This is a genomic window from Microbacterium sp. BLY (assembly GCF_017939615.1).
Lineage (GTDB): Bacteria > Actinomycetota > Actinomycetes > Actinomycetales > Microbacteriaceae > Microbacterium.
Window position 1 is genome coordinate 1 of record NZ_JAGKSR010000002.1, and the last position, 55,397, is coordinate 55,397.

Consider the following 55,397-nt stretch of genomic DNA (forward strand, 5'->3'; position numbering starts at 1 on the left):
ACAAGAAGGCCACCCAATGCTGGGTGGCCTTCTTGCGTTAACGCGTACGTCGCGCCGGAACTTGGCGCGGTCAGAGCTGAGCTCACCGCAGAAGCCGGGCCTCGAGCGCGGCGGCTGCATCGCGCACGACAGCCGCGAGCTCCGCCTCCCGGTCCCCGTCGCCGGCCCAGGTGACCGCGACCGCGGCCACCGGCCAGCCCGCGGCGTCCCTCACGACGGCGCCAACGGATCGGAGGCCCTCCGCGACCTCACCGTCCTCCGTCGCGTACCCGCGGAACCGGACCTCGCGCAGCAGATCCCGCAACTCGCTCGGACGACGCGGGCCCCGCCCCGTGCGGTCCGGGAACGCCGAAGCATCCGGATACTGCGCCCTGACCTGCTCGCGGGGGAGCGCCGCCAGCATCGCGCGCCCCGTGGCGGTGAGGTGTGCGGGCAGACGGACCCCCACGTCGGTCACGAGAGCCGGACGGCGCGGGGCGCGCTCCTCGACGATGTACAGCACATCCCGTCCGCTCATGACAGCGAGGTGGGCGCTCTCCCCGAGCCGGTCCGAGACCCCCGCCACCAGCGGGCGACCCAACCGGGCGAGGGGCTGCTGGCGCGCGTAGCCGCCGGCGAGCTCGAACGCCGATGTCCCGAGCCCCCACCGTTGCTCCTCGCGGAGATGCAGCACGAAGCCGTGCGCCGCCAGTGTGCGCAGCAGATGGTAGACGGTGGACCGTGGCAGCGACAGCTCGCGCGCGATCGCCGAGGCCGCCACCGGCGCGGGGCGGCCCGCCAGGTAGCTGAGGATGCGCAGGGTCTGCGCGGCAGCGGGGACGACGGTGCCCTCGTCGCTGCGTGTGCTGTCTGGGATCACAGACACAGGTTGTCACGAAGGGATCGCTGCGTCGAGTCGGCGGGTGTGGAATCGAGGCATGAGTGCACACGCCCCCGTCGCCGTCGGAGCCCGCCCCCTCTCCCCGGACGAGGTCGTGCGGGTCGTGCGGGACGATGCGCCCGTCGTGGTCGATCCGGCGGCGCTGACACGCGTCGCCGAGACCCGGCGGGTCATCGATGGGCTCGCGGCCGACCCGCACCCGCACTACGGGGTGTCGACCGGCTTCGGTGCGCTCGCGACCACTTTCATCGCCCCGGAACGCCGTCTGCAACTCCAGGCGAGCCTCATCCGCTCCCACGCCGCCGGGACCGGAGCCGAGGTCGAGCGCGAAGTGGTGCGCGGGCTGCAGCTGCTGCGCCTGCAGACCCTCGCCTCCGGCCGCACCGGCGTCCGTCCGGTCGTCGTGGAGACCTATGCGGCTCTGCTCAACGCGGGGATCGTGCCCGTGGTCCGCGAGTACGGGTCGCTGGGCTGCTCCGGCGATCTCGCCCCCCTCGCACACATCGCGCTGGCCACCATGGGGGAGGGCGAGGTGCGAGACGCGGACGGTCGTCTCGTGGAGGCCGCGGAGGCGCTGCGCGCTGCCGGGATCGCGCCGCTCACCCTTGTCGAGAAGGAGGGACTGGCCCTCATCAACGGCACGGACGGCATGCTCGGCATGCTCGTGCTCGCCCTGCACGACCTCGAGACGCTGCTCCTCACCGCCGACGTGGCCGCGGCGATGTCGGTCGAGTCGCAGCTCGGCACCGACGCCGTGTTCGCCGCCGACCTCATGGCTCTGCGCCCGCAGGCCGGACAGGCGGTCTCGGCGGCCCACCTCCGTGCGCTGCTCGCGGGCTCGCCGATGGTCGCCAGCCATCGGGGCCCCGAGGACGGCCGCGTCCAGGACGCCTACTCTCTCCGGTGCTCGCCCCAGGTGCACGGGGCCGCCCGGGACACCCTCGGCCACGCCGCGATGATCGCGGAGCGCGAGCTGGCCAGCGTCATCGACAACCCGATCATCACCCTCGACGGGCGCATCGAGTCGAACGGCAACTTCCACGGGGCGCCCGTGGCCGCGGTGCTCGACTTCCTCGCGATCTCGGTCGCCGACGTCGCGTCCGTCTCGGAGCGCCGCACGGACCGAGCCCTCGACCCGTCCCGCAGCCACGGTCTCCCGCCCTTCCTCGCCGCCGAGGTCGGCGTGGACTCGGGCCTCATGATCGCGCAGTACGCGGCGGCCGGGATCGTGTCCGAACTCAAGCGCCTCGCCGTCCCCGCATCCGTGGACTCCATCCCGTCGTCGGCGATGCAGGAGGATCACGTCTCGATGGGCTGGGCCGCGGCCCGCAAGCTGCGTCGCGCCATCGACGGACTGTCCCGCGTCCTCGCGATCGAGATCCTCACAGCGGCGCGGGCGCTGGACCTCCGCGCCCCTCTGGAGGCAGGGCCCGCCACGGGAGCGGTGCGCGACCTCGTCCGAACCGTCGCGGCCGGTCCCGGCCCCGACCGCCACCTCTCGCCCGAGATGGAAGCCGTGACCGGCCTCGTCCAGTCCGGGGAGATCGCCCGCATCGCGAAGGAGCATGTGCATGACTGAGGAGACCGGAGCGCGCATCGTGCGCGCGCCTCGAGGTGCCGAGCGCACCGCGAAGAGCTGGGGCGCGGAAGCGGCCAAGCGGATGCTGATGAACAACCTCGACCCCGAGGTCGCCGAGCACCCCGACGACCTCGTCGTCTACGGCGGCACGGGCAAGGCGGCACGGAGCTGGGCGGCGTACGACGCCATCGTGCGCACACTCGACGAGCTGGAGCCGGATGAGACGCTGCTCGTCCAGTCCGGCAAACCGGTCGGGGTGTTCCGTACCCACGAGTGGGCGCCGCGCGTGCTCATCGCCAACTCCCACCTCGTCGGCGACTGGGCCACCTGGCCGGAGTTCCGCCGGCTCGAGGAGCTCGGGCTCACGATGTACGGCCAGATGACCGCCGGCTCCTGGATCTACATCGGCACGCAGGGCATCCTCCAGGGGACGTACGAGACCTTCGCCGCGGTGGCCCGCTCGCTCGGACGGGATTCGCTGCGCGGCACGCTGACCCTCACCGCGGGTGCCGGAGGCATGGGCGGCGCACAACCTCTCGCCGTGACGATGAACGACGGCGCGGTCCTCATCGCGGACGTCGACGAGACGCGGCTCGCCCGCCGCGTGGAGCACGGCTACCTCGACGAGTACACGACCGACCTCGACGCCGCCGTGGCGCGGGTGGTCGCCGCGAAGGAGGCCGGTGAGGCGCTGTCCGTCGGTGTGGTCGGCAACGCGGCCGAGGTCTTCCCGGAACTGCACCGTCGCGGGGTCCCGGTCGACATCGTGACCGACCAGACCAGCGCCCACGACCCGCTCGCCTACCTCCCGGTCGGCGTCGACGTCGCCCGCTGGAAGGAGGAGGTGGCGCGCGACCCCGAGGCGTTCACCCGTCGGTCGCGCGAGTCCATGGCCGCGCACGTCGCGGCGATGGTCGCGTTCCAGGACGCCGGGGCCGCGGTCTTCGACTACGGCAACTCGATCCGCGCGGAGGCGCAGCTCGGAGGGTTCGATCGTGCCTTCGCGTTCCCCGGGTTCGTCCCCGCCTACATCCGCCCGCAGTTCGAGGAGGGGCGCGGGCCGTTCCGCTGGGTGGCGCTGTCCGGCGATCCCGAGGACATCGCCAAGACGGACCGGGCGATCGCCGAGCTCTTCCCCGAGGACGCGGCCCTGCACCGCTGGCTCGACAAGGCGGGCGAGAAGGTGCACTTCGAGGGGCTGCCGGCGCGCATCTGCTGGCTCGGCTACCAGGAGCGGCACCTCGCCGGACTGAAGTTCAACGAGATGGTCGCTTCGGGAGAGCTCTCCGCACCGATCGTGATCGGCCGCGACCACCTCGACTCCGGTTCCGTCGCGTCGCCGTACCGGGAGACCGAGGCCATGAAGGACGGCTCCGACGCGATCGCCGACTGGCCGCTCCTCAACGCCCTCCTCAACACGGCGTCCGGGGCCTCCTGGGTGTCGCTGCACCACGGCGGCGGGGTGGGGATCGGCCGGTCGATCCACGCCGGGCAGGTCACGGTGGCGGACGGCTCCGCGCTCGCCGCGGAGAAGCTCGCCCGGGTCCTGACGAATGACCCGGGAACCGGAGTCATGCGCCATGTGGACGCCGGGTACGAGCACGCGAGGGAGGTCGCGCGCGACCGCGGACTGAAGGTGCCGCTACTGTGACGACCACGCTGATCACCGGCATCGGGGAACTGACGACCAACGACCCGACTCCCACGGACCCGTGCGGCACACTCCTCGATGCGGCCGTCCTGATCGACGGCGGACGGATCGCCTGGGTCGGGCCGTCGAGCCTCGCCCCGGCCGCCGACGAGACCGTCGACGCGCGCGGGCGAGCGGTGATCCCCGGGTTCGTCGACAGTCACAGCCATCTCGTCTTCGCCGGCGATCGCGCGGCGGAGTTCGAGGCGCGCATGGCGGGCCAGCCTTATGCCGCGGGCGGGATCCGGTCCACGGTCCGGGCCACGCGGGCGGCCGGTGACGACGAGCTGAGGGCACGCCTGCGCGGATTCGTCGCCGAACTGCGACGACAGGGCACCACGACGGTCGAGATCAAGAGCGGGTACGGGCTCAGCGTCGCGGACGAGGAGCGTCTCGTCCGTCTCGCCGCCGAGGTGACGCCGGAGGTCACCTTCCTCGGCGCCCACGTGGTGCCGGCCGAGTACGCCGAGGATCCGGACGCCTACGTCGACCTCGTCGTCGGTCCGATGCTCGACGCCTGCGCGCCGCACGCCCGATGGATCGACGTGTTCTGTGAGACCGGCGCGTTCACGGTGGCGCAGTCGCGGCGGATCCTCGAGGCGGGCATCGCCCGTGGCCTGGCCCCTCGGGTGCACGCGAGCCAGCTCGGCCCCGGCGACGGGGTGCGGATGGCCGTCGACGTGGGAGCGGCATCCGTCGACCACGGCACCTTCCTCACGGACGCGGACATCGCCGCGCTCGCGGCATCGGACACCGTGCTCACCCTCCTGCCGGGCGTGGAGTTCTCCACCCGCCAGCCCTATCCGGATGCGCGCCGGCTGCTTGACGCGGGCGTGACCATCGCGCTGTCCTGTGACACGAACCCCGGATCCAGCTTCACCTCGTCCCTGCCGTTCTGCATCGCGATCGCGGTCCGCGACATGGGCATGACCCCGGCGGAGGCGGTCTGGGCGGCCACCGCGGGCGGAGCGCAGGCGCTCCGCCGCGACGACATCGGCCGGCTCGTCCCCGGCGCACGCGCCGACCTCGTGCTGCTGGACGCGCCCACCCGGGTGCACCTGGCGTATCGACCGGGGGTGCCCCTCGTCGCGCGCGTCTGGAAGGACGGGGCGACCGTGCGCTGACCGTCGCGAGCGGTCAGCGCAGGACGTCGGCGCAGATCACCGCGGCGGCGGCGGACCACGCCTGCGGACGACAGGCGGCGGGGTAGGGCACCGGACGGCCTCCGGGGACGCGGGGCTCGCCCGAATGCAGCTCGGGTACCCGGTAGTCGAAGCCCTCGGCCAGATCGAGCAGTTCCGCGGCGAGCCGACGGGCGTGCGCGGTCAGTCCGGCGCGCCGCATCCCGTGCACGGCGATGGCCGTGTCGTGGGTCCAGACGCTGCCGCCGTGATAGCTGAGCGGCCAATAGCCCGCGGCCCCCGTGGACATCGTGCGGACACCGTAGCCGCTCGCCATGCTCTCGCCGACGAGCAGGTCCGCGCACGCCCGCTCCTCCTCCGCATCGAGCAGGCCGGTGCCGATGAGGTGACCGATGTTGCTGGTGAGGGAATCGACCGGGGCCCCGTGCGCGTCGAGCGCGATGGCGGGATACCGCCCCTCCGGAGTGGTCACCCAATAGGCGTCCCGGAACCGTCGACGGAGGTCCGCCGCCCAGTCGCGCAGCTCATCACCGCCGGGCTCGCCGAGGTGGTCGAGAAGGGCGGCGCCGCGCACCGCGGCCTCGTAGGCGTAGCCCTGCACCTCGCTGAGGGCGATCGGCCCTTCCGCCAGACGTCCGTCGCGCCACTGGATCGAGTCGCCCGAGTCCTTCCAGCCCTGATTCGCCAGACCGTGGCCGGTCTCGTCGGCGTAGTCGATGAAGCCGCTTCCGGAGGCATCGCCGTGCTCGATCATCCATCCGAGGGCGGCGCGCAGCGCGGGCAGCAGCTCGCGGAGCGCCGCTACCGGCAGCCCGGCCTCGTGCGCATCGGCGAGGAGACACACCCACAACGGCGTCGCGTCGACCGTGCCGTAGTACAGCGGCGGGAGGAGCACGCCCTCGCCCGGTAGGGCGAGTTCGGCGCTGCGCAGCTCATGCGCGATCTTTCCCGGGGCCTCGGCGGTCTCCGGGTTCACGGTCGTGCCCTGGAGGCGGGCGAGCACCCGCAGCGTGGAGGCGGCGATGTCGGTGTCGGCGCCCAGAGCCAGCCGCGCCGCCCAGATCGAGTCGCGGCCGAACAGCGTGAAGAACCACGGCGCACCCGCCGCGTAGAACGCATCGTCCGGGTGATCGGGCAGGGCCAGCCGAAGAGCCGCGAGGTCGGCGGCCGCGCGTTGCAGCCAGCGCGCACTGCGCGGATCGTTCCCGGTCTCGGGGGAGTGGGCGGCGGACAACCGGGGCGGAGAGGTCACGACGAGGCTCGGGTCGTCGAGGTCGAGTGCCCACGACAGTTCCACGCTGCCGCGCGGCGGCACGTCCACCCGCCAGGCGAGCAGGATCTCCCGTCCCTCGACCGACACGTCGGCGTGCGGTGCTGCGAGCGCGAACGACGCCTGGCCGGCGCGGCAGCGCTCGCCGTCCCAGCTCCACTCCTCCTCGCCGTCCCTGCCGGCCTTGACCTGCTGCATCGGCGCGAAGTCCGGACGGAGGCGCACCGTCACGTCGGCGGTGAGGGCGGCATCGAGGTGGGAGGAGAAGCGGAGGGACTCGGTGAAGGAGCCCGCACGCACCGTGCGATCCCGGTCGAGGCGCACCTTCGGATCGGCGCCGGCATCGTCGAGACCGCGGAGCAGGTCCGTGAACCTCACGTGCTGCGGCGTCGGCGAGGCGTGACCGATCGGCTCCAGAGCCGTGCCCTGGACCGCGAGGTCGATCGCGGCGATGTGACGGACGTCGCCGTGATAGATGCCGTGGATCGCGGCGGACCCCACGCTGCCGTCCCGGCCGGACCACGCCTGGGTGGGGGCCTGGAGCACGATCACGGCATCGTCGAGCAGGGGCTGGAGAGGGGGGCGGTCGGTCATTCCTTGACGGCTCCTTCGGTGGAATTCATGATGCGGCGCTGGAAGACGAAGAACATCACGGCGACGGGAATCGTCATGATGAGCGCGGCGGCGAGCTTCAGCGGGTACTGCGTCCCCTGACTGAGCTGCCCGCTGGACAGGGAGGCGACGCCCTTCGTGAGGGTCGTGAGAGCAGGATCGTTCGTCGACACGATGAAGTGGCTCAGCTCGTTCCACGACCCCTGGAAGGACAGGATCACGATCGTGATGAGTGCCGGCGTCGCCATCGGCAGTACGACCGACCAGAACGTGCGGAACGCGCCGGCGCCGTCGATGCGCGCCTGCTCCTCGACCGAGACCGGGATCGACTCGAAGAAGTTCTTCATGATGAAGACCCCGGCGGCGTCGACCAGCAGCGGCAGGATCATCCCGGCGTAGGAGTTGAAGATGCCGAGCTGGTTGATCACGAGGAACTTCGGGATCAGCAGGACGACGGTGGGCACCGACATCACGGCGACGAGCGCCGCGAACACGACGCCGCGTCCACGGAACCGCAGCCGGGCGAGCGCGTAGCCGGCGAGCGAGTTGAAGAACACCCGACCGGCCGTGACGAAGATCGTCACGATCGCGCTGTTGACGAACCAGGAGGGGAAGTCGGAGTTGGCGAACAGCCGCTCGTAGGCGGCGAAGGTCCACGACTCCGGCAGGAGGTTCACCCCGGAGGAGGCGGCGTCCTCGTCGGTCTTGAAGCTCGTGAAGACCTGGATCAGGAACGGGTAGATGTAGATGAGGGCGAGCACGATCAGCAGTGCGTACAGGGCGATCTGCCAGGCGAGCTGCTTGGACGACAGCTTCACGACGCACCTCCCGGGCCCGTGACCTCGTACGCGCGGATCCGTCGCCGGGACACCGGCCGATCGCGGAGCACCCACCGCTGCAGCAGGGTGAAGAGCACGATGATGACGAACAGGAGGAAGGCGATTGCCGCGCCCTGGCCCCACTCCTGATCGGTGAAGGCCGTCTTGTAGGACAGATAGGCGGGGGTGAGCGTCGTCTTGCTCGGTGCGCCGCGCGTGCCGGTGTAGATCTGGTCGAACACCTGCCAGCATCCGATGAGCCCGAGGGTGAGGACGGTGAACAGCGTCGGCCGCAGCTGCGGCAGGGTGACCCTCCAGAACCGCTGCCAGCCGTTGGCCCCGTCCATCATGGCCGCCTCGTCGACGTCGGGGCCGAGGTTCTGCAGGCCGGCGAGGAAGAGCAGCATGAAGGTGCCGGAGGTCGTGAAGATCGCCATGAGGATGTAGGCGCTCATCGCGATCGACGGTCCGGCGAGCCAGTCCCACCAGGAGATGCCGAGCATGCCGCCCTGGGTGAGGGCGGCGGGGCCCGAGTCGACGCCCACCCCGCTCAGCGCGAGGTGCAGGACCCCGCGGGGATCGTTGAACCAGTTCGGACCGTGGATGCCGAACCACGCCAGCACGCTGTTCACGGCGCCACTCGCCGAGAACAGGAAGAGCCAGAGCACGGTGATCGCCACCGAGCTCGTGACGGACGGGAAGTAGTACGCGGTGCGGAAGAACCCGCGCCCCCGCAACACGGCCCTGTTCACCAGGACGGCGAGGAGGAGCGCGATGGCGGTCTGCAGAGGGACGACGAGCAGCACGTACCAGGCGTTGTTGCGCAGGGCGGTGCCGAAGTCCTTCGTCGCCAGGCCGCCGTCGGTCAGCACGGCGGAGTAGTTCTCGGCCCCCACGAACGAGACGGAGGGGGAGAGCGGACTGCCGCGTCCCGCCCAGTCGGACATGCTCACCCACAGCGCCATGAGCACGGGCACGAGGAGGAAGACGCCGAGGATGACGATGACCGGGGCCGTGAAGAGCCACCCGGCGGCGGCCTCGCCGCGGCGGAGCCCGGAGGCTCCTCCGCGGCGAGGCAGGGCCTTTCCCGCCATGATTACTCGACGATCGCTTCGAGGTTCGCCTGCACGCCGCTGAGGATCTGCGCCGGGTCACCCGTCTTCAGGGACTCGAGCTGCGCGTTGAAGTCGGCGATCACGTCGGCGGCACCGTCCTGGTTCGGCGGGAACTGCGCATAGTCCGCCCCGGCGAGGAACGGCGCGAGGGCGGGGTTGTCCGCCGTCCACTGGTCGGCCGCCGACGTGATCGACGGCATCGGGCCGAACGCCTTCGAGAACGCGAGCTGGCTGTCGGCGCTGGTGAGGTACTCGACGAGGTCGAGCGCCGCCTGCTGGTTGGGGCTGTCCGCCGCCATGCCCCAGCAGTTCGTGAACTGCAGGGTGCCCTTGCCGCCGGGACCCTCCGGGAGCTCCGCCACGGTGTAGTCGACCGAGCTGAAGTCGTTGGCCATCGCACCCGTGATCCAGTTGCCCTCGATCACCATGGCCGCCAGGCCCTTGCCCAGCGCCTCGCCGCCCCATCCCGCGCCGACGTCCTTCGCGTACGCGAACGTGCCGTCGGCCAGGTGCGTCTGGACGTAGTCGAGGGCCTCGACGTTGGCGGGATCGTCGGCGATCGCGACGCCGTCCTCGACCAGGCCGCCGCCGGCCTGAGCCATGAACGCTCCGACGCGCTGGTACTCGGCGCCGAAGGCCAGGCCCACGTGCTCGGGGGTGGTCAGCTTCTGCGCGACGGCCGCGAGGTCGTCCCAGGTGGTCGGGAGGTCGGCGTCCGTGAGCCCCGCGTCCGCCCACATCTGCGTGTTGATCACGAGGGCGAGCGTCGAGAAGTCCTTCGGTGCGCAGAAGAAGGTGCCGTCGAGGGTGAAGTTCTCGACGAGGGACGGGTAGAAGTCGTCCTTGTTGGAGAGCTCGTCTCCGTAGGCCTGGAGGGAGCCGTTCGCGGCGTACCCCGCCATCTGCTCCGGTGCGAGGTAGAAGAGGTCTGCGGGCTTCCCCGCGGCGAAGCCCTGCGAGAGCTCCTGTGCCAGGTCGCTCGCGACCTGGAGGTCGACCGCGGTTCCCGACTCCGCGGACCACTCGTCGAGGGCCGACTGGACGGCCGCGGTCTCCGCGTCGCCCGACGAGCCGATGAGGACCGTGAGCCCGTCGTCGGAGGAGGAGAGCTCCGCGTCGTCGCCGCTCGGCTCGTCGCCCGAGAAACCGGAGCCGCAGCCGGTGAGCACGAGGGTGGTGGTGATCAGGACCGCTCCGGCGCCGAGCAGGGCGCGTGTGGTCTGCCGTGTCATGTCTCTCTCTCCTTTGATGAGGGCTGTCGGGCAGGAATTTGAACGATCAAACTCTGCATGGAATACGCTAGGTGCGGCAGTGCGGACGTGTCAAGCCGCCGGGATCGAGGAGAGCGATGGCCAAGGCGCCGACGGTCGAGGACGTGGCGGCCCACGCCGGTGTGTCCCGCCAGACGGTGTCGAACGTCCTCAACACCCCGGACATCGTGCGGCCGGCGACCCGGGAGCGCGTGCTCTCCGCCATCGACGAGCTCGGCTACCGACGGCATGCGGCCGCGCGGCGGCTGCGGCTGCGGCGCAGCTCGACCATCGGCATCCGGCTGGATCCGTACCTGGGCGGCATCTCGGGAGTGGTGCTCGACCGGTTCGTGCACGCGATCACCGAACGGGCGAGCGCGCGCGGGATGCGCATGCTCGTGTACGCGGCGCGGACGCCGGAGGAGGAGCTCGGGCGGCTCGCCGAGCTGTGGGAGGGGTCGGAGATCGATGCGGCGATCCTCACCGGCACCGTCCGCGACGACCCCCGCGTGACCCGGTTGGATGCGCTCGGCCTGCCGTTCATCTCGTTCGGGAGGCCGTGGGGCGACGACGACATCGCCGACCCCACGCATCTCTGGGTCGACGTCGACGGTGCGGCGGGCACGCGGGCGGCGACACGACACGCGCTCGAGCGGGGCACCGAGGTGGCCTTCCTGGGGTGGCCGGCGGGATCAGGCACGGGCGACGACCGTGAGCGCGGATGGCGGGAGGCGCTCGCCGAGGCGGGGGCGCGCGGGGCGCGGATCGTCGCCGAGGACGCGGTCCCTGACGCGCGACGCGCGGTCATCCGGGCGTGGGAGGACGGCCAGCGGGCCGACGCGGTCGTCTGCGCCAGCGACTCGCTCGCGGTCGGGGCGCTGCTCGGCCTCGCCGATGCGGGGGCGGCGGTGCCCGTCATCGGGTTCGACAACACCCCGACGGCCGAAGCCTTGGGCTTCTCGAGCGTGGAACAGCGGCCGGAGGACGTCGCGGAGGCGATCCTGCACCTGCTGATGGGGCCGACGGGGGACGTCGTGTCACCACGCCGGGTCGAGTCCGGTTCGGCGCACGCGCTCATCACTCCCGAACTCGTGGTGCGCTGAGCCGGCGCCGGGCTGCCGGGGTCAGCGGGCGGCGAGTCCGGCGAGCAGCTCGAGGACGCACAGCGCCGCGAGCCGCACGGTACGCGCGTCCTCGGTGTCCGCGGTGGCGTCGACCTCGGCGATGTCGGCGCTGACCACCCGCGGATCAGCGGCCACCGCGCGGGCGAGGGCGCGCAGTTCCCACGCCGCCAGGCCCCCGGGGACGCTGGCCGGGCACCCCGGGGCGACGGCACGATCACAGGCGTCCACGTCGATGTCGAGGTGCACGCGGGCGGCGTCACCGGCACCGGCGATCTCGACCGCCTCGGCGACGACGTCAGCGATCCCCCGCCGACGCACGTCGTCGATCGTGATGACCCGGATGCCCCAGTCGGCCGCGCGGCGGGCGTACGCCGCGGAGTTCGCGAAGTCGGCGAGGCCGATCTGCACGATGCGCGCGGGGTCGATGCGCGCGGTCGGGACGGAGGCCGCGACCGGGTCGTCCTCCACCAGCCGCCGGACCGGGGTGCCGTTGGAGACCCCGTCGCGCAGGTCGAAGTGCGCGTCGATCGTGATCAGGCCCGTCGCCCGGGCGCCGAGCGCCACCGGATACGTGAGGGAGTTGTCCCCGCCGAGCGCGATCACCAGGGCGGATGCCTCCGCGAGCCCGCGCACGCGCGCGATCGCCTCGGCCTCTCCTGCCTCTCCGTCCGGCTCGGACACATCGCCGGCGTCGGCGATGCGGAGCACCTCGTCCAGGTCGACCGGCGAGGGGCCCAGCACCGTCGTGCCGTAGCGGGGGAGCGCCGCGCGGATCGCCGCCGGGGTCGCATGCGCCCCGGTCGGCGAGAGCGAGGTGCGCCAGGTCGGGACGCCGAGGAGCACGGCATCGGCGGCACCGTCGAACGCGGGCCAGGCACCCGCGCGCGGCCAGAGCGGGTCATGGGACAGCGGCATCTCAGACTCCCGGGATGAGGGCATGGGCGACGGTGAAGATCGCGAGTCCGGCCAGCGCACCGACGACGGTGCCGTTCAGCCGGATGTACTGGAGGTCCCGGCCGACCATGAGCTCGATCTTCTCGGTGGTCTCGGCGGGATCCCAGCGTTCGACGGTGTCGGTGATGATCGACGCGATGTCGTGTCGGTACCGGTCCACGAGGAAGACGGCGGCGTCGGACACCCAGGTGTCGACGCGGTGCTGGAGGGCGGCGTCGGTCGTGAGGCGCTCGCCGACCTCCTGCAGCGCCTGGACGGCGCGCCGCCGCAGCCCGCTCTCCGGGTCCGCCAGGGCGGCGAGGAGCCCGTTCTTCGCGGTGTTCCACGCCTCCGCGGCGAGAGCACCCACGCGCGGACTGTCGAACAGCGCGGCCTTCGCGTTCTCCAGCTTCTCCCGGGTCGCCGGGTCGTTCTGCAGGGCGTCCGCGAGGCGGGCCAGGTACCCGTCGATCGCGAGGCGGGCGGGATGCCGGGGATCGGCCTGCACGGCCCGCACGAACTTCATGGCCTCGTTGTAGACGGTGTCGTCGATGAGGCGGTGCGCGATCTTGGGCATCCACCCGGGCAGCCGCCGGGAGACGAGTCCCGCGAAGGAGGCGGCGTTCGCGTCGAGCCATCGCCCGATGCTGTCGACGGCGAGGTCGACTGCTCCGTGATGCGCCTCGGCGTCCACGATCTTCTCCAGCCAGGCCCCCGCGGGCGGACCCCATTCCGGGGCGACGAGGTGCTCACGGGCGAGGTCGGCGATGAGGTCGCGCACGTCGTCGTCGCTCAGCGCGTTCAGCACCGCCGTCGCGATCGTGGCTCCCTCCGCGGCGACGCGTTCCGCGTGCGGGGTCTCCCGGAGCCATTCCCCGGCACGGACGGCGATCGCGGTGCTGGTGAGCTTGGTCCGCACGACGTCGGCGGCGAGGAAGTTCGTCTCGACGAACTCGCCCAGCGTCCGGCCGATCTCGTCCTTCCGGTTCGGGATGATGGCCGTGTGCGGGATCGGCAGGCCGAGCGGACGGCGGAACAGGGCCGTCACCGCGAACCAGTCGGCCAGGGCGCCGACCATGCCGCCTTCCGCGGCGGCGCGGACGTAGGCGAGCCACCCCACCCGCTCCTGGAACGCGAAGGCGACGACGAACGCCACGGCCATGAACACGAGAGCGCCGAGCGCGACGGCCTTCATCCGCCGCAGTGCGCGCCGGCGCTCCTGATCGGCGACGGAGAGCAGCGTCGTGGGTGTTCGCGGCATGACGTCATCCTTTCACGGGGCGGGTAGCCTCGATACGTGATCGAAGACATCAAGAAGCGCGCTCTCCACCGCACCAGCATCCTCGAGGGTCAGATGCGCGGCGTCGCGCGGATGATCGAGAACGAGGAGTACTGCATGGACATCATCACGCAGTCCCGCGCGATCCAGCGCTCGCTCGAGTCGCTCAACCGTCTGCTGCTCGAGAACCACCTCCGCACCCACGTCACCCACATGTTCGAGGACGGAGGGGAGGAGCGCGACAAGGCCGTCGACGAGCTCCTCAAGGCCTTCGACTTCGACCGTAAGTAGACCCCGGGCGCGGTTCAGCGCGCGGTGGCCTCGTCCGCCACGGCCAGCGCCTCGTCGATCGCGGCCAGACCCCGCACCAGCTCCTCCTCCTCGATCACCAGCGGGGGAGCGATGTGCAGCCGATGGAAGTGCGTGAACGGCCACACGCCGGCTCGCTTCACGGCCGCGGCGAACGCGGTCATCGGTGCGGCGTCGGCACCGCTCGCATTGAACGGGACGAGCGGTTCCTTCGTCTGCTGATCCCGGACGAGCTCGACCGCCCAGAACAGGCCGCGACCCCGGACCTCGCCGACGCTCGGGTGGGATGCCGCCCAGGAGCGCAGGGTCGGTCCGACGATGCGCTCGCCGAGGTCGCGCACGCGTTCCAGGATGCCGTCGCGGCGGAAGACCTCGAACGTGGCCACCCCCGCGGCACAGGCGAGGGGGTGGCCGGAGTAGGTGAGCCCGCCCGCGAACGGGACGGTGTCGAAGGCGGCGGCGATGCGGTCCGACAGGACGACGCCACCGAGCGGGACGTACCCGGAGTTCACGCCCTTCGCGAAGGTCAGCAGGTCAGGGCGGCCGTCGAACGCATCGATGCCGAACCACTCGCCGAGGCGCCCGAATCCGACCATGACCTCGTCCGCGATGAAGACGATCCCGTAGCGATCGCAGAGCGCGCGCACCCCGGGGAGGTAACCCGGCGGCGGGAGGAGCACGCCGTTCGTGCCCACCACCGTCTCGATGATGAGGGCCGCGATGGTCTGCGGACCCTCGAGCTGGATGGTCTGCTCCAGGTGGGCGAGGGCGCGCTCCGTCTCCTGCTCCGGGGTCTCGCTGTGGAACGGCGAGCGGTACAGGTACGGCCCGAAGAAGCGCACCGCGCCCGTGTCACTCACGTCGTTCGCCCACCGGCGCGGGTCGCCGGTCAGGGCGATCGCGGTCGCCGTGGAACCGTGGTAGCTGCGGTACATCGACAGCACCTTCCGCCGGCCCGTCGCCTGCCGGGCCATCCGCACCGCGTACTCGTTCGCCTCCGCGCCGCCGTTCGTGAAGAAGACCTTCTCGAAGCCGTCGGGGGCGACCTCGGCGATGAGGCGTGCGAGCTCACCGCGCACGTCGTTCGCCATCGCCGGCTGGATGGTCGCCAGCCGTCCGGCCTGCCGCTGGATCGCGGCGACGAGGTCGGGGTGCTGGTGACCCAGGTTGAGGTTCACGAGCTGGCTGGAGAAGTCGAGGTAGGCGGTGCCCTCGTAGTCCCAGAAGGTCGAGCCCTGCCCGGCGGCGACGGGCAGCGGATCGATCAGGGCCTGCGCGCTCCAGGAGTGGAAGACGTGGGCGCGGTCGTCGGCGCGCACCTGCGCCTCGGCGTCCGGGGCGGGGAGGGCAGAGGTGACGCCGTGGCGGTCGGTGAAGCTCGTCATCGTGATCGCTCCTTGTCAGTGGTTGCTCGGGAAGCCGAGGTCGATCTGGGACGGCGTGTGGTCGGGCCACCGCGTCGTGACCACCTTGGAGCGCGTGTAGAAGTGCACGGACTCCGGGCCGTAGATGTGGGCGTCACCGAAGAGCGAGTCCTTCCAGCCTCCGAAGGAGTAGGCGCCGACCGGGACGGGGATCGGCACGTTGACACCGACCATGCCGACCTCGATGTCGAACTCGTACTGGCGGGCCGTTCCCCCGTCGCGCGTGAAGATCGCCGTCCCGTTGCCGTAGGCGTTCGCGTTGACGAGGGCGACCGCATCCGCATAGGTCGCCACGCGCACCACGGACAGGACCGGACCGAAGATCTCCTCGTCGTAGACGCGCATCCCCGGGGTGACGTCGTCGATGAGGCTCACCCCGAGGAAGAACCCGTCGCCCGGGAACGACCTCGTGGTGCCGTCCACGACGACCCGCGCTCCCTCCGCCGCGGCCCCCGTGACGAAGGAGGCGACACGGTCGCGGTGCTCCGCCGTGATGAGCGGACCCATCTCGCTGGCCGGGTCCGTGCCGGGGCCGATCGCGAGACCCTCGATGCGGGTGGCGATCGCGGCGACGAGGTCGTCGGCAATGTCGCCGACCGCCACGAGCACGGACACCGCCATGCAGCGTTCGCCCGCGGAGCCGTAGGCGGCGGAGACGGCCGCGTCCGCGGCCGCGTCGAGGTCGGCATCGGGCATCACGACCATGTGGTTCTTCGCGCCGCCCAGCGCCTGCACGCGCTTGCCGGCCGCCGAGGCGCGCTGGTAGATCGACCGGGCGATGGGCGTCGAGCCGACGAAGCTCACGGCCTGCACGCGCGGGGACTCCAGGAGCGCGTCGACGGCCTCCCTGTCGCCGTGCACGACGTTCAGCACACCGTCGGGGAGGCCGGCCTCACGGAACAGCCGCGCCAGCCAGACGGCGGCGGACGGGTCCTTCTCGCTGGGCTTGAGGACGACGGTGTTGCCGCACGCGATCGCCGATGCCACCATCCACAGCGGCACCATGACCGGGAAGTTGAACGGCGTCACGGCGGCGACCACCCCGACGGGCTGCTTGACGGAGTGCACGTCGACGCCGCGGGAGACCTGCTCGCTGCGCTCGCCCTTGAGGAGGTGCACGAGACCGGCGGCGAACTCGACGTTCTCGATGCCACGCGACACCTCGCCGGCGGCGTCGGAGAGCACCTTGCCGTGCTCCGAGGTCACGATCGCGGCGAGCTCGTCCGTGCGCTCCTTCAGCAGCTGACGAAGCCGGAAGAACACGTCCGCGCGCTTGATGAGACTCGTCTCCCGCCAGCCGGGCAGCGCGGCGGCAGCGGCCGTCACGGCTGCGTCGACCTCGGCGGCGGATGCGAAGGCCACCTCGCGGGTGACCTCTCCGGTGGCCGGATCGAAGACGGGGCCCCGACGGACCGCAGCGGCGGTCTCGGTGCCGTTGATGACGTGACGGACGATGTCCACGGGGCTCCTTCGCGAGTCGTCGCGTATCGAACACTCTGACCGAGGGTCGCTACGCTGGGGTACTGCCCATGCTCACAGACGACGAGAGGCCTGCAGAGTGTCAGAGCGTCAGGAGTTCGTCCCGGTCCGGACAGATCGTCCGGAACCGGCCGTCCTCTGCGTCGCGGACGTCCTCGCGCTGCCCGTGGTCCAGCGAGGAGCGCCGGCCGTGCTCGTCGGCGGGGTGGCGCTCGACGCGGGGGTCCGATGGGTCCACGTCTCCGACAGTGCCGACGTCGCCCGCCTGCTCGACGGCGGGGAGCTGCTGCTCACGACGGGGGCGGCCTGGCCCACAGAGCCCGGGGCGCTGCGTCGTCTCGTCGCGCAGCTGACGAGGGTCGGGGTGTCCGGGATCGTCGTCGAGCTCGGTGAGCGGATGCCCCGGGTCCCGGATGCGGTCGTCGCGGCGTGCGCCGCCTCCGGGCTCGCCCTCGTCGCGCTCGCCGCCGAGGTGAAGTTCGTCGCCGTCACCGAGGCCGTGCACCGCGCGCTGATCGACGCGCAGACCGCCGCGCTCCGTGAGCGACAGCGGCTGCACGACCTCTTCACCGAACTCAGCCTCCGGGGCGCTCCCGCCGACGTGATCGTGTCGGAGGTCGCCCGCGCGCTCGACGTTCCCGTGGTCCTGGAGAATCCGTCGGGGGAGGTGATCGCGGCCGAGGCTCTCCGCCTTCCGCTCCCCGCGGTCCTTCGACCCGGCACCCCGGAGGGCGGCGACCGCGTGCCCGTCCAGGCGCGCGGCGTGCGCTGGGGCTGGCTCGTGGCGGGCGACGGGCCGCCGCATCCCGCGGGACGCGCCACGGTCCTCGAACTCGGGGCGACCGCCCTCGCGTTCGGCTGCCTCGCGGACGGCGAGGGCGCCTGGTCGCTGCTCGCCCATCGCCGGCTCCTCGACGACCTCCTCGGCGCCCGCTTCGCCCGCGAGGAGGACATCGCGTCCCGCCTCCGCCGGCTCGGCCTCGACCCGGCGGAGAGCGGGAGCCGCGGCCTGGTGATCCGGGCCGAGGGGCCGGCGGAACCGCCCGTGGAGCGGGCGCGCGCGGCCGGGTTCGCCGCGGTCGGAGCGCGCCGCGGTGCCGACATCGTCCTGCTCCTCGGTCCCGGTTCCCTGACGGACGCCGTGGTGCAGCGGGTGGCCGACGGCGCCCCCGCGGTGGTCGGGCCGGAGGCGGCGGGTGTCCTCGGGCTCCTCGCCTCGACGCGCGCGGCCCTCGCGCTCGCCGCGCGAGCGCCCGGCGGGGAGGCGCCGACCGTGCGTCGGGTCGACGATCGTCCCCTGGAGCGTCTCGTCTCCGCCCTGCACGACGATCGGCGACTGCAGGCGCACAGCGAGCAGATGCTCGCGCCGCTGCTCCGCCACGACCGTGAGCGCCGGGGAGACCTGCTGGACGTCCTCGCCGCGCTCGTCGCGCACCCGGGCAACCGGTCGGCCGCCGCGGCGGCGAGTCACCTGTCCCGGTCGGTGTTCTACCAGCGGCTCGCCCTCATCGGCGAGCTCATCGGAGCCGACCTGGACGACGGCGAGACGCTGGCCGCCCTGCACCTCGCGCTCCTGGCGCGACGCCGCGACGCGCCGGCCACCCGCTGACACCCCGGCGCCGCGTGCTCGTCGCGCGCCGTCGTCGCGGTCCGGTCAGGAGTCGACCGGACCGAGCCAGGCGCTCGCCGCGGTGGCGTGCGCGGATTCCGGGTCCGAGGGGTGGAAGGCGCCGGCGAGCACGTCGCGGTAGAGCCGGGACAGTTCGTTGCCGGAGAAGTAGGAGCCGCCGCCCGCGACGAGCATGGCCTCGTCGACGACCTGCTTCGCCATCGTCACCGCCCGGTGCTTCAGCCCCGAGAGCGCGGGGAACCAGCGGGCCCCGTGGTCGGCGCGCTCGTCGACGTCGCGCGCGAGGGCGGCGATCTGCGGCGGAAGCGCGTCGTACGCGAGGGCCATGTCGGCGATGCGCCAGCGGATGTCCGGATCCTGACTGTACGCGGCCCCGCTCTTCTTCGATCGCCGCGTATGCGCGGTCGCCACGGCCAGTTCCAGCGCACGGTGCGCGATGCCGGTGTAGACGGACGCGAGGAGGATCTCGAAGACCGAGAAGATGCCGAAGACGATCGGGTCCGGGCTGGGGCCGGGTTCGATGCGGCGCACCACGTGGGCCGCGTCCGCGGTGGCGCCGTCCAGGCGGGTGGTCCTGCTCTGCGTGCCGCGCATGCCCAGCGTGTCCCAGTCGTCCGAGGTGGTGACCCGGTCGCTCCGTTCGACGAAGGCGAAGACGAGCTTCGGCGCATCAGGACTGGTCGTGTCGAGCCCGTGCAGCCCGAGCCTGGTCCACACGGGGGCCAGCGAGGTGAAGATCTTGGTGCCGGTGAACGCATACCCGCCCTCGCCGTCCGGGACGGCCGCGGTGTCGCTGCCGAACAGCACGAGGTCGTTCCCGCCCTCGCTGATCCCGAACGCGAACACCTCACCGGCCACCGCGCCGTCCTGCACGAACTCGAGGCCGGGGACCCCGCGGTCCGAGAAGACCTTGGCGACGCCGGTCCAGACGAGGTGCATGTTGATCGCGAGGGCCGTGGCGGGGGCTGCACCCGCGAGCCGCTGCTGCAGAAGGGCCGCCTGTGCGAGTCCGAGCCCGGCACCGCCGCGCTCCCGCGGTACCAGGATCGACAGGTAACCGGCCGCGCGGAGCTCATCGAGGTCGGCCTGGGGGAAGGTGTTCTCCCGGTCGTGGATCGGCGCGCGCTCCCGGATGCGGTCGAGCAGGTCGTCGGGGAGATACGCCGACGGGTCGAAGTCAGTCATGCCAAAGCCTCCAGAAGCTGTCGGATCGACTCCTCCGGGCGGTCGCGATGCACCGAGTGGCCGGCACCGGCCACGACCGAGAGGGAGATGCGGGGGTTGCTCGCGAGCACTTCGTCGGCGAGGGCGCCGGTGAAGATGCTGGAGACGGCGGGGTCGCCGCCGATCACATGGGTGGGGACGGTGAGGCGGGCCGCGTCGGTGCGGACGTCCCACGGCTGATTCTGTGCACTGGTCTGCTCGACCGCCCAGGCGCTGGCCCGGCGCACCGCGTCCACCTTCAGCTCCTGGTCCTGCGGGTGCCAGTGCGGGTGCTCCTGGCGGACCGCCTCGAGGCGGTTGTCGGCGAAGGCCCGCTCCTGGCTGCGGCGGACGGCCTCCGCATCCCGCCCGACGACGTGGATGGCGGGATCGATGAGGACGAGGCGGCGCGTCCAGTCCGGGGCGGCCGCGGCCGCCACCGTGCCGGCGGCGCCACCGAGCGAGTGGCCGACCACCGCGTCCCACGGGCCGTCGCCGGAGGGGCGGGCGGCGACGAGATCCGCCGCGTACGCCGCGACGGAGTAGTCGAGCGCGCGCGGGGCGTCGCCGTGCCCGCGAAGATCGACCGCGGTCGCGTGCCAGCCCGCGACGGCGAGGGCATCGCCGAGGCGCCACATGAGTGCGCCGGAGGAGCCGAGGCCGTGAACGAGGAGTGCGCGTCGCGGCGCAGCGGGATCGCCCCAGCTCAGGCGGGGGAGGGTGACGGGAGCCGGCATGGCTCCAGCCTACGACCGGGCCCCGTCACCGGATGCGGGTCAGCGCGCCGGTTCGAGGGGCGGCAGGTCGGCGGCGATGCGGAGCACCCGGGCGGCGGCTTCGTGCCCTGCCGACAGACGGGCCTCGAGGTCGGCGCCGTCGAGCGTCGCGGCCAGGAACCCCGAGGCGAACGCGTCCCCGGCGCCGACGGGCTCCACCACCTCAACGGTGGGGGCGGCCACGAACACCGGCGTGGCATCGCCCGCGAAGGCCGTGGCCCCGACGTCGCCGTCCTTGACGACGAGCAGGCCGCAGTGCGGGAGATGGGCGCGGATCTCGGTGGCCGTGGCGGTGCCCCAGATGCGCTCGGCCTCATCGCGTCCGACGAAGGCGATGTCCGCGGCGTCGGCGAGGTGCGCCAGGGTGGTCGCGGCCTCCTCCGGGCTCCACAGCGCCCGACGGTCGTTCACATCGAACGAGACGACCGCTCCGGCCGCTCGCGCATCCGCGAAGAGCTGGTCGACCATCGCGCGGCAGGTCGCGGACAGCGCCGGGGTGATGCCCGTGGTGTGCACGATGCGCACGCCGGCGAGCTGCGCGGGGGAGAGGAAGCCGGGCGCCATACGGGAGGCCGCGGAGCCGCGGCGGTAGTAGTAGACCGCCGACGACTCGACGCCCGGGTCCTTGAACATGACGCCGGTCGGCGCGTCCGGGTCCTGCTCCGTCCACAGCTCGACCCCGCGCTGCGCCAGCTCGGCGGCGAGGCGTCGACCGAGGGGGTCGTCGCCGAGCCGGGAGGCCCAGACGGCGCGGTGACCGGCGGCCGCGACGCCGACCGCGACGTTCGCCTCGGCGCCCGCGTGGGAGATCGTGGCGGTGTCCGCGACCGCGAGGTCGGCGCCGGTCGGCGTGACCAGGGCCATCGACTCGCCGACGCACACGATCGCAGGGGAGGGGGACGGGACGGTGGGGCTCATGAGGGGGTGACCGCCAAGGGCTCGGTGTCGGGATGGGGACTGGCGTCGCGGTGACGCAGATCGGGGAAGGACCGGACGAAGACGATCGACACCAGCAGGCCGACGCCGGCGAAGATGGTCGCGGCCAGGTAGGCGCCGCGCCAGTCGCCGACGTCGACGAGGAAGCCGGCGACCGCCGATCCGGCCGCGGCGCCGATGAGCTGACCGGTGCCCGCCCAGCCGAAGGCCTCGGCGGTCTCGCTGAACTTGACGCTCGCGGTGGTGATGGCGAAGAGGACGGCGAGGGCCGGGGCGATGCCGATCCCGGCGAGGATCAGCGTGCCGCCGAGCCAGAAGACGTTGAGCATGACCATCGTCAGGGCGAGTCCGACGGTGACGATGAGCAGGCGGCGGGCCATCGCCCAGGGACCGATCGGGATGTGGCCGAAGGCGAGTCCGCCGGCGAGGCTGCCCGCCGAGAAGACCGCCAGGATGAGGCCGGCCGCGAGACTGCCGTGCTCGAACGTGGCGACGACACCGACCTCGACGGCCGAGCAGGCGCCGATGAGGAGGAAGCCGATGACGGTCGCCAGCAGCACGGGCGGCTTGACGACGACCTTGCCGAGGGCGTTGCGGCTGCGGGGGATGCGCACCCGGCCGACCTCGGGGGAGAGGATGAACCAGGCTCCGCCGGCCACGAGCACGACCGCCACGAGGAGCAGGCCCTCCATGGTGCCGACCTGGGTGGAGACGAGGGTGATGACCACCGGCGCCAGCACCCAGATGATCTCCTGCAGCGAGGCATCCAGCGAGAACAGGGGGGTGAGCTGACCGGCGTTGACCAGCTTCGGGTAGATGGTGCGGACGGCCGCCTGCACGGGCGGCGTGGAGAGGCCGGCGACCATGCCGAGTGCCATGTAGCCGGGCACGGAGAGCGGCAGCAGTCCGAGGCCCAGGACCGCCAGCACGCAGACGGACAGCGTGAGGGTCAGCACCCGTCGCATGCCCCAGGCGCCCATCCAGCGACTGGTGATGGGGCCGGCCACGGCCTGGCCGACGCTCGTCGCCGCCAGGACGAGGCCCGCCGATCCGTACGATCCCGTCTGCTGCTCCACGTGCAGCAGGATCGCCAAGGACATCATCCCGTTGGGGAAGCGCGCGGTGAGCTGGGCGGCGATCATGCGCCCCACTCCCGGCGTGCGAAGAAGATCCCGATAGCCCGCCACCAGACAACGGTACCGGGCGCCGGGGACGTGGGTGAGACGGTCCCGCGACCGACACGCCGCGACACGCCGAGGACACGCCGGAGGACGAATTCCACAGGCCTGGGGATGTCCGAGGGCCCCCGTATGGTGCCCCCTGTGGATGGATCGCTCCCAGGCTCCTCCCAGCCGCGATTTCCTGCGGGTCCGTGACCTCGCGGCCGGGGGTCCGCCTGTGGAAGAAACGGTGGACAACCTGTGTTGTATCTGTAGAGAGCGGTGGAAAAACTACACGGATGTAACTACTACCCCTTGTGGTCGCACCGAATGTCCGTCCCTATATGTAGTATTGAGATCCCGGCGGAGGTCTGCCGGAGAAACCAGAGATTTGAGGGGTTCAGATGTCGATCACGGTGTACACCAAGCCTTCCTGCGTCCAGTGCAACGCGACCTACCGCGCCCTGGATGCCAAGGGCATCGAGTACGAGATCCACGACCTGTCGGAGGACCCGACGGCGCTGGAGCAGGTCAAGGCGCTCGGCTACATGCAGGCGCCCGTCGTCGTCACCGACGAGGACCACTGGTCGGGCTTCCGTCCCGACAAGATCGACGAGCTCGCGTCGCGCCTGGCGTAGTCCGACAGGCTCGCCACCCGGCCCTTCGACAGGCTCAGGAACCCAAGGAGAGAGCTATGAGCGCCGTCGCGACCGCAGCGCCGCTCCTGATCTACTTCTCGAGCGTGTCGGGTAACACCGCGCGCTTCATCGAGAAGCTCGGGCTTCCCGCCCGACGCATCCCCCTCCACCGGACCGAAGAGGACCTCGTCGTCGACGAGCCCTTCGTGCTGGTCACCCCCACCTACGGCGGGGGCGTCGGGCGCGGGGTCGAGAAGGGGGCCGTGCCCAAGCAGGTGATCCGGTTCCTCAACGACGAGCGCAACCGGCGCCACATCCGCGGGGTCATCTCCGCGGGCAACACCAACTTCGGCGACGCGTTCTGCCTCGCCGGCGACATCATCAGCCGCAAGTGTCACGTGCCTCACTTGTATCGGCTCGAGATCTTCGGCACACAGGACGACGTGGATCGCGTGAGCGACGGATTGGAACGACGGTGGAATCTTCAGTGACCGAGACAGTGGCATTCAAGGTGAACCCCGCATACGAGGGCCTGGACTACCACGCCCTCAACGCGATGCTGAACCTGTACGACGCGAACGGGAAGATCCAGTTCGACGCCGACAAGCGCGCCGCGCGGGAGTACTTCCTGCAGCACGTCAACCAGAACACGGTGTTCTTCCACTCGCTCAAGGAGCGCCTGGACTACCTCGTGGAGAAGGAGTACTACGAGGGCGCCGTCATCGAGAAGTACTCGTTCGACTTCGTGCAGAAGCTCAACGACCTCGCCTACTCGAAGAAGTTCCGCTTCGAGACGTTCCTCGGCGCGTTCAAGTACTACACGAGCTACACGCTGAAGACCTTCGACGGCAAGCGCTACCTCGAGCGTTTCGAGGACCGCGTCGTGATGACCGCGCTCGCCCTCGCGGACGGCGACGAGAAGCTCGCCGTGAACCTCGTCGAGGAAATCATCTCCGGTCGCTTCCAGCCGGCCACCCCGACCTTCCTCAACGCGGGCAAGGCCCAGCGCGGCGAGCTCGTCAGCTGCTTCCTGCTGCGCATCGAGGACAACATGGAGTCGATCGCCCGTGGCATCAACTCCGCGCTGCAGCTCTCCAAGCGCGGCGGCGGCGTGGCGCTGCTGCTGTCGAACATCCGTGAGGCGGGCGCCCCGATCAAGCAGATCGAGAACCAGTCGAGCGGCATCATCCCCGTCATGAAGCTCCTCGAAGACAGCTTCAGCTACGCCAACCAGCTCGGTGCGCGTCAGGGCGCCGGTGCGGTGTACCTCAACGCCCACCACCCCGACATCATGCGCTTCCTCGACACCAAGCGTGAGAACGCCGACGAGAAGATCCGCATCAAGACGCTGTCGCTCGGCGTCGTGGTGCCTGACATCACGTTCGAGCTCGCCAAGAACGACGAGGACATGTACCTGTTCTCGCCGTACGACGTGGAGAAGGTCTACGGCGTCCCGTTCGGCGACATCTCGGTCACCGAGAAGTACCGCGAGATGGTCGACGACCCGCGCATCAAGAAGACCAAGATCAACGCCCGCGAGTTCTTCCAGACCGTCGCCGAGATCCAGTTCGAGTCCGGCTACCCGTACGTCATGTTCGAGGACACGGTCAACAAGGCCAACCCCATCAAGGGGCGCATCAACATGTCCAACCTCTGCAGCGAGATCCTGCAGGTGAACACGCCGACCACCTACAACGACGACCTGTCGTACAAGGAGATCGGCAAGGACATCTCCTGCAACCTCGGCTCGATGAACATCGCGCTGTCGATGGACGCCGACGACCTCGGCCAGACGGTCGAGACGGCGATCCGCGCGCTCACCGCGGTCAGCGACCAGAGCCACATCGGCTCGGTCCGCTCGATCGAGGACGGCAACGACCGGTCCCACGCGATCGGCCTCGGCCAGATGAACCTGCACGGCTACCTCGCCCGCGAGCACGTGTACTACGGCTCGGAGGAGGGTGTCGACTTCACGAACATCTACTTCTACACCGTGCTGTTCCACGCGCTGCGCGCCTCGAACCAGCTCGCGATCGAGCGCGGGACGACGTTCGACGGCTTCGCCGACTCGACCTACGCGTCCGGCGAGTTCTTCGACAAGTACATCGAGCGCGCCTGGGTCCCGGAGACCGAGAAGGTCAAGGAGCTCTTCGCCGGCAAGCACATCCCGACGCAGGAGGACTGGGTCCAGCTCAAGGCGTCGATCCAGGAGCACGGAATCTACAACCAGAACCTGCAGGCCGTGCCGCCGACGGGCTCGATCTCCTACATCAACAACTCGACCTCGTCGATCCACCCGATCGCCTCGAAGATCGAGATCCGCAAGGAGGGCAAGCTCGGTCGCGTGTACTACCCGGCGGCGTTCATGACGAACGACAACCTGGAGTACTACCAGGACGCGTACGAGATCGGCTACGAGAAGGTCATCGACACCTACGCCGCGGCCACGCAGCACGTCGACCAGGGCCTGTCGCTGACGCTGTTCTTCAAGGACACCGCCACCACGCGTGACATCAACAAGGCCCAGATCTACGCATGGCGCAAGGGCATCAAGACGATCTACTACATCCGTCTGCGTCAGCTGGCGCTCGAGGGCACCGACATGACCGAGTGCGTCTCGTGCATGCTCTGACACTTCGACAGGCTCAGTGACCCAGGAAATAGGACAAGTCAGTGACCCAGGAACTAGGACAAGAATGACTCCTCACCCTCCGCTCAAGCTGGTCTCCAGCGTGCAGGCGATCAACTGGAACCGCATCCAGGACGACAAGGACCTCGAGGTCTGGAACCGTCTGGTGAACAACTTCTGGCTGCCGGAGAAGGTGCCGCTGTCGAACGACGTGCAGTCGTGGAACACGCTCACCCCCGACGAGCAGCTGCTCACCATGCGGGTGTTCACCGGACTCACGCTCCTCGACACGATCCAGGGCACCGTCGGTGCGGTGTCGCTGATCCCCGACGCGATCACGCCTCACGAGGAGGCGGTGTACACGAACATCGCGTTCATGGAGTCGGTGCACGCGAAGAGCTACTCCTCGATCTTCTCGACGCTCGCGTCGACGAAGGAGATCGACGAGGCGTTCCGCTGGTCCACGGAGAATGCGAACCTTCAGAAGAAGGCGCAGATCATCATGGACTACTACCAGGGAGACGACCCGCTCAAGCGCAAGGTCGCCTCCACGCTGCTGGAGTCGTTCCTGTTCTATTCGGGTTTCTACCTGCCGATCTACTGGTCGTCGAAGGCGAAGCTGACGAACACGGCCGACCTCATCCGCCTCATCATCCGCGACGAGGCCGTGCACGGGTACTACATCGGCTACAAGTTCCAGCGCGGACTCGAGACGGCCGACCAGGCGCGCAAGGACGAGCTGAAGGACTACACGTTCTCGCTGCTCTACGAGCTCTACGACAACGAGGTGCAGTACACGCAGGACCTCTACGACGGCGTCGGCCTGACCGAGGACGTCAAGAAGTTCCTGCACTACAACGCCAACAAGGCCCTCATGAACCTGGGCTACGAGGCGATGTTCCCCTCCAGTGTCACCAACGTGAACCCGGCGATCCTGTCGGCGCTCTCCCCGAACGCGGACGAGAACCACGACTTCTTCTCCGGCTCGGGCTCGTCTTACGTCATCGGCAAGGCCGAGGCCACGGAAGACGACGACTGGGACTTCTGAGCACCCCGTCCGCACCACGCGGACGCCGAGGCCCTCGGGGCCGCTCCTCGAGAGCGGTGCCGGGGGCCTTCGTCTCGTCACCGCAGGAGCGTGATGCGCGGGGTGTCACTCCTCGCGTCCGGACCGCTCCGGGTCGTAGAGTCGTGGGATGGGAACCATGCAGTACGGCTCCGGCAGCGAGATCCAGATCGAGGACCGCGCCCTGGCCCATCTGAAGGTCGCGATCGCGACGAAACTCCGCCGGAACGAGAGCTTCACACTGTCCTGGAAACACCCCGAGGGCGACGTCCCCGGTCGGTCGACCATCTGGCTGCATCCGTCGATCCCGCTGCGGTTCACCTTCGCCGAGCCGGAGCCGCCGGAGCTCAACGTGAAGTGGATCCAGGCGCTCATGGTCGAGGCGAGCTCGTCCGGCGGCATCAGCATCGTCGACGAGGTCGTCGACGGTCCCGCCGACTGACCTCGCGGACTCATCGGCCGGGCGGTTCGGTCGCACGCGTACTGCCGCGAGCATCGTCGATGCTCGCGGCAGCGCACCGGCGTGGCTAGAGAGCGCCGAAGTTGAGGCTCATCTTGGCGACGCTCGTCTGATTCACTCCGCCCTGGGGGCAACGAGCGGCGACGAACAGGTGGTTCCCCGCCGGCACCGGGATCATCGTGCTGAACTCCACGGACGCCTCGCCCCCGACCACCCCGGGGAAGGTCGCGCTGAACCCGCCGGAGTACACGTTCGTCGTGGCATTGAGCAGGTAGTACTGGAGCATCAGCGTCTTGTCCGGCGTCAGGCCGGTGAATGATGCGTGGGTGGTGATCAGATACAGCCCGTTGCCGCCGGCTCCGGCTGCCATGTCGAAAACGCCGTTCGAGAAGTACAGACGGGTGTTGGCGCTCGTGCCAATCGGGACGGTGTAGGTGCCTTGATGGCGGTGGTAGACGGGCACAGGGTCCTCCGGGGTCGTAGTGGGTTCGCCGACATACTTCTCGAAATCGACGGTGTTCGTGAATCCTTGCTGGGTGGGCGTCCCGCCGATCCAGAGCGAGACGTGGACATGCGGGCCGTAGCCGTTCTCCTTGCCGAAGCCGGATGCCCCCGAGTAAGCGATGACTTGCCCCCGGGTGACACGAGTGCCGATAGCCACGGCGCTCGACTGCAGATGCAGGTATCGGAGGTAGTTGCCGTCGTCGCCACGAAGGGCGAGGAATCGCCCCGTCGCTGTCGACGTCGTGTCCTTGCGATCCACGATGATGCCATCGGTCGCTGCGCGGACCGGCGTCCCCTTGGTCACCGAGTAGTCGGTGCCCGGCTCACCGGACGGCGGGTTGCGGTTGCGATGTCCCTGCCAGGAGTCCGAGATGGGAACCGCACCGCACGGCCGAAGGTAGGTGCCTGCGGCGGCGGCCCTCTGGGCGGAGGTGAGAAAGCTCAGTCCGAGAGCGGCCGCTCCGAGGGACACCCCCGATGCGACGAGGACGGAGCGGCGTGTGAAGGAAGCCGGAGGGAGAGCAACGCCCGCCTGATCATGTTCGGTCTCGCACATCACTCGGTACCGCCCTCGTTCTCGCCGCGGATCAGGTTCGCGATCTGCTCCTCCGGCAACGGCTCCAGGGATGCGGTGGACATCTCGATCTCGACGGCCTCCGGCGTTCCGCCGATGGTGCACTGTGCTTCGGCATCGTGGCCAGACGTGCGAGCCGGCACGAGGACCAACCATTCGGGCGCCACCGTGCGTTCTTCGATGCGAACGGACGAGCTGTCGAATTCGACATCAGCAGGGAACGCCGAGGCCGTCGCATCGATGCAGGCCTTCGCAAGGTCAGCGGCCGAGAAGCTCGTGTCCTCCTCGGATGACGAGGTCGGGGCGGTGCCTCCAGGCGCGGCTGCTGCTGCGCATCCGGCGAGCAGCAGTCCTCCGGTGACGGCGAGGGTGGCGAACGAAGCGCGGACGATGCGAGGGGGACTCATGCCTCACACCGTAGGGCGCGCCCTCCCGTCCGCGCTGTCCCCTCTTCGGCCTACAGACCCCGCCCGGTCACCCCGATACGCTGCCGTGGAGTGTGCCTTGCGGTCGCGCGCTACTCGGCGGGGTACGCCTGTGCGGTGAGCTGCCGGGCGAGGTGCGCCGCGTTGCGGGACGCCGTCGCGATGGCGGAGCTCACGGCCTCCGGGGTCTCGTCGAGGTCCTTGTAGTCGACGGTCTGCATGGCCTCGCCGTTCCAGTAGACCGACGTCTGCGCGGGGATCGTGTACCCGATGTCGTTGAGCGCCTGGAAGAGGATCGCGGAGATGTGGTGCGCGCCGTCCTCGTTGCCGAGGACGCCGGCGATCGCGACCTTGTCGAAGAGGATCGGGCGTCCCTGCTCATCCGTCTCGCTGAGCTCGGCGTCGAGGCGTTCGAGCACCCGCTGGGCGACGCTCGAGTGCTGTCCCATCCAGGTGGGTGTGACCAACACGAGGATGTCGGCGTCGAGCACCCGCTGGCGCAGGGTCGGCCACTGGTCGCCGCCGCCCATGTCCTTCTCGACGCCGGGGCGGATGTCGAAGTCCACGGCGCGGACGAGGTCACCCGTCACCCCGTGCTCGCCGAGGGCGTCGAGGAGCTGGCGTGCGAGGAGATCCGAGCTCGACGACGCGGGGGAGGGCTTGAGCGTGCAGGAGATCGCGAGGGCGGTGAGGGAGGTGTCCATACCCCGACTCCACCAGAGATTCGGGCGGCGGCACAGGGCCTTTCCGGGTCCGGGCTATCCTGGTAGAGCACCGACGACAGGAGATCCCGTGATCCTCAGCTTCCTCTTCTTCATGATCATGTTCCTCGGAGGCTTCTGGCTGCTGGGCATCGCCCACGAGATGCCGGACACGCTCGCCGCGCTCACGTTCGTCGGCGGCATCCTGCTCGTCTCGCTGGCCCTCGGGTTCGCGATGCGCCAGCGCGGTTCCGCCACCCGCCGCTCCAAGAACTGGACCGGCAGCCCGACCGAGTGACGGCCGGCGCGGGGAGTCTCCCCGCGCTCACCGTCGACGGGCGAGCCGCGCTTCGAGGTTCGCCCGCACCGCCGGCCACTCCGGCTCGATGATGGAGTACTCCACGCTGTCGCGGAGGGCGCCGTTGCGGTAGCGGCTCATCGCCCGCATCACCCCGTCCTGCTTCGCGCCGAGGCGTTCGATCGCTGCGCGGGACTGGAAGTTCACCCACTGGGTCGTCAGCCCGACCCGGAACACCCCCAGCGTCTCGAACGCGTGGCGGAGCAGCAGCAGCTTCGACTCCGCGTTGGTCCCCGTGCCGTGCGCGGACGGACGGTTCCAGGTGTACCCGATGTGCAGGCGCGGGACGTCGGCGACGATGTCGTAGTACGACGTGAGGCCAAGCACGCGCCCGTCGGCGTCGAAGGCCGTGAACGGCACCATCTCGCCCGTGGCGACGAGACCCAGGCGGCGGTCCACCTCGGCGGCGACGCCATCCGGCGCCGGTACCGAGGTGTACCACGCGTTCTTCCAGAGATCGCCTTCGGAGACGGCGTCGACGAGGCCGTCGGCGTGCGACCGGTCGAGCGGGCGGAGCTCGACGAGCGCGCCGGTGAGGGTGACGGGTGCGGGGGCGACGAGGAAGGCCATGAGGTCATTCAACCAGCGTCGGCGGCCGGCTCCGCCCGTCAGGCGGCCGACGCGGGCCCGCGCTGCCGGAGCAGCAGGCGCTGGAAGGCGAGGACGACCTCGATCGTCACGTCCAGCTCGAAGGCGATGCTGGGTGGATGCGGTCCGCGCAGCTGCTCCGCTGCGGCGTAGGCCGTCGGGGTGATCAGCCGCGCGGCGGCCCACTCGTCCGCCTGTCGCTCCTGGCGCGCCCGCAGCGCGGCCTCCCGCGTGGGCTGGTGGCCGAGGTGCGCGTGGCCCAGCTCATGGGCGAGGATGCTGCGGGTGGTGCGCCTGCTCATCCCCGGGGCGAGCCGGATCGTGCGGGTGACGGGCTGGAAGCCCCCGGGCGTCGGCCCACCGCGTTCGACGATGCGGATCCCGAGGTCGTCGGCGAGACGGAGGAGCTGCTGCATGGGCCTCCGTCCGGTCGCTGTCGTCTACTCGTAGAGGTCGTCGGTGTCGGTCTCGCGGGCGGAGCCGGATTCGAAGGCGACCTCGCGGGCATTATCGCGGGAGGTGGTGACATCGGTGGGGCGGCGGAGGGGGGTGATCGTCGCGGACGTGCCGTCGGCGGCCAGACGCTCCTCGGCGCGCGCGACGAGGACGTGCGGTTCGACGCCGAGCGTGGCGCACACCGCGTAGACCACCGGCACGGGGATGGCGCGCTTGCCGGTCACGTAGTTGTCCAGTGCGCTCCGGGCGATGCCCACGTCGCGGGCCATGGCGGCGATGCTGCTGCGGGCGGCCGCGATCTCCGCACGCATCTGACGGCCGACCGCCTCGTTGAACTGCTCGGCTGGTGTCTTCATCCGGCTCACCTTAGCAGCGGTCCGAGAGCAGGATGCCGTCATATCGGTAGGGGAGAGAGTCCGGAGTGTCCGGGTGTGGCGGTATCGTAGGCGCATGGGGACAGAACTGGGTCATCTGATGGCAGCGTCGGTCGAAGCCGCGCGTATTCATGCGGGGGTGTCCTTCCTCACGCTCTCGGAGCGCTCCGGCATCGCCCCGGCCGTTCTCGCCGACCTCCTGGAAGAGCGCGCGGAGTTCACGATGGAGGATCTGGCGGGGATCGCGGGGGCACTCGACGTGCCGGTCACGACCCTCCTGCCCGACGCGCCGTGACGTCCGGCCCATGAAGTAGCGTGGGCCCATGAAGACCGTTTCCTTCGGATCGACGACCGCTCCGGCCCTGATCGCCGGGATGATGCGCATCGACAGCCTCGACGACGCGCAGATCAGGGAGCTCTACGCGACAGCACGGGAGGCGGGGATCGACTTCTTCGACCACGCCGACATCTACGGCGGCCGGATGCACCACTGCGAAGCACGGTTCGCCGACGCCCTGCAGCTGGGGGCGGCCGAGCGGGATGAGATCGTGCTGCAGACCAAGTGCGGCATCGTCCCGACACAGGGCATGTTCGACTTCTCCTACGACCACATCGTCGGCCAGGTGGAAGGGTCGCTCGCCGCGCTGCGCACCGACCGCATCGACGTGCTCCTGCTGCACCGGCCGGACGCACTGGTGGAGCCGGATGAGGTGGCGCGCGCGTTCGACCACCTCGAGTCCACCGGAAAGGTGCGGGCGTTCGGCGTCTCCAACCACACCCCGTCGCAGATCGAGCTGCTGAAGAGCGCGGTGCGACAGCCCCTCGTGGCGAACCAGCTGCAGCTCTCCCTGACGCACGCGCCGATCATCGCGCAGCCCGTCGCGGCGAACATGGCGGGACACGACCAGAGCATCGGGCGCGACGGCGGCGGCGTCGTGGACTACTGCCGCCTGCACGGCATCACCGTGCAGGCGTGGTCGCCGTACCAGAGCGGGTTCGGCGGCGGGGTCTTCCTCGGTCACCCGGGCTACCCGGAGCTGAACGCCGTGATCGATCGCCTGGCGGCGAGTCACGGCGTGACCCCGACCGCGATCGCCACGGCGTGGATCACCCGGCACCCCGCCGGGATGCAGGTGGTGCTCGGCACGACGACCCCGCATCGCGTCCAGGAGGCGGCCGCCGGGGCGGACGTCGTGCTCACCCGGGCGGAGTGGTACGAGCTCTTCCGGGCCGCCGGGCACCTGCTGCCCTGACCTCTCGGCTCGGCGCCGACCGTCGTCTACCCTGAACTCATGCCGTTCCTGTTCTCGTTCCTGGTCATCGCGCTGATGATCGGTGCGCTGATCGACATCATCACGCGCGACGACTCGCAGGTGAAGTACCTGCCGAAGATGGTCTGGATCATCATCGTGATCCTCCTGCCGTTGATCGGCAGCGTGCTGTGGTTCGCGATCGGCCGCGAGTACGGGGAGGCCGGGATCCCGCTGCCGCGGATGCGGCGGGCCGAGCATCCCGCGGCCCCGCCGACGGTCGTCCCGCCCGCGCGGCCGGCCGACACCCGGTCCACGGAGCAGCAGATCGCCGACCTCGACCGCGAGATCGAGGAGTGGCGACTGCGCGAGGAGATCGAGAAGCGTCGCCGCGAGCGCGGAGACGACGCCCTGCCGCAGTCCTAGCCGCCGAGCGCATCGGCCTGCCAGGATGCCGTCATGAGCATCCTCGTCAACGTCGACAACTTCGCCCTCGCCGAGACCCACCGCATGATGCGCGACCTCCAGAAGGAGGCCGGGGGAGTTGATCGGTTCCTGCACAACAGGACCCCGGCGGCGATCGACCGGCAGACCGTGATCCGGTTGAACCGCGACACGCTGTACAGCTTCGCCGTGCTCGACATCAGCGCGGGGGCGTCGTTCACGATCCCCGAACACGGCGATCGCTATCTCTCGGCGATGGTCGTCAACGAACACCACTACGTGGAGGCGATCTTCCACGAGGCGGGCGAGCACACGCTGTCGGTCGCGCAGTGCGGCTCACCCTTCGTGGTCCTCGCCGTCCGCATCCTCGTGGACCCCGCCGACCCGGCGGACGTGGCCGCGGTCGTCGCGCTGCAGGACCGCATCGCGCTGCGGAGCGGGTCGGCGACGCCGTTCACCATGCCGGACTACGACCTCGCCAGTCTGGACGAGACGCGCGGCGCCCTGCTCGCGCTGGCCCGCAACCTGCGGGGCTTCGACCGCATGTTCGGCAGCGAGGACGAGGTCGACCCGGTGCGGCACCTCATCGGCACGGCCGCGGGCTGGGGCGGGCTGCCCTCCACGGAGGCGAGCTACATCGGCGTGGACCCCCGCCTGCCGCGCGGCCGGTACGAGCTGACCGTCGGCGACGTGCCCGTCGACGGGTTCTGGTCGATCTCGGTGTACAACGCGGACGGCTTCTTCGAACCGAACGATCGCGACGCGTACACGATCAACGACATCACCGGCGTGCGCAACGACGACGGTTCGATCACCGTCCGCTTCGGCGACCACCCGGAGGGCGTGCCGAACGTCCTGCCGATCACCGAGGGCTGGAACTACCTCGTGCGGCTCTACCGCCCCCGTGCCGAGGTGCTCGACGGGACCTGGACCTTCCCCGCGCTGCAGGAGTCGGCCTGACGTCCTCCTCGCGAGCCGCGGTCAGGCCGCGGGCGCGGGGATGGTCGTGCCGGCGGCGGCGAAGGACGCGCGGACGGCCTCCTCCAAGTCGGGGTGGCGGAAGGTGAAGCCCGCCGCGGTGAGCTTCTCCGGGAGCACCCAACGGCTCTTCAGCACGAGCTCGGTCTCGGTGCGGATGCCGATGGCGCCGAGCTCGAGCATCCAGCGCGGCATCGGCGGTCCGATCTTCGCCCCGAGCGCGCGGCGCACCGTGGCCATGAACCGGACGTTGTCGACGGGATTCGGTGCGGCCGCATTCACCGGGCCGTCCAGGGACGGCGTCTCCTCGAGGAATTCGACGATGCGGGCCACGTCCTCGATGTGGATCCAGCTGAAGCGCTGGCGCCCGCGGCGCGCCCCCGGCAGATGCGCGGTTCCGGCCTCGCGGCGGCGACGGCCGACCGGCCAGAACCCGTCGTACTGCGGGCCGCCGAGGCCGAGCCGGGCGAGGTTCCGGAGGGGCTCGAGCACACCGCCGTCGCCGAGGACGATGGCGCTGCGCAGGGCCACACGGCGGGTGCCGGGGAGGTCGGCGGCGAAGAGCGCGCGTTCCCAGGCCTTGGCCACCTCCACCGAGAAGCCCGTGCCGATCTCGCCGGAGGACTCGGTCATGGGGCGGTCTTCGGCGTGCCGGTAGATCGTGGCCGTGGAGGAGTTCACCCACAGGGCCGGCGGGGCCGCAGCGCGGGCGATCGCGTGGCTCAGCGACGCGGTCGTGTCGAGACGGGAGCGGAAGATCTCGGCGCGGTTGCGGGGCGTGTAACGGCAGTTCACGCTCTTGCCGGCGAGGCCGATCACGAGGGAAGCGCCGTCGACGGCCGCGTCGATGCCGTCCTGGTCGCCCCACGACAGGTCACTGCCGGCGCGGGAGATCGTGACGACCTCGCGGCCGGCCTCCCGCAGGCGCGCGGTGAGGTACCGCCCCATGAAACCCGTCGCCCCGCCGATGACCACCCGGTCCGTGCTCATGCGCTGTCTTCCTTCCGATCGGGTTCGAGACTGTAGGAGAAGTCGCCGCGGTACTCGTAGAGCCGGCCGAGCAGCGGCGCATCGACGGTCAGCCGCACCCGCTGACGCCCGGTCTCGTCGTCCCAGCGCTCGACGAGCCGGACGACCGGGGCCACCGCCCGGGGCACGCGGAGCCGTCCGCGACCGACGCGGATGCCCACCGCCCGGCTCGTCAGGTGCAGGGCGCCGGCACGGGTCTCCACATCGAAGCACGCCACGATCAGACCGGGCTCGCCCAGCTCGTCGATGACCCGCCCGTGCCGCGACGGGGCGACGGCGTCGCGCATGACCCACGGCCCGTCCGCGAACCGGAACGTGCGCTCGGCGATCGCGCGGGAGGCGATGGTGCGGTTCTCGATGCGGAAGGGGACGTCGCGTTCCCAGCGGGCGGCGATCACCCCGCGCTGCTCGAGCAGGCGCAAGAGCGGCCACAGCACGCGACGAGGGTGCCGACACGCTGGAACGTGCCGATGCCGACGCCGACCATGCCTTCCGGCACCGCCTGGAAGTACGTGCGCAGCCGAGGGTGCAGGTCGGCGATGCGCTCGCCGAGGGCCCGGGCATACGGGGACTGCGGCACGGGCGTCACGCTTCGAGCCTAGCCCTCGGCTCCGCGGTCGCGGCCCGCGTCGTCGGCCGAGAGCCTAGCCCTCGGCTCCGCCGTCGCGGCCCGCGTCGTCGGCCGGGCGGAGCAGGCGATCGAGGAGAGCCAGCGCCTCGTGCTGCGGGGCGGCGTCGTCCAGGAGCCACTGCGTCTGGAGCCCGTCCGACGCGGCGACGACGAGTGCGGCGACCGCGGCCGGGTCGACGTCGGAGCGCAGGCGTCCCTCGGCCTGCTGGGCCCGGACCGTCTCGGCGATGTCGGCCCGCAGGCGCGCGAAGCGGTCGGTCGCGAAGGTGCGCGCCGCGGGATGGCCCTCCTCCAGTGCGCTGGCGACGAGGGTCGAGTACAGCTGCACCAGGCCGGGGACCTCGCGGTTCGCCCGCGCCGAGCGGATCATCCCCTCGACGGGGTTCGCCGGCTCCGGCTCGGGCCGGCGGCCGGGTGCGTTGCTCTCCTCGTAGACCGCCACCAGGAGCTCTTCCAGCGACCCGAAGTAGTGGGTGAGAGCGGCATGCGTCACGCCGACCTCCTTCGCGATCGCACGGAGGCTCGTGCGGTCGGCGCCGCGGGCGGCGAACACCTCGATCGCGCGGTCCAGGATCTCCTGTCGACGGGCGATGCCCTTGGCGTAGGCGCCCCGGGGGCGGGCGCGGGCGGAGTCCTCGGCGGGAGCGGCGGGCATGAGTCGAGTCTACCGATCAGAAACTTCCATGTGGAGGTATTTGGTGCTAGCGTGCCCAGCGAGGCGCGCGACGCCCACTCGACCCGATGACCCAGGAGCACGACCGATGACGATCCAGACCTCCCTGCAGCTGTTCACGATCCGCGAGCGGCTGGAGGCCGACCTCGACGGCACCCTCGCGGAGGTGGCGGCGCGTGGATTCACCGCCGTCGAGCCCTACGACTTCGTGCGTCGTGCCGAGACGATGGCGGCCGCGGTGTCCTCCGCGGGGCTCACGGCGCCGACGGGCCACGCGTTCCTCGCATCCCCGACGTTCGTCCGCCCCGACGGCTCGGGGACCACGGCGCCGGTCCCGCCGCCCGCCGCGGTGTTCGCGGCTGCGGCGGCGCTCGGCATGCACACGGTGATCGATCCCTACACCGAGCCGGCGCGCTGGGAGTCGGTCGACGGAATCGCGGAGATCGCCCAACTGCTCAACGAGGCCGCGGCGATCGGCGCCGACGCCGGCATGCGCGTCGGCTATCACAACCATGCGCACGAACTCGAGGCCGTGTTCGACGGCGTCACGGGACTGGAGATCCTCGCGGAGAGGCTCGACGAGCGCGTCGTGCTGGAGGTCGACCTGTACTGGGTCGCGCGGGGCGGGGTCGACCCGGTCGCGCTGCTGGAGAGGCTCGGCACGCGCGTCATCGCGGTCCACGCGAAGGATGGCACACTCGACCCGGCGCTGCTGGACGCATACCCGCCGGCGGATCAGGTCCCCGCCGGTGACGGCGTCGTGCCGCTGCGGGAGGCGATCGCCGCCGCGCCCGCGCTGGAGCTCGCGATCGTGGAGTTCGACCACTACGACGGCGACCTGTTCGACGCGATCACCCGCAGCCGGGTCTTCCTCGACGCCGAGGTCGCCCGCTGATGGTGCGGGGTGGGGCGACCGTCGGCGTCGGAATCATCGGCGCGGGCAACATCAGCGACCAGTACCTCGAGAACCTGACCCGCTTCCCCGATGTGGAGGTGCGCGCGATCGGCGATCTCGTCGAGGAGCGGGCGCGGGCGCAGGCGGCGGCGTACGGGGTGCCTCGGTCCGGCGGGATGGAGGTCGTGCTCGACGACCCCGCGATCGACATCGTCGTGAACCTCACGATCCCCGCCGCCCACGTCGAGGTGTCCGAGGCGATCGTCGCCGCGGGCAAGCACGTCTGGACGGAGAAGCCGCTCGGCGTGAACCGGGAGGAGGCGCGCCGCCTGCTGGAGAAGGCGGCCGCCGCGGGACTGCGCGTGGGGGTCGCGCCGGACACCGTCCTCGGTCCCGGCGTGCAGACCGCGAAGCGCGCCATCGCCCGCGGCGACATCGGCCGGCCGCTCTTCGGCCAGACGACCTTCCAATGGCAGGGTCCCGAGATCTTCCACCCGAACCCCGCCTTCCTCTACGCGAAGGGCGCGGGGCCGCTGCTCGACATGGGCCCGTACTACGTCTCGACCCTCGTGCACGTCTTCGGTCCGGTCGCCGCGGTGGCCGCGCTCGGGCTGCGGGGGTCGCCGACCCGGCGCGTGCGGGTGGGCGAGCGCGCCGGGGAGGAGTTCCCCGTGGAGATCCCCTCCACGCTCAGCGTGCTGATGGACTTCGAGGGCGGCGGGCAGGCGCAGAGCCTCTACAGCACGGACTCGCCCCTCGTGCGGCAGGGGATCGTGGAGATCACCGGCACCGAGGGCACCCTCGTGATCCCGGACCCCAACACGTTCGGCGGCCCGCTCACCATCACCCGTCCGCTGGCGCGGTACTTCGTGCCGCCGGAGCCCGTGGTGCAGGAGGTCGTGGACGTCGCTCCGGAGGGCGTGCTCGCGGGACGCGGGCTCGGGCTGCTCGACATGGCGCGGGCCATCGCGGAGGACCGGCCGCACATCGCGACCGGCGCGTTCGGCTACCACATCCTCGACGCCCTGCTGTCGATCGAGGAGGCCGCCGCCCGCCGCACCTTCGTGGAGGTCGCGAGCACGGTCGATCAGATCGGTGCGCTGCCCGCGGACTTCGATCCCTTCGCCGCGACGTAGCGCTCGACGTTCGCGGGGGAGAGGACCTCGCGGGCGACCATGATCGCCGCGCCGAGGACGGCCGCGCGGTCGCCGCCCTGCGACTGCACGATGGCGAGGTGCTGGGTGGCGAGCGGGATCGACCGCCGGTAGACGACCTCGCGGACGCCGGCGAGCAGGTGCTCGCCGGCGCGGGCGATGCTGCCGCCGAGCACGATGATCGACGGGTTGAGGAGGTTCACGACCGTCGCGAGCACCTCGCCGACGTCGCGGCCGGCCTGACGGGTGGCCTCGATCGCGGCAGGGTGGCCGGCGCGGACGAGGTCGACCACGTCCGAGGCGCCGTGCACCTCGTGGCCGTCGGCGCGCAGCGCGATCGCCAGGGCGGACCCGCTCGCGAGCGCCTCGAGGTCTCTCTCGTCGCCGGGCTCGCGTCGGGAGTCCGCGCTCAGCGGCACCTGCACGTGCCCCATGTCGCCCGCGGAGCCCTGCGCGCCGCGCTGGAGCTGCCCGCCGGCGATGATGCCAGCGCCGATGCCGGTCGACACCTTCACGAAGATGAGATCGTCGACGCGCGGCCAGCTGGTGGCCTGCTCGCCGAGCGCGAGGATGTTGACGTCGTTGTCGACGAGCACCGGGACGTCGAACGTGCGCTGCACGTAGCCGGGGATGTCGAAGCGGTCCCAGCCGGGCATGATGGGCGGGTTGGTCGGTCGTCCCGTGGAGTGCTCGACGGGACCGGGGACCCCGATGCCGACCCCGACGAGAGGGAGGCCGTCGGCGGTCGCGGCGAGCAGCTCGGTGCCCTCGGTGAGGATCGCGTCGAGCAGGGCCTCGGGGCCGTCGGCGATGGCGATCGTCCGGGTGCGTGCGTCGAGGATGACCCCGGCGAGGTCCGCCACGGCGACGGTCGCGTGCGTCGCCCCCAGATCCACCGCCAGCACGAGCCCGGCGCGGGGATTGAAGGCGACGCGGGCGGGCGGGCGTCCGCCGGTCGAGACGGCCTCACCCGCGGGGCGCAGCAGGTCGGCGGCGAGGAGGGCGTCGACGCGGGAGGCGACGGTGGAGCGCGCGAGGCCGGTGAGGGCGGCGAGCTCCGCCTTGGTGCGCGCGTGCCCGTCGCGGAGGATCTGGAAGATCTCGCCGGTCCCGGGGGACGGCGTCGCGACCGCTCTCAGCACGTCAACCATGGCGTCAGTAAAGCACAGCACTTCTCGCAGTCCGCTGAGCGACTTCAGATTCGATACAAACAACTTTTGACGAAGGACTAGCAAAAGTCGGAGGAGCTGTGTCAGACTCACCGGCATGACAACGGATGTCACTGACACCGGTCTCGGGACGATCCGAACCGGGATCCTCGGCGGGGGCTTCATGGCCCGCGTGCACCGCACGGCCGCCCGAGACGCGGGCGGCGCGCTGCGCGCCGTCGCCACCCGATCCGCCCAGGGAGCCAGGGACGCCGCGCAGGTGCTCGGAGCCGAACGCGCCGCGCACGACGCGGATGACCTGCTCGCCGCGGATGACATCGACGTCGTCCACATCTGCACCCCGAACGCGACGCATGCCGACCTCGCCCTGCGGGCGCTGCGTGCCGGCAAGCACGTCGTGTGCGAGAAACCGCTCGCGACCACCGCCGCGGACGCCGCGATGCTCGCGCGGGCCGCCGAGGAGACCGGCCTCGTCGCCGCCGTCCCCTTCGTCTACCGCTACCACCCGATGGTGCGCGAGGCCCGGGCCCGCGTCGCCCGCGGCGAGGCCGGCGACCTCCTCACGCTCGACTGCTCCTACCTGCAGGACTGGATGCTGCGGCCCACCGACGACGACTGGCGCGTGCGATCCTCGTCCGGCGGCGCCTCCCGGGCGTTCGCCGACATCGGCTCGCACCTGTGCGACCTGCTCGAGTTCGTCACGGGAGACCGCATCCGCGCGCTGAGCGCCCGCACCCGCCAGGTCTTCGCCGAGCGGGCCGGGCAGGCTGTCGACACGGAGGACATCGTCGCCGTGCTCGTCGAGACCACGGCGGGGGCCCTCGGCACGCTGCTCATCTCCCAGATGGCGGCCGGCCGGAAGAACGCCCTCACCCTGGAGCTGCACGGCACGCGGCAGAGTCTGCGGTTCGAGCAGGAACGGCCGGAGGAGCTCTGGGTCGGCATGCGCGAGGAGTCGCGGCTGCTGCTGCGCGACCCCGCCACGGCCGACCCGGAGTCCGCCCGGTTGCAGCGCGTCCCGGCCGGGCATGCCATGGGGTATCAGGACGCCTTCAACGGTTTCGTCGCCGACGTCTACGCCGCGATCGCGGGCGACGTCCCTGACGGACTGCCGACGTTCGCCGACGGCCACCGCGCGGCCGTGCTGACCGAGGCCGTGCTCGATTCCGCCGCCCACAAGGGCCGCTGGACGGAGGTGCCGGCATGACCGTGACGACCACGCAGCCCGTGCTGCAGGTGGCGGGGATCCGCAAGGCGTTCTTCGGCGTCGAGGTGCTGAAGGGCATCGACTTCGACGTGCGGCCCGGGGAGGTGCACGGCCTCGTCGGCGAGAACGGCGCGGGCAAGTCCACCCTCATGAAGATCATCGCGGGCGTGCAGCCGGCCGACGAGGGGACGATCACGTACCGTGGCGCGGAAGTGCGCCACGCGCACCCGCGGCAGGCGATGGACGCCGGCATCGTCACGGTGTTCCAAGAGTTCACCCTGCTCCCGGAGCGCACGGTCGCGCAGAACGTCTATCTCGGCCGGGAGCCGCGGCGCGCGGGACTCATCGACGTCCGGGCCATGAACGTGCGTACCGGGGACCTGCTGAGCGACCTCGGCGTCTCCTTCATCGATCCGCAGTCCCGGGTGGGCTCGCTGACGGTGGCCGAGCAGCAGATCGTCGAGATCGTGAAGGCACTGTCGTTCGACGCGCAGGTGATCTCGATGGACGAGCCGACCGCCGCCCTCAGCGACCGCGAGGTGGAGCTGCTGTACGCGATCATCCGCCGGCTCACGTCCCGAGGGGTCGCCGTCATCTACGTCTCGCACCGGCTGAAGGAGATCTTCGACCTCTGCGACCGGATCACGATCCTCAAGGACGGCGCCCTCGTCTCCACGGACGAGACCGCGGCGCTGACCACCGACGAGCTCGTGCGCCGGATGGTGGGGCGGTCGATCCAGTCGTACTTCCCCGACCCGGTGGCCGGGACCGCGGTCGGCGCGCCCCGACTCGAGCTCGATGGCTGCGGGAACGCCTACGTGGACGGGGTGTCGCTGACGCTCCGTGCCGGGGAGATCGTCGGGGTGGCCGGGCTCCAGGGCTCAGGACGCACCGAGCTGGTGGAGGGTGTGTTCGGCATCCAGGCCTTCACCCGCGGGGCCGTGCGGATCGACGGGAAGCCGGTGCGGATCAGCGGACCGCGCGCGGCCGTGCGTGCCGGACTCGCGCTCGTCTCGGAGGACCGCAAGGCGCAAGGCCTCGCGCTCGGGCAGTCGATCCTCGACAACGCCCTGCTCGTGGTGCGGAACGTGTTCGCGGGACGCACCGCGGCGTCGCGCCGGGAGGTGCCGGGGGTGCTCCGCACGCTGGAGGTGTCGTCGCGCGGCCTCGACCAGGAGGTGCGCTTCCTGTCCGGCGGCAACCAGCAGAAGGTGGTGCTGGCGAAGTGGCTGCTCACCCAGCCGCAGATCGTGCTCTTCGACGAGCCGACGCGGGGCATCGACGTGGGGGCCAAGTACGCCGTCTACCAGCTCATGCGCGAGCTGGCGGCACAGGGGAAGGCCGTGCTCATGGTCTCGAGCGAGCTGCCGGAGGTCATCGGCATGAGCGACCGCATCCTCGTCATGCACGACGGAGAACTCGTCGCCGAGCTGCCGGCCGGGGCCGCCGAGCACGAGATCCTCGCGGCGGCCACCGGCGCTGCGGGGTCCGCGACGGACGGAGGTGCACGATGATCCGCCGCACCGGAGCCCGCCTCCGCGTCGATTCGACCGTCATCGTGCTCGGCATCCTGCTGCTCGCGCTCGTCGTCGGCGCGATCCTCGTCGCCACGGTCGGTCGCAACTTCCTCAGCCCGGGGAACATCCGCGACATCCTGACCGGGATGAGCGTGCTCGGCCTCGTGGCCATCGGGCAGACGCTCGTGGTGCTCGGGGCCTCGCTCGACCTGTCGGTGACCTACGTCATCAGCCTGTCGAGCCTGCTCGCGGCGACCATGATGGCCGGGAACGCCGGGAACATCCCGCTCGCGGTGATCGTCACGCTGCTCGTGTGCGCGGGGATCGGCCTCGTGAACGGGCTCATCGTGACCGTCCTGAAGGTCAACGGCTTCATCGCGACCCTGGGCGTGGGCCTGATCCTCCAGGGCATCCTCAACACGAACTTCGAGGGATCGGCGGGGGAGGTCCCCTGGGCGTTCCAGCTCATCGGAGCGACCGGCGTCGGACCGGTCCCGGTGTCCACGCTCATCATGATCGCGCTCGCCGTGCTGGTCTGGGTGCTACTGAACCGCACTCGTACCGGCGCCCATCTCTATGCCGTCGGCGGCGACCCCGAGATCGCGCGGCTCAGCGGCGTGCGCACCCGCCTCCCGCTGATCTGGGCGCACGTGCTGTGCTCCGTCTTCGCCGGGCTCGCCGGCCTCCTCCTCGCCAGCCGCCTCGGCGTCGGCAGCCCGACGGTGGGTCAACAGGGCGGTTACGCGCTGCTCTCCATCGCCGCGGTCGTGCTCGGCGGCACGCTGCTCCTCGGCGGGCGGGGCTCCGTCTGGGGCACCATCGGCGGCGTCGCCATCCTCGCCGTCGTCGACAACGTCATGAGCGTGCTGCAGGTGAACCCGTTCCTCAAGGACGTGGTGCGCGGCATCGTCATCGTCGCCGCCGTGGCCGTCTACAGCCGGCGGGCGATCGTGCGACGGCGTCCGCGCTTCGGCCCCGGCGGCACCAGGACCGGCGGCGACGAGGCCGCGAAGGCCGCCGAGGGGGAGATGGCGCTCGCGGCCGCCGAACTCGCCGATCCCACCGCCGAGGTGGCCGCCGTCGACAGCGCCGCCGATACCGCCTCCGCGCGGGAAGGAGGACGCTCATGAACGCGCTCCGCACGCTCGTCAGCCCCCGCGGGGCGGTCTTCCTGCTGCTCGTGATCCTGCTCGTCGCCGTGGCCGTGCTGAACCCGAGCTTCGCGGAGCCCGGCCAGTTCATGCGCTACCTGCAGCGCGTCGCTCCCATCGCGATCGTCGCGATCGGGCAGTACTTCGTGATCATCGCGGGGGAGTTCGACCTCTCCCAGGGATCGCTCATCACGGCGCAGGTCATCATCGCCGGCAACCTCGTCGGCCAGGACGACGCGCGCACCGTTCCGGTGCTGCTGCTCATGGTGGTGTTCGGCATCGTCGTCGGTCTCGTGAACGGCGTCCTCACCACGCTGCTCAAGGTGCCGTCGTTCATCGTGACGCTGGGCATGATGCTCGCCCTGCTCGGCGGCGTGATGTGGTGGACGGGCGGCGCGGCCACGGGCAACCCGGCCGACAGCTTCCGGGAGATCGGCCGGGGCGGGATCCGCGACATCCCCGTGCTGGAGTTCCTGCCCTGGGCGGTCCTCCTGCTCGCCGCGTGGCTCGCCCTCGGCATCGTCATCACCAGGCGCCCGCTGGGCAAGACCCTCATCGCGATCGGCGACAACGCCCGCGCGGTGGACTACGCCGGTGCCCGCCGCTCCTGGGCCACCACCCGCGCGTTCGTGCTGTCCTCGCTCTCCGCCACCCTCTCCGCCGTCCTGCTGGTCGGGTACGCGGGGGTGCACCCGTCCGTCGGCCGCGGCTACGAGTTCACCGCGATCACCGCGGTGGTGCTCGGCGGGGTCGTGCTCGGCGGAGGTCGAGGGTGGATCGTCGGCGCCGTGGCCGGAGCGTTCGCGCTGGAGGCGCTGTTCCTGCTCCTCAACATCGCGGGCGTCCCCTCGACCCTCCGCGACGCCGTGCAGGGCGTCATCATCATCGCGGCCGTCGCCTACGCCGGCGTCGCTTTCCGAGCCCGCCGCCGGCGCGGTCCCCAGCCGACGGACGACAGCACCGCGGGGACCGCGGACGCCGCGAGGCGCACCACCGCAGCAAGCCCTACAACCAGAGGAGATTAGCAATGCGACGATCGATGAAGATCGCCACCACCGGGGTGGCCCTCTTCGGCCTCATCGCGCTCGCCGGGTGCACGACCGACCCGTCCGTGGCGCCGGCGGAGTCGGAGAATCCCGGGGAGTCCGCCGAGACCACCGAGTGGTTCGACCAGGAGCTCTTCGACAAGCAGGACGAGGAGCGCGGCGTCGACCCCCAGGGCCCCGCCGACCAGCCCTACCTCCAGCACATCAACGCCGAGATGGTCGACACGTCGGAGTTCGCCGCCGACGGGGCCAAGAAGGCCTGCTTCGCGAACGCCTCGATCTCCAACCCGTGGCGGCAGACGGGCTGGATCACGATGAACGAGCAGCTGAAGGTGCTGCAGGACGCCGGGGTGATCAGCGAGATGGAGACCCGCGACGCGCAGGACTCCGACGACACCCAGATCGCCGACATCGACTACTTCATCGAGGAGGGCGGCTGTGACGTCTTCCTCATCTCGCCCAACAGCACGGCGGCCATGACCCCCGCCGTCGAGCGGGCCTGCGAGACGGGCAAGCCGGTGGTCGTGTTCGACCGCGGCGTCAACACCGACTGCCCCGTGACGTTCATCCACCCGATCGGCGGGTTCGCCTGGGGGATCGACACGGCCGAGTTCCTCATCGACAACCTCGACGAGGGCGACAAGGTCGTGGCGCTCCGGATCCTTCCCGGCGTCGACGTGCTCGAGCACCGCTGGGCCGGTGCGGAGAAGCTGTTCGAGGAGGCCGGGATCGAGGCGGTGGACCACTTCACCGGAGCCGACCCCGCCGAGATCAAGAGCATCATCAGCGACGAGCTCGCGAAGGGCGACGTGCAGGGCATCTGGATGGACGCCGGGGACGGCGCCGTCGCGGCCATCGAGGCCTTCGAGGATGCCGGCGCCGACTACCCCGTGATGACGGGTGAGGACGAGATGAGCTTCCTGCGCAAGTGGAAGGAGACGGGCCTGACCGGTCTCGCCCCGGTGTACTCGAACTTCCAGTGGCGCACGCCGCTGCTCGCGGCGCAGATGATCTTCGCGGGCGAAGAGGTGCCGAAGGAGTGGGTGCTCCCGCAGAAGCCGATCACCGAGGCGGAGCTGGACGACTACCTCGCGGCGAACGAGGGGATGCCCGACGGCCACTATGCCAAGTTCGGCGGGGAGGACCTCCCGGGCTACCCGACGGTCTGGCAGGAACGCCAGATCCCGTAACCCCGTGCGCTCCCGCCCTTCCCTTCCGCCCGTGCGGAGTGGGAGGGTGGGAGCGCCCGCACGATCACAAGGACAACGATGCCCCGCACGATCGCCGTGAACACCTGGGTCTGGACGTCGCCGCTGACGGACGCGGCTCTGGAGCCGCTCGCCCGCACGGCCGCCCGGATGGGCTACGACGCCCTGGAGCTGCCGCTGGAGAGCGTCGGCGACTGGGACCCGGTCCGCGCCCGCGCCGTGCTGGACGACCTCGGCATGGGGGCGGTCGTCGTCGGGGCGATGGGACCAGGGCGTTCGCTGCTGGCGCGGGCGGGCGACGTCCCCGCCACGCAGGACTACCTCCGGGCCTGCCTGGACGCGGCCGTGATCCTGCGGTCGCCGGTGGTCGCCGGACCGTTCTACGCTCCGACGGGTGTCACCTGGCGCCTGAGTGCGGGAGAGCGGGCGGCCGCGATCGGCGAGCTCCGGGAGAACCTCGCTCCGCTCGCCCGCGACGCCGCCGACCGCGGGCTGATCCTGGCCGTGGAACCCCTGAACCGTTACGAGACCAGCCTGCTGAACACGGTGGGACAGAGCCTCGAGGCGCTGGAGCCGCTGCTCGGCGCCGGTGTGGGGCTCGCCCTCGACACGTACCACCTCAACATCGAGGAGAAGCACCCTGCCGAGGCGGTCCGCGCCGCGGGCGCCGCCCTCGCGCACGTGCAGGTGTGCGGCAGCGATCGGGGTGCCGTCGGCGACGACCATACGGACTGGCCCGAGATGCTCCGTGCGCTCGACGACGTCGGCTACCGCGGTGTTCTCGGACTGGAGAGCTTCACCGGCGAGAACGCGACGATCGCGGTCGCGGCCTCGGTGTGGCGACCGCTCGCGGCCAGCCAGCACGATCTCGCCGCCCGCAGCATCGCCCACCTCCGCGCCCTCGGCGCCTGACCCCCGCGCGCAGGACGCGTCCGGCGCGATACGAAGGAGTATCCATGAGCAGCCACCCGGTCACCCTGTTCACCGGCCAGTGGGCCGACCTGCCGTTCGAGGAGGTGGCCCGCTTCGCCGCGGAGTGGGGGTACGACGGGCTGGAGATCGCCGCATCCGGCGACCACCTCGACCTCCGCCGGGCGGACGAGGACGACGCCTACGTCGCCTCCCGTCGCGAGATCCTCGACCGGCACGGCCTGCAGGTGTTCGCGATCTCGAACCACCTCGCCGGGCAGGCGGTGTGCGACGACCCGATCGACTTCCGGCACCAGGGAATCCTGCGCCCGTACGTCTGGGGCGACGGCGAGGCCGAGGGGGTGCGGCAGCGGGCGGCGGAGGACATGAAGCGGGCGGCGCGGGTGGCGCGGAAACTCGGCGTCGACACCGTCGTCGGCTTCACCGGTTCGTCGGTCTGGCCCTACGTGGCGATGTTCCCGCCCGTGCCCGAGGCGGTGATCGCCCAGGGCTTCCAGGACTTCGCGGACCGCTGGAACCCGATCCTCGACGTGTTCGACGGCGAGGGCGTGCGCTTCGCCCACGAGGTGCATCCGGGAGAGATCGCCTACGACTACTGGTCGAGCGTGCGCGCCCTCGACGCCATCGACCACCGTGACGCGTTCGGCTTCAACTGGGACCCCTCCCACATGATGTGGCAGAACATCGACCCCGTCGGCTTCATCGTCGACTTCGCGGACCGGATCTACCACGTCGACTGCAAGGACACCCGCCTGCGGCCGCGGAACGGCCGTGCGGGAGTGCTCGGCTCGCACCTCCCGTGGGGCGACCCGCGGCGGGGCTGGGACTTCGTCTCCACCGGCCACGGCGACGTGCCGTGGGAGGACGCATTTCGCGCGCTCGACGCGATCGGCTACGACGGCCCGATCTCGATCGAATGGGAGGACGCCGGCATGGACCGGCTGCACGGCGCCCCCGAAGCGCTCGGCTTCGTGCGCTCTCTGCTGTGGCCGCAGCCGGCCGCCGCCTTCGACGCCGCGTTCCGCCACCAGTGACGGGAACCCGGGCGCCCGGGCGCCCGGGCGTGCTCAGGGCTCGCGCAGGCGGACCAGGCGCTCGTGCCCGGTCTCCTCGAGTTCGGCGATGTCGTCGCGCGACTTGAGGAAGTCGGAGAACGACCGGTAGCCGAGGGCCTTTTCGCTGAACGACGGGTCCATGCGACGCATGTGCGTCTTGACGGCCGAGCTGTGCAGCCATTCGTCCGCGCCCGCCTTGTCGTGCCCGAGCCGCAGCGCCCGCTCCAGGAGCCGGGTGGCCTCGCCCTGATCGTCGATCTTCTCCTCGACCTTGGGCTCCTCGGCGGGGGGCTTGCTCGCGCTCTTGGTCTTCGCCCGTTTCGGTGCCGACTTCGGCTTCGCCGCGGCCTCCGGGGCCGGGGGCTCGGGCTCCGCAGGAGGCTCCGCGACCGCGGGCTGTGCCGCCTTGGCCGGACGGGCCACGCCGGGGAGCGAATCGTACGACTCGAACTCGTCGCAGGCGGCGGCGAGCGACTTCGCCGTCGACCCGGCCACGCCCACCCCGATCACATATCGGCCGAGTCGCTTGCAGCGCTGCGCGAGCGGGACGTAGTCGCTGTCGCCCGCGACGATGACGACGTGCGTCAGGTCGGGGAGCCGGAACATGTCCTCGACCGCGTCGACCGCGAGCCGGATGTCGGCGCCGTTCTTCGCGTACGCCGCGGCCGGGAAGAGCTGCACGAGGTCGACTGCGCGCGCCACGAGCTGCGAGCGGTATTCGGCGTTGACCGGTGACGACCAGTCCGCGTACGCCCGCGTCAGCACGAGGGTGCCGAAGGACGCCGCGTAGTCGATGATCGCGCCGACCTCGATCATGGCCCGGCTCAGCCGCTCGGCCACCTCCGGGTCGTGAGGGTTCTCCGTGATGCGCTGGCGGTCCTTGCCGTAGGAGTTGCGACCGTGGACCCGGTCGTACCAGGAGATGACGATGTTGTCGAAGTCCAGGTAGACCGCCACGCGGGCGTCGGTCGTCTCAGCCACGGGCGTCCTCCTCACCGGGGTAGCGCACGCCGATCTGCGCGCGGATCTCGTCCAGGGTGCCCATGATCGCGACGCTCTCCGCGATGGGGAGGACGTCGCCCTCGAGGATCCCGTCGCGGACCAGGCGCTCGGCCGCGAATGCCTGGTACTGCATGCCGCGGCCGTCGATGGAGGAGATGTACTCCTCCTGCACCGTGCCGTCCGGGAGGACGAGGCGGAAGGTCGTCGGGGCGTACCAGACCCGGTCGATGTCGATGCGGGCCGCCGTGCCGACGATGCTCGCGACGTTGGGGCCGGCGCCGCGGGAGGAGGACAGGCTCGTGGAGACCGCGCCGCCCTCATGGGTCATGACGGTGGCGACCTCGGAGTCGGCACCCGTCTCGACGAGGCGCCCGACGGCGCGGATGGTCGTCGGCGCGCCCAGGACGTCCCAGATGAACGAGATCGGATAGATGCCGAGGTCGAGCAGCGCCCCGCCGCCCAGTTCGAGCGCGTTCAGGCGATGGGCGGGGTCGGTGGGGAGCTGCTGCGTGTGGTCGGCGCTCACCGTGCGGATCTCGCCCAGCGCCCCGTCGGCGATGAGCTCGCGGATGCGGACCATGTGCGGCAGGTAGCGCGTCCACATCGCCTCCATGACGAGGAGTCCGCGCTCGGCGGCGAGCCGCTGGAGATCCTCCGCCTGGGCGCGGTTGAGGGTGAACGCCTTCTCCACGAGCACGTGCTTGCCGTGCTCCAGGGCGAGCCGGGCGTTCTCGTGGTGCATCGGGTGCGGCGTGGAGACGTAGATGATGTCGACGTCGGGATCGGAGACCAGTGCCTCGTACGACGGATGCGCGTGCGCGATGTCGAAGCGCGAGGCGAAGGCATCGGCCGACTCCTGCGAGCGCGAGCCCACGGCGACGAGGTCGAGGCCGGCCGTGCGCAGATCGGATGCGAAGGCGCCGGCGATGCCGCCGGTCGCGAGGATTCCCCAACGAAGTCCAGTCATCCTCTCAGCGTAGAGGGTGGGGCGTATGACCGTCTGTGACATCCTGTGACCCCCGGCATCGTCGTCGTGGCCGGGGCCGCCGTCGCGCTCCTACCGTGTCGGCATGACGGAACCCCTCGTGATCGGCGCCATGGTGCGCACCCTCGGCGCCTACCCCTCCGGATGGCGGTACCCCGGCGCCCACCGCGACCCCGCGGGCGACGCCGACATCCTCCGCCGCATCGCGCGCGCGGGGGAGGACGCCGGCCTGGACTACCTCTTCTTCGGCGACTGGCTCGCGACCGGACCGGACCTGGAGTTCCGCGATCCGTACCTGCTGGCCCGCATCGACCCGCTGAGCGCGGTGCTGTTCCTCGCCGGGGTGACGTCGCGGATCGGGCTCATCGCGACCGTGAACACCACCTATGCCGACCCCTACGCCACGGCGCGGGCGCTGGCATCGCTCGACGTCCTCACGCACGGGCGCGCCGGGATCAACCTCGTGACCGGCGCGGAGCCGCGGGCCGCCGGCAACCACGGTCGGGACGCGCACGCCGACACCGAGACGCGCTACGACCGGGCGGAGGAGTTCGTCGTCGCGCTGCGCCGGCTCTGGGACTCCTGGGACGAGGACGCCTGGATCGCGGACGCCGAGCGCGGCGTGCTGATCGACCCGCAGGGCCTGCATCCGGCCGGCGTCGCGGGGGCGCACGTCCGCGTCGACGGACCGCTCAACGTCGCACGTCCGCCGCAGGGGCGCATCCCGATCGTGCACGCCGGCACCTCGCCGCGGTCACGGGCGCTCGCCGCGACCGCCGCCGACCTCGCCCTCATCGCCGCCCCGACCCTCGTCGATGCCGTGGCCACGCGGCGGCTGCTCCGGGACATCGCGGCGGAGGCGGGTCGCGCGGCGGAGGAGCTGAAGGTCATCGCCCCGGTGCTCCCCGTCGTCGCCGAGTCGGACGCCGACGCCCAGCGGATCGTCCGGCGCCTGCTGGAACTCGTGCCGCTCGCGGAGGATTCGCAGCGGGACCGTCTCGGGTTCCCGCCGAACCGCACGGTGGAAGCCCTCGCCGACGCGCTGGAGGTGGCCGCCGACGACCCGCTGCGGGTGGCTGACTTCGACGCCGCGGTGACGACCGCGGAAGCCGCACGGCTGGGGGAGCGGGGCGCCGCGCTCGTCGAACGGCTCGCGCGGATCGCCGGACTCCGGGTCGAGACGCCGGACGCGCCGACCTGGCGGCACCTCGTCGCCGCGCACGCCGTCCCTGCGGCCTTCGTCGTCGGCGACGCCGGCACGATCGCCGACCATTTCGAGCTGTGGCGCGACGAGGGCGCCGCCGACGGCTTCCACATCCTCTCCGCGTTCCAGCCGGCGCAGTTCGAGGCCTTCACGGAGCTCGCGGCCCCCGAGCTCCGTCGTCGCGGTCTCCTCCGGACCCCGGACGAGACCGGCCAGGGGGCCCGCGCGGAGACGCTGCGTGACCGCCTCCGTGTGACGTCGCGTGTCGGTGCGTGACCACGGGTGTCGTCTCGCGACACCCGGAGTCCGCCGCCTCGCCCCCGCGCCCTGCCGCTTCCTACCGTGAACACCACGCGCACCCCTTCCGCACCCGACACCCCGCCTTCCGAACCCGAGGAGTCCTCCCCATGAACCGCCGCCTCATCCGCACCGCCGCCGTCGCGGTCCCGCTCGTCCTCGCCGGCAGCCTCGCCGCCTGCGCCACCTCGCCGGCCCCGGGGAATACCCCGGCCGACGCGGGGGACCCGGTCGCCGGCGGCACGCTCACCTACCTCGAGCACCAGGCCTACACGAACCTCTACCCGCCGCAGGCCGGCTTCTACCCGAACGGCGGCATCGTCAACAACATCGCCGCCCGGCTCACCTGGCAGAACCCGGAGACGCTCGAGATCGAGCCCTGGGTCGCCGCCGAATGGACCGTGAACGACGACGCCACCGAGTACACGTTCGACCTCAATCCGGGCGTGACGTTCTCGGACGGCACGCCCGTCGATGCCGCCGCCGTGGCCAAGAACTTCGACACCTACGGCCTGGGTGACGCCGAGCGCGGGCTCACCGTCTCCGAGGCCATCAACAACTACGCCGGCAGCGAGGTCGTGGACGACGACACCGTCACGTTCCGCTTCAGCGCGCCGTCGCCCGGGTTCCTGCAGGCGACGTCGACCATCAACTCGGGCCTGCTGTCGCCGGAGACGCTGGACGGCACCATCGAGGACTTCGGCGCGGGCAACGCGGAGGCGATCATCGGCTCCGGTCCGTTCACCGTGACGGACGAGAAGCTCGGCACCGAGTACACCCTCACCGCCCGCGACGACTACGACTGGGGCCCGGACAGCGCCGAGAACGACGGCCGCCCCTACCTCGACGCCGTGCACGTGCTGGTCACACCCGAGGACTCCGTGCGCATCGGGTCGCTGCTCGCGGGCCAGGCCGACTACGTCCGCTACGTGCAGGCGTTCGACGAGGACCGCGTCGAGGGGGCCGGATTCACCCTCTACGCCCCGCAGACCCGCGGCGTGAACAACTCGATCGCGCTCCGCCCCGGCAACCCGCTGCTGGCGGACATCCGCGTGCGCCAGGCGATCATCGCCGCGGTCGACGCCCAGGAGGTGGTCGACACCCTGTTCACCGAGAACTACCCGGTCGCGACCTCGGTGCTCTCGTCGCAGGCGGTCGGCTACAAGGACGAGTCGGCGCACTACGCCCACGACCCGGAGAAGGCGGAGGCGCTGCTCGACGCGGCCGGCTGGGAGCCCGGCGCCGACGGCATCCGCGAGAAGGACGGCGAGCGGCTGTCGATCACGGTCTACGAGGCCAAGCCGCAGCCGCTGTCGAAGCAGACCCTGGAGCTCGTGGCGCAGCAGCTCGCGGCGGTCGGCGTGGAGCTCACCGTCAAGCCCGGCGATGCGGGCAGCTACGCGGAGGACACGCGTGATCCGCTGAAGACGGGGTTCTACCACTCGATGGTCGGGCGCGCCGACCTCGACGTGATCAAGAGCCAGTACTTCACGAAGAACCGCGACGTGCTGATCTCGCAGGACGCGACGCTCGACGAGCTGCTCCTCGCCGTCGCCTCCGAGCCGGACGCCGACAAGCGGGTGGCCGCGTCGCAGGCCGTGCAGGACTACATCGCAGAGCAGGCGTACGTGATCCCGCTCTTCGAGGAGCCGCAGGTGTACGGGGCGGCGGCGTACGTGCACGGGGTGGCCTTCGAGTCGGTCGGACGCCCCACGTTCTCCGGCGTGTGGCTCGCGGAGCACTGAGGATCACGGTGACCCCATGACCTTCGTCCTGCGCCGGGCCGGGCAGGCCGCGATCGTGCTGATCGCGGCCTTCACGGCCACGTTCTTCCTGCTGCAGCTGCTGCCGGGAGACGCGATCCTCATCAAGTTCTCCGATCCCAGCCTGGGGCTGTCGCCGGCCCAGCTCGACGACATCCGGGCCGCGTACGGCACCGACGTGCCGTGGGGGGAGCAGTACGTGCACGCCGGGCTCGGGTTCCTCGCCGGAGACTTCGGCTACTCGACCCAGTACGGCACCCCGGTGCGGACGATGCTCGCCGAGGCGCTGCCCGCCACGCTGCTGCTCGCGGCGCTCGGGCTGCTGGTCGCCGTGCTGCTGGCCGTGCTCATCGCGGCGCTCTCGACCCTCGCACCGTTCGCCTGGCTGCGGGACGGCCTGCGTCAGGTGCCGGGCCTGTTCGTCGCTGTGCCGGTGTTCTGGCTCGGGATCCTCCTCATCCAGGTGTTCTCGTTCGGGCTCGGCTGGGTGCCGATCGTCGGGGCCGACCCCGTCAGCGGGCTGATCCTGCCCGTCCTCACCCTCGCCGTGCCGATCTCGGCGCCGCTCGCGCAGGTCCTGGTCCGATCCATCGACCGGGTGCAGGCGCAGCCGTTCGTGACGGTGGTGCGGGCGAAAGGCGCGCCGCCGGCGTGGGTGCTGACGCGGTCCGTGGCGCGCAACGCCGCGGTTCCGACGCTCACCATCGCGGGCGTCCTGTTCGGCGAGCTCGTGGGCGGCGCGGTCGTCACCGAGACGGTCTTCGGGCGCACCGGCATCGGTCGTCTGACGGAACAGGCCGTCGCGAACCAGGACATCCCGGTGCTGCAGGGGGTGGTGCTGCTGTCGGCGCTGGGGTTCGTCGTCATCAGCTTCGCCGTCGACCTCGCCACACCCCTCATCGATCCGCGACAGCGTCGGTCGGCCCGTGCCGCCCGATCGCGGCCCGTCCGTCCCGCCGCCCAGGAGGTACCCGCATGACTGCTCCCGTGATCGCGGAGACGTCCGTCGAGACGCCCGGTGCGCCGCCCGCGCCGTCCGGGCCGGCACCCGGGCCCTCCTCCCGTCCGCGGCGGCGCTCGCGCGCCTGGGGCCTCTCCCTCGCGCTCGCGGTCGTCGGCGTGGCGGTGCTGTGGGCGGTGATCCCCGGGGTCTTCGCGCCCGGCGATCCGCTGACCGGTGTGCCCGCCGACAAGCTGCTGCCGCCGAGCGCCGCGCACTGGTTCGGGACCGACGCCCTCGGCCGCGACCTCTTCGGCCGGGTCGTGCACGGGGCCGTGCACTCGCTGTCGGGGGCGCTCATCGCCGTGACCGTCGGCCTCGCGCTCGGCACCCTCCTCGGAGCTGTCGCCGGCGCGACCGGCGGCGTCGTGGACGACGTGCTGATGCGCATCGTCGACGTGCTGCTGGCGATCCCCGGTCTGCTGCTGTCGCTGTCGGTCATCATCCTGCTCGGCTTCGGCACGGTGAACGCGGCGATCGCCGTGGGCCTCGGCAGTGTCGCGGCCTTCGCGCGGCTCATGCGGGCCGAGGTGGCACGGGTGCGCCGCACCGAATACGTCGAGGCGGCCTTCGGCAGCGGGGGCACCTTCGTCGCCGTGCTGCGCCGGCATGTGCTCCCGAACGCGCTCACCCCGATCATCGCGCTCGCCGCGCTGCAGTTCGGCACGGCCATCCTCGCCATCTCCACCCTCGGGTTCCTCGGCTACGGGGCCCCGCCGCCCACGCCCGAGTGGGGACTGCTGATCGCGGATGGGCGCAACTACATCGCGACCGCCTGGTGGCTCACGGCGCTGCCCGGCCTCGTCGTGGTCGCCGTGGTGCTCAGCGCCAACCGCATCAGCCACCGCCTCGGAAGGAACTCTCGATGACCGCGCGCACGTCCTCGCCCGTGGTGATCCCGATCAGCCACCGCCTCGGAAGGAGCACCCGATGACCGCGCCAACCTCCGTCCTCACCGCGACGGACCTGCGGGTCTCGTACGCCGGCCGCGAGGTCGTGCACGGCGTCTCCTTCACCATCGCCGAGGGGGAGACCCTGGCCCTCGTCGGCGAGTCGGGCTCCGGCAAGTCGACCACGGCGCACGCCCTCCTCGGGCTGCTGCCGGAGGGGGGACGGGTCGAGAGCGGTCGCGTCCGGCTCGGTGATCTCGACATCTCCGGATGGTCGGATCGGGCGCTCCGCGGCATCCGCGGGTCGGAGGTCGGGCTGGTCCCGCAGGATCCGACGACGTCGCTCGACCCGGTGCGCCCCGTCGGCGTGCAGGTCGCCGAGGTGCTGCGCCTGCACGGGCACCGCGACCGGCGGTCCCGTCGGGCCCGGGTGCTCGAGCTGCTGGACCGGGTCGGGCTGGACGACCCCGATCTGCGGGCGCGCCAGTATCCGCACGAGCTCTCCGGCGGCATGCGGCAGCGCGTGCTCATCGCGGC

The 55,397-nt window shown here is 71.2% G+C and carries 56 protein-coding genes (1 of these 56 running past the window's edge); 30 read left to right on the forward strand and 26 right to left on the reverse strand.

The window, feature by feature from the left end; translation table 11 throughout:
• Positions 1–82: 82 nt before the first annotated feature.
• Positions 83–865 carry an IclR family transcriptional regulator gene (locus KAF39_RS14555; protein WP_210678077.1) on the reverse strand — a complete coding sequence of 261 codons (783 nt, stop codon included), beginning with the start codon at positions 863–865 and terminating at the stop codon, positions 83–85.
• Between the two features lie 52 nt (positions 866–917).
• Here KAF39_RS14555 and hutH point away from each other — a divergent pair, with 52 nt between their 5' ends.
• From hutH to hutI, 3 genes are read left to right on the forward strand one after another with little or no spacing between them, the layout of a single operon-like run.
• Positions 918–2,459, forward strand: a complete 1,542-nt coding sequence (gene hutH / locus KAF39_RS14560; RefSeq protein WP_210678078.1) for a histidine ammonia-lyase — start codon at positions 918–920, stop codon at positions 2,457–2,459.
• Complete coding sequence (gene hutU, locus KAF39_RS14565; RefSeq protein ID WP_210678079.1) at positions 2,452–4,110, forward strand: urocanate hydratase; 1,659 nt, start codon at positions 2,452–2,454, stop codon at positions 4,108–4,110. Before hutH ends, hutU begins: the two co-directional genes overlap by 8 nt.
• On the forward strand, positions 4,107–5,273 hold the full coding sequence (gene hutI, locus KAF39_RS14570) for an imidazolonepropionase (protein WP_210678080.1): 1,167 nt from the start codon (positions 4,107–4,109) through the stop codon (positions 5,271–5,273). The genes hutU and hutI overlap by 4 nt, the downstream gene beginning before the upstream one ends.
• A gap of 13 nt (positions 5,274–5,286) precedes the next feature.
• Here the strand turns inward: hutI and KAF39_RS14575 are convergent, their stop codons facing one another.
• Genes KAF39_RS14575 through KAF39_RS14590 form a run of 4 tightly spaced genes read right to left on the reverse strand, consistent with a single transcriptional unit; the run spans position 5,287 to position 10,338 of the window.
• Complete coding sequence (locus tag KAF39_RS14575) at positions 5,287–7,155, reverse strand: glycogen debranching N-terminal domain-containing protein (RefSeq protein WP_210678081.1); 1,869 nt, start codon at positions 7,153–7,155, stop codon at positions 5,287–5,289.
• Positions 7,152–7,991 (reverse strand): carbohydrate ABC transporter permease, encoded by an 840-nt coding sequence (locus KAF39_RS14580; protein ID WP_210678082.1) that lies wholly within the window; start codon positions 7,989–7,991, stop codon positions 7,152–7,154. The genes KAF39_RS14575 and KAF39_RS14580 overlap by 4 nt, the downstream gene beginning before the upstream one ends.
• On the reverse strand, positions 7,988–9,085 hold the full coding sequence (locus KAF39_RS14585; protein WP_210678083.1) for a carbohydrate ABC transporter permease: 1,098 nt from the start codon (positions 9,083–9,085) through the stop codon (positions 7,988–7,990). The genes KAF39_RS14580 and KAF39_RS14585 overlap by 4 nt, the downstream gene beginning before the upstream one ends.
• Before the next feature lie 2 nt (positions 9,086–9,087).
• On the reverse strand, positions 9,088–10,338 hold the full coding sequence (locus KAF39_RS14590) for an extracellular solute-binding protein (RefSeq protein ID WP_210678084.1): 1,251 nt from the start codon (positions 10,336–10,338) through the stop codon (positions 9,088–9,090).
• 116 nt (positions 10,339–10,454) lie between these two features.
• Here KAF39_RS14590 and KAF39_RS14595 point away from each other — a divergent pair, with 116 nt between their 5' ends.
• Positions 10,455–11,459: a LacI family DNA-binding transcriptional regulator gene (locus KAF39_RS14595; RefSeq protein ID WP_210678085.1), complete on the forward strand. Its 1,005-nt coding sequence runs from the start codon at positions 10,455–10,457 to the stop codon at positions 11,457–11,459.
• A gap of 21 nt (positions 11,460–11,480) precedes the next feature.
• On the opposite strand, the gene KAF39_RS14600 is transcribed toward KAF39_RS14595, so the two are convergent.
• Both KAF39_RS14600 and KAF39_RS14605 read right to left on the reverse strand, forming a co-directional pair.
• Positions 11,481–12,395 carry an arginase family protein gene (locus KAF39_RS14600; RefSeq protein WP_210678086.1) on the reverse strand — a complete coding sequence of 305 codons (915 nt, stop codon included), beginning with the start codon at positions 12,393–12,395 and terminating at the stop codon, positions 11,481–11,483.
• A gap of 1 nt (position 12,396) precedes the next feature.
• Positions 12,397–13,674, reverse strand: coding sequence for a DUF445 domain-containing protein (locus KAF39_RS14605; protein WP_210678087.1), 1,278 nt, complete (start codon positions 13,672–13,674; stop codon positions 12,397–12,399).
• Between the two features lie 36 nt (positions 13,675–13,710).
• On the opposite strand from KAF39_RS14605, the gene KAF39_RS14610 reads away from it, so the two are divergent.
• Entirely contained in the window at positions 13,711–13,983 is a 273-nt protein-coding gene (locus KAF39_RS14610) for a metal-sensitive transcriptional regulator (protein WP_210678088.1), read from the forward strand.
• A 14-nt stretch (positions 13,984–13,997) separates the two neighbouring features.
• On the opposite strand, the gene KAF39_RS14615 is transcribed toward KAF39_RS14610, so the two are convergent.
• Both KAF39_RS14615 and KAF39_RS14620 read right to left on the reverse strand, forming a co-directional pair.
• A complete protein-coding gene (locus KAF39_RS14615; protein ID WP_210678089.1) occupies positions 13,998–15,386 on the reverse strand; it encodes an aspartate aminotransferase family protein in 1,389 nt (462 codons plus the stop codon).
• 15 nt (positions 15,387–15,401) lie between these two features.
• Entirely contained in the window at positions 15,402–16,886 is a 1,485-nt protein-coding gene (locus KAF39_RS14620) for a CoA-acylating methylmalonate-semialdehyde dehydrogenase (protein ID WP_210678090.1), read from the reverse strand.
• A 97-nt stretch (positions 16,887–16,983) separates the two neighbouring features.
• Here KAF39_RS14620 and KAF39_RS14625 point away from each other — a divergent pair, with 97 nt between their 5' ends.
• Positions 16,984–18,513 (forward strand): PucR family transcriptional regulator ligand-binding domain-containing protein, encoded by a 1,530-nt coding sequence (locus KAF39_RS14625; protein WP_307805225.1) that lies wholly within the window; start codon positions 16,984–16,986, stop codon positions 18,511–18,513.
• Positions 18,514–18,558: 45 nt separating this feature from the next.
• On the opposite strand, the gene KAF39_RS14630 is transcribed toward KAF39_RS14625, so the two are convergent.
• Genes KAF39_RS14630 through KAF39_RS14645 form a run of 4 tightly spaced genes read right to left on the reverse strand, consistent with a single transcriptional unit; the run spans position 18,559 to position 22,636 of the window.
• Entirely contained in the window at positions 18,559–19,719 is a 1,161-nt protein-coding gene (locus tag KAF39_RS14630; protein WP_210678092.1) for an acyl-CoA dehydrogenase family protein, read from the reverse strand.
• Positions 19,716–20,474: an alpha/beta fold hydrolase gene (locus KAF39_RS14635; protein ID WP_210678093.1), complete on the reverse strand. Its 759-nt coding sequence runs from the start codon at positions 20,472–20,474 to the stop codon at positions 19,716–19,718. The genes KAF39_RS14630 and KAF39_RS14635 overlap by 4 nt, the downstream gene beginning before the upstream one ends.
• 39 nt (positions 20,475–20,513) lie before the next feature.
• Entirely contained in the window at positions 20,514–21,431 is a 918-nt protein-coding gene (locus tag KAF39_RS14640) for a sugar kinase (protein WP_210678094.1), read from the reverse strand.
• Complete coding sequence (locus tag KAF39_RS14645) at positions 21,428–22,636, reverse strand: MFS transporter (protein WP_210678096.1); 1,209 nt, start codon at positions 22,634–22,636, stop codon at positions 21,428–21,430. The genes KAF39_RS14640 and KAF39_RS14645 overlap by 4 nt, the downstream gene beginning before the upstream one ends.
• 377 nt (positions 22,637–23,013) lie before the next feature.
• Here KAF39_RS14645 and nrdH point away from each other — a divergent pair, with 377 nt between their 5' ends.
• The 5 genes from nrdH to KAF39_RS14670 all read left to right on the forward strand — a co-directional run bounded on the left by nrdH (position 23,014) and on the right by KAF39_RS14670 (position 27,384).
• Positions 23,014–23,247: a glutaredoxin-like protein NrdH gene (gene nrdH / locus KAF39_RS14650; RefSeq protein ID WP_017202656.1), complete on the forward strand. Its 234-nt coding sequence runs from the start codon at positions 23,014–23,016 to the stop codon at positions 23,245–23,247.
• A 56-nt stretch (positions 23,248–23,303) separates the two neighbouring features.
• Positions 23,304–23,738, forward strand: coding sequence for a class Ib ribonucleoside-diphosphate reductase assembly flavoprotein NrdI (gene nrdI / locus KAF39_RS14655; protein ID WP_210678098.1), 435 nt, complete (start codon positions 23,304–23,306; stop codon positions 23,736–23,738).
• Entirely contained in the window at positions 23,735–25,879 is a 2,145-nt protein-coding gene (nrdE, locus tag KAF39_RS14660; protein ID WP_307805226.1) for a class 1b ribonucleoside-diphosphate reductase subunit alpha, read from the forward strand. Before nrdI ends, nrdE begins: the two co-directional genes overlap by 4 nt.
• Before the next feature lie 64 nt (positions 25,880–25,943).
• Positions 25,944–26,924: a class 1b ribonucleoside-diphosphate reductase subunit beta gene (gene nrdF / locus KAF39_RS14665; protein WP_210678099.1), complete on the forward strand. Its 981-nt coding sequence runs from the start codon at positions 25,944–25,946 to the stop codon at positions 26,922–26,924.
• A 148-nt stretch (positions 26,925–27,072) separates the two neighbouring features.
• A complete protein-coding gene (locus KAF39_RS14670; protein ID WP_210678101.1) occupies positions 27,073–27,384 on the forward strand; it encodes a hypothetical protein in 312 nt (103 codons plus the stop codon).
• Positions 27,385–27,469: 85 nt separating this feature from the next.
• On the opposite strand, the gene KAF39_RS14675 is transcribed toward KAF39_RS14670, so the two are convergent.
• From KAF39_RS14675 to KAF39_RS14685, 3 genes are all read right to left on the reverse strand, one after another.
• The gene (locus tag KAF39_RS14675; RefSeq protein ID WP_210678117.1) at positions 27,470–28,378 is read right to left on the reverse strand and encodes a M23 family metallopeptidase; all 909 of its coding nucleotides are present in this window, start codon (positions 28,376–28,378) and stop codon (positions 27,470–27,472) included.
• 83 nt (positions 28,379–28,461) lie between these two features.
• Complete coding sequence (locus tag KAF39_RS14680; protein ID WP_210678118.1) at positions 28,462–28,887, reverse strand: hypothetical protein; 426 nt, start codon at positions 28,885–28,887, stop codon at positions 28,462–28,464.
• Positions 28,888–28,997: 110 nt separating this feature from the next.
• A complete protein-coding gene (locus tag KAF39_RS14685; RefSeq protein ID WP_210678119.1) occupies positions 28,998–29,609 on the reverse strand; it encodes a flavodoxin family protein in 612 nt (203 codons plus the stop codon).
• 88 nt (positions 29,610–29,697) lie between these two features.
• On the opposite strand from KAF39_RS14685, the gene KAF39_RS14690 reads away from it, so the two are divergent.
• Complete coding sequence (locus KAF39_RS14690) at positions 29,698–29,904, forward strand: hypothetical protein (protein WP_025105563.1); 207 nt, start codon at positions 29,698–29,700, stop codon at positions 29,902–29,904.
• Between the two features lie 27 nt (positions 29,905–29,931).
• Here the strand turns inward: KAF39_RS14690 and KAF39_RS14695 are convergent, their stop codons facing one another.
• From KAF39_RS14695 to KAF39_RS14705, 3 genes are read right to left on the reverse strand one after another with little or no spacing between them, the layout of a single operon-like run.
• Complete coding sequence (locus KAF39_RS14695) at positions 29,932–30,534, reverse strand: GNAT family N-acetyltransferase (RefSeq protein ID WP_210678120.1); 603 nt, start codon at positions 30,532–30,534, stop codon at positions 29,932–29,934.
• A 38-nt stretch (positions 30,535–30,572) separates the two neighbouring features.
• Positions 30,573–30,968 (reverse strand): ImmA/IrrE family metallo-endopeptidase, encoded by a 396-nt coding sequence (locus tag KAF39_RS14700; RefSeq protein ID WP_210678121.1) that lies wholly within the window; start codon positions 30,966–30,968, stop codon positions 30,573–30,575.
• Positions 30,969–30,992: 24 nt separating this feature from the next.
• Positions 30,993–31,364: a helix-turn-helix domain-containing protein gene (locus KAF39_RS14705; protein WP_246878770.1), complete on the reverse strand. Its 372-nt coding sequence runs from the start codon at positions 31,362–31,364 to the stop codon at positions 30,993–30,995.
• Between the two features lie 94 nt (positions 31,365–31,458).
• Between KAF39_RS14705 and KAF39_RS14710 the strand changes: the two genes are divergently transcribed.
• Genes KAF39_RS14710 through KAF39_RS14725 form a run of 4 tightly spaced genes read left to right on the forward strand, consistent with a single transcriptional unit; the run spans position 31,459 to position 34,036 of the window.
• Positions 31,459–31,677, forward strand: a complete 219-nt coding sequence (locus KAF39_RS14710) for an XRE family transcriptional regulator (RefSeq protein WP_246878771.1) — start codon at positions 31,459–31,461, stop codon at positions 31,675–31,677.
• A 28-nt stretch (positions 31,678–31,705) separates the two neighbouring features.
• On the forward strand, positions 31,706–32,635 hold the full coding sequence (locus KAF39_RS14715; RefSeq protein ID WP_210678124.1) for an aldo/keto reductase family oxidoreductase: 930 nt from the start codon (positions 31,706–31,708) through the stop codon (positions 32,633–32,635).
• 39 nt (positions 32,636–32,674) lie between these two features.
• Complete coding sequence (locus tag KAF39_RS14720) at positions 32,675–33,058, forward strand: PLDc N-terminal domain-containing protein (protein WP_210678126.1); 384 nt, start codon at positions 32,675–32,677, stop codon at positions 33,056–33,058.
• A 33-nt stretch (positions 33,059–33,091) separates the two neighbouring features.
• Positions 33,092–34,036 (forward strand): DUF1214 domain-containing protein, encoded by a 945-nt coding sequence (locus KAF39_RS14725; RefSeq protein WP_210678128.1) that lies wholly within the window; start codon positions 33,092–33,094, stop codon positions 34,034–34,036.
• 21 nt (positions 34,037–34,057) lie between these two features.
• Here KAF39_RS14725 and KAF39_RS14730 read toward each other — a convergent pair whose 3' ends face one another.
• The 4 genes from KAF39_RS14730 to KAF39_RS14740 are packed head-to-tail and all read right to left on the reverse strand — an operon-like array spanning position 34,058 to position 36,369.
• Positions 34,058–35,044: an epimerase gene (locus tag KAF39_RS14730; protein WP_210678130.1), complete on the reverse strand. Its 987-nt coding sequence runs from the start codon at positions 35,042–35,044 to the stop codon at positions 34,058–34,060.
• Positions 35,041–35,520, reverse strand: a complete 480-nt coding sequence (locus KAF39_RS14735) for a DUF4166 domain-containing protein (protein WP_307805227.1) — start codon at positions 35,518–35,520, stop codon at positions 35,041–35,043. The genes KAF39_RS14730 and KAF39_RS14735 overlap by 4 nt, the downstream gene beginning before the upstream one ends.
• Positions 35,478–35,672 (reverse strand): hypothetical protein, encoded by a 195-nt coding sequence (locus tag KAF39_RS16065; RefSeq protein ID WP_246878772.1) that lies wholly within the window; start codon positions 35,670–35,672, stop codon positions 35,478–35,480. Before KAF39_RS16065 ends, KAF39_RS14735 begins: the two co-directional genes overlap by 43 nt.
• A 55-nt stretch (positions 35,673–35,727) precedes the next feature.
• On the reverse strand, positions 35,728–36,369 hold the full coding sequence (locus KAF39_RS14740; protein WP_210678132.1) for a TetR/AcrR family transcriptional regulator: 642 nt from the start codon (positions 36,367–36,369) through the stop codon (positions 35,728–35,730).
• 106 nt (positions 36,370–36,475) lie between these two features.
• On the opposite strand from KAF39_RS14740, the gene KAF39_RS14745 reads away from it, so the two are divergent.
• Both KAF39_RS14745 and KAF39_RS14750 read left to right on the forward strand, forming a co-directional pair.
• Positions 36,476–37,282, forward strand: coding sequence for a sugar phosphate isomerase/epimerase (locus tag KAF39_RS14745; protein ID WP_210678134.1), 807 nt, complete (start codon positions 36,476–36,478; stop codon positions 37,280–37,282).
• Complete coding sequence (locus KAF39_RS14750; RefSeq protein WP_210678136.1) at positions 37,282–38,418, forward strand: Gfo/Idh/MocA family protein; 1,137 nt, start codon at positions 37,282–37,284, stop codon at positions 38,416–38,418. The genes KAF39_RS14745 and KAF39_RS14750 overlap by 1 nt, the downstream gene beginning before the upstream one ends.
• Here the strand turns inward: KAF39_RS14750 and KAF39_RS14755 are convergent.
• Positions 38,370–39,587: an ROK family protein gene (locus tag KAF39_RS14755; protein ID WP_210678138.1), complete on the reverse strand. Its 1,218-nt coding sequence runs from the start codon at positions 39,585–39,587 to the stop codon at positions 38,370–38,372. The genes KAF39_RS14750 and KAF39_RS14755 overlap by 49 nt on opposite strands.
• A 115-nt stretch (positions 39,588–39,702) precedes the next feature.
• On the opposite strand from KAF39_RS14755, the gene KAF39_RS14760 reads away from it, so the two are divergent.
• The 7 genes from KAF39_RS14760 to KAF39_RS14790 all read left to right on the forward strand — a co-directional run bounded on the left by KAF39_RS14760 (position 39,703) and on the right by KAF39_RS14790 (position 47,698).
• Complete coding sequence (locus tag KAF39_RS14760) at positions 39,703–40,812, forward strand: Gfo/Idh/MocA family protein (protein ID WP_210678140.1); 1,110 nt, start codon at positions 39,703–39,705, stop codon at positions 40,810–40,812.
• On the forward strand, positions 40,809–42,326 hold the full coding sequence (locus KAF39_RS14765) for a sugar ABC transporter ATP-binding protein (protein ID WP_210678141.1): 1,518 nt from the start codon (positions 40,809–40,811) through the stop codon (positions 42,324–42,326). The genes KAF39_RS14760 and KAF39_RS14765 overlap by 4 nt, the downstream gene beginning before the upstream one ends.
• Positions 42,323–43,459: an ABC transporter permease gene (locus KAF39_RS14770; protein ID WP_210678142.1), complete on the forward strand. Its 1,137-nt coding sequence runs from the start codon at positions 42,323–42,325 to the stop codon at positions 43,457–43,459. Before KAF39_RS14765 ends, KAF39_RS14770 begins: the two co-directional genes overlap by 4 nt.
• Positions 43,456–44,505 carry an ABC transporter permease gene (locus KAF39_RS14775; RefSeq protein ID WP_246878773.1) on the forward strand — a complete coding sequence of 350 codons (1,050 nt, stop codon included), beginning with the start codon at positions 43,456–43,458 and terminating at the stop codon, positions 44,503–44,505. The genes KAF39_RS14770 and KAF39_RS14775 overlap by 4 nt, the downstream gene beginning before the upstream one ends.
• Before the next feature lie 14 nt (positions 44,506–44,519).
• On the forward strand, positions 44,520–45,716 hold the full coding sequence (locus tag KAF39_RS14780) for a substrate-binding domain-containing protein (RefSeq protein WP_374093941.1): 1,197 nt from the start codon (positions 44,520–44,522) through the stop codon (positions 45,714–45,716).
• Between the two features lie 78 nt (positions 45,717–45,794).
• The gene (locus KAF39_RS14785; RefSeq protein ID WP_210678144.1) at positions 45,795–46,646 is read left to right on the forward strand and encodes a sugar phosphate isomerase/epimerase; all 852 of its coding nucleotides are present in this window, start codon (positions 45,795–45,797) and stop codon (positions 46,644–46,646) included.
• A 44-nt stretch (positions 46,647–46,690) separates the two neighbouring features.
• On the forward strand, positions 46,691–47,698 hold the full coding sequence (locus KAF39_RS14790; RefSeq protein ID WP_210678145.1) for a sugar phosphate isomerase/epimerase: 1,008 nt from the start codon (positions 46,691–46,693) through the stop codon (positions 47,696–47,698).
• 33 nt (positions 47,699–47,731) lie between these two features.
• Here the strand turns inward: KAF39_RS14790 and KAF39_RS14795 are convergent, their stop codons facing one another.
• Positions 47,732–48,700: an NYN domain-containing protein gene (locus KAF39_RS14795; RefSeq protein WP_210678146.1), complete on the reverse strand. Its 969-nt coding sequence runs from the start codon at positions 48,698–48,700 to the stop codon at positions 47,732–47,734.
• Positions 48,693–49,688 carry a Gfo/Idh/MocA family protein gene (locus KAF39_RS14800; protein ID WP_210678147.1) on the reverse strand — a complete coding sequence of 332 codons (996 nt, stop codon included), beginning with the start codon at positions 49,686–49,688 and terminating at the stop codon, positions 48,693–48,695. Before KAF39_RS14800 ends, KAF39_RS14795 begins: the two co-directional genes overlap by 8 nt.
• A 103-nt stretch (positions 49,689–49,791) precedes the next feature.
• Between KAF39_RS14800 and KAF39_RS14805 the strand changes: the two genes are divergently transcribed.
• From KAF39_RS14805 to KAF39_RS14825, 5 genes are all read left to right on the forward strand, one after another.
• On the forward strand, positions 49,792–51,186 hold the full coding sequence (locus tag KAF39_RS14805) for an NtaA/DmoA family FMN-dependent monooxygenase (protein ID WP_210678148.1): 1,395 nt from the start codon (positions 49,792–49,794) through the stop codon (positions 51,184–51,186).
• Positions 51,187–51,317: 131 nt separating this feature from the next.
• Positions 51,318–52,952, forward strand: a complete 1,635-nt coding sequence (locus tag KAF39_RS14810; RefSeq protein WP_210678150.1) for a TIGR04028 family ABC transporter substrate-binding protein — start codon at positions 51,318–51,320, stop codon at positions 52,950–52,952.
• 16 nt (positions 52,953–52,968) lie between these two features.
• Positions 52,969–53,949, forward strand: coding sequence for an ABC transporter permease (locus KAF39_RS14815; protein WP_210678151.1), 981 nt, complete (start codon positions 52,969–52,971; stop codon positions 53,947–53,949).
• Complete coding sequence (locus tag KAF39_RS14820; RefSeq protein ID WP_210678153.1) at positions 53,946–54,839, forward strand: ABC transporter permease; 894 nt, start codon at positions 53,946–53,948, stop codon at positions 54,837–54,839. The genes KAF39_RS14815 and KAF39_RS14820 overlap by 4 nt, the downstream gene beginning before the upstream one ends.
• Before the next feature lie 61 nt (positions 54,840–54,900).
• Positions 54,901–55,397, forward strand: partial view of an ABC transporter ATP-binding protein gene (locus KAF39_RS14825; RefSeq protein ID WP_210678155.1) — the 5' end (the start) only. It continues 1,132 nt past the right edge of the window; the window shows 497 of its 1,629 coding nt (coding positions 1–497); the start codon lies at positions 54,901–54,903; its stop codon lies beyond the right edge, outside the window.

Bases quoted from the DNA above. Each gene is read 5' to 3' on its own strand.
- hutH (WP_210678078.1), top strand. From the start codon at position 918: ATGAGTGCACACGCCCCCGTCGCCGTCGGAGCCCGCCCCCTCTCCCCG.
- hutU (WP_210678079.1), top strand. From the start codon at position 2,452: ATGACTGAGGAGACCGGAGCGCGCATCGTGCGCGCGCCTCGAGGTGCC.
- KAF39_RS14575 (WP_210678081.1), bottom strand. From the start codon at position 7,155: ATGACCGACCGCCCCCCTCTCCAGCCCCTGCTCGACGATGCCGTGATC.
- KAF39_RS14585 (WP_210678083.1), bottom strand. From the start codon at position 9,085: ATGGCGGGAAAGGCCCTGCCTCGCCGCGGAGGAGCCTCCGGGCTCCGC.
- KAF39_RS14590 (WP_210678084.1), bottom strand. From the start codon at position 10,338: ATGACACGGCAGACCACACGCGCCCTGCTCGGCGCCGGAGCGGTCCTG.
- KAF39_RS14595 (WP_210678085.1), top strand. From the start codon at position 10,455: ATGGCCAAGGCGCCGACGGTCGAGGACGTGGCGGCCCACGCCGGTGTG.
- KAF39_RS14600 (WP_210678086.1), bottom strand. From the start codon at position 12,395: ATGCCGCTGTCCCATGACCCGCTCTGGCCGCGCGCGGGTGCCTGGCCC.
- KAF39_RS14605 (WP_210678087.1), bottom strand. From the start codon at position 13,674: ATGCCGCGAACACCCACGACGCTGCTCTCCGTCGCCGATCAGGAGCGC.
- KAF39_RS14615 (WP_210678089.1), bottom strand. From the start codon at position 15,386: ATGACGAGCTTCACCGACCGCCACGGCGTCACCTCTGCCCTCCCCGCC.
- KAF39_RS14630 (WP_210678092.1), bottom strand. From the start codon at position 19,719: ATGACTGACTTCGACCCGTCGGCGTATCTCCCCGACGACCTGCTCGAC.
- KAF39_RS14635 (WP_210678093.1), bottom strand. From the start codon at position 20,474: ATGCCGGCTCCCGTCACCCTCCCCCGCCTGAGCTGGGGCGATCCCGCT.
- KAF39_RS14640 (WP_210678094.1), bottom strand. From the start codon at position 21,431: ATGAGCCCCACCGTCCCGTCCCCCTCCCCTGCGATCGTGTGCGTCGGC.
- nrdH (WP_017202656.1), top strand. From the start codon at position 23,014: ATGTCGATCACGGTGTACACCAAGCCTTCCTGCGTCCAGTGCAACGCG.
- nrdI (WP_210678098.1), top strand. From the start codon at position 23,304: ATGAGCGCCGTCGCGACCGCAGCGCCGCTCCTGATCTACTTCTCGAGC.
- nrdF (WP_210678099.1), top strand. From the start codon at position 25,944: ATGACTCCTCACCCTCCGCTCAAGCTGGTCTCCAGCGTGCAGGCGATC.
- KAF39_RS14670 (WP_210678101.1), top strand. From the start codon at position 27,073: ATGGGAACCATGCAGTACGGCTCCGGCAGCGAGATCCAGATCGAGGAC.
- KAF39_RS14680 (WP_210678118.1), bottom strand. From the start codon at position 28,887: ATGAGTCCCCCTCGCATCGTCCGCGCTTCGTTCGCCACCCTCGCCGTC.
- KAF39_RS14685 (WP_210678119.1), bottom strand. From the start codon at position 29,609: ATGGACACCTCCCTCACCGCCCTCGCGATCTCCTGCACGCTCAAGCCC.
- KAF39_RS14695 (WP_210678120.1), bottom strand. From the start codon at position 30,534: ATGGCCTTCCTCGTCGCCCCCGCACCCGTCACCCTCACCGGCGCGCTC.
- KAF39_RS14700 (WP_210678121.1), bottom strand. From the start codon at position 30,968: ATGCAGCAGCTCCTCCGTCTCGCCGACGACCTCGGGATCCGCATCGTC.
- KAF39_RS14705 (WP_246878770.1), bottom strand. From the start codon at position 31,364: ATGAAGACACCAGCCGAGCAGTTCAACGAGGCGGTCGGCCGTCAGATG.
- KAF39_RS14710 (WP_246878771.1), top strand. From the start codon at position 31,459: ATGGGGACAGAACTGGGTCATCTGATGGCAGCGTCGGTCGAAGCCGCG.
- KAF39_RS14715 (WP_210678124.1), top strand. From the start codon at position 31,706: ATGAAGACCGTTTCCTTCGGATCGACGACCGCTCCGGCCCTGATCGCC.
- KAF39_RS14720 (WP_210678126.1), top strand. From the start codon at position 32,675: ATGCCGTTCCTGTTCTCGTTCCTGGTCATCGCGCTGATGATCGGTGCG.
- KAF39_RS14725 (WP_210678128.1), top strand. From the start codon at position 33,092: ATGAGCATCCTCGTCAACGTCGACAACTTCGCCCTCGCCGAGACCCAC.
- KAF39_RS14730 (WP_210678130.1), bottom strand. From the start codon at position 35,044: ATGAGCACGGACCGGGTGGTCATCGGCGGGGCGACGGGTTTCATGGGG.
- KAF39_RS14740 (WP_210678132.1), bottom strand. From the start codon at position 36,369: ATGCCCGCCGCTCCCGCCGAGGACTCCGCCCGCGCCCGCCCCCGGGGC.
- KAF39_RS14745 (WP_210678134.1), top strand. From the start codon at position 36,476: ATGACGATCCAGACCTCCCTGCAGCTGTTCACGATCCGCGAGCGGCTG.
- KAF39_RS14750 (WP_210678136.1), top strand. From the start codon at position 37,282: ATGGTGCGGGGTGGGGCGACCGTCGGCGTCGGAATCATCGGCGCGGGC.
- KAF39_RS14755 (WP_210678138.1), bottom strand. From the start codon at position 39,587: ATGGTTGACGTGCTGAGAGCGGTCGCGACGCCGTCCCCCGGGACCGGC.
- KAF39_RS14760 (WP_210678140.1), top strand. From the start codon at position 39,703: ATGACAACGGATGTCACTGACACCGGTCTCGGGACGATCCGAACCGGG.
- KAF39_RS14765 (WP_210678141.1), top strand. From the start codon at position 40,809: ATGACCGTGACGACCACGCAGCCCGTGCTGCAGGTGGCGGGGATCCGC.
- KAF39_RS14770 (WP_210678142.1), top strand. From the start codon at position 42,323: ATGATCCGCCGCACCGGAGCCCGCCTCCGCGTCGATTCGACCGTCATC.
- KAF39_RS14775 (WP_246878773.1), top strand. From the start codon at position 43,456: ATGAACGCGCTCCGCACGCTCGTCAGCCCCCGCGGGGCGGTCTTCCTG.
- KAF39_RS14780 (WP_374093941.1), top strand. From the start codon at position 44,520: ATGAAGATCGCCACCACCGGGGTGGCCCTCTTCGGCCTCATCGCGCTC.
- KAF39_RS14785 (WP_210678144.1), top strand. From the start codon at position 45,795: ATGCCCCGCACGATCGCCGTGAACACCTGGGTCTGGACGTCGCCGCTG.
- KAF39_RS14790 (WP_210678145.1), top strand. From the start codon at position 46,691: ATGAGCAGCCACCCGGTCACCCTGTTCACCGGCCAGTGGGCCGACCTG.
- KAF39_RS14800 (WP_210678147.1), bottom strand. From the start codon at position 49,688: ATGACTGGACTTCGTTGGGGAATCCTCGCGACCGGCGGCATCGCCGGC.
- KAF39_RS14805 (WP_210678148.1), top strand. From the start codon at position 49,792: ATGACGGAACCCCTCGTGATCGGCGCCATGGTGCGCACCCTCGGCGCC.
- KAF39_RS14810 (WP_210678150.1), top strand. From the start codon at position 51,318: ATGAACCGCCGCCTCATCCGCACCGCCGCCGTCGCGGTCCCGCTCGTC.
- KAF39_RS14815 (WP_210678151.1), top strand. From the start codon at position 52,969: ATGACCTTCGTCCTGCGCCGGGCCGGGCAGGCCGCGATCGTGCTGATC.
- KAF39_RS14820 (WP_210678153.1), top strand. From the start codon at position 53,946: ATGACTGCTCCCGTGATCGCGGAGACGTCCGTCGAGACGCCCGGTGCG.